Source organism: Salinivibrio sp. IB868 (genome assembly GCF_001995655.1).
Lineage (GTDB): Bacteria > Pseudomonadota > Gammaproteobacteria > Enterobacterales > Vibrionaceae > Salinivibrio > Salinivibrio siamensis.
The window spans coordinates 1-54227 of sequence record NZ_MUEW01000015.1 but is presented as its reverse complement, the minus strand read 5'-3'; the positions used below and the strand labels follow the sequence as shown (position 1 = coordinate 54227).

Sequence of the window (54227 nt, the reverse complement as noted above, 5' to 3'; positions counted from 1 at the left end):
ATCTCACAAATCTGGATTAAAATACAAAGTTAAAGGAAACGCCTTTCAAGRTATTAGCTCAAGTTCAAAAGATGGTGAATGTGACTTTATTATTGAAACTGATGATAGAATCATCTTCATTGAAGAAAAATCTAAAGAATTGGACATTGAATCAAAAAGCGGAGATATCTTATCAGGACTGTGGGACTTAGCTTTATCACTGCTAAATTCTCAAGAGCAAATTTGTAGGCATGAATATTTACTTAGAAAACAAGGGAAAATTGAATTCGAGAATGGGTTCACTCTTGAACTGAAAGACAGAAAAATTGAAAAAGTGTCTTTGACACTCTTCGATTTTTACAGTCTAGCAGATGTTAACAGTGTTAGAAGCATTCTGACATCATTCATCAATTCAACTATTAGTAGTACTGATAACGACCCGAAAGTAACCGAGAAGATTGAAAAAATAAATAAAACATTTAGGAAACTACAAAATATTTACAAGAGTGATATCTTTAAAAAAGAGTACATCAACCCAGACAATTCTCTCAATACTCTAAACAGTCGATTCTTTAGTTCAAATCAACTAATTACAATGTTAGATCATTGCACAGGCAACGAAGATTTTCTTAGCATAATGAATAAAACTAARGCTGTTGTTAACAACAGCCAAGACTGGTTTTTGATCTTCAACTACTTTGCAATAGACTTATACAAGAATAAGAATAAATAATAGATCTAAGCCGCTCCACAGGGCGGCTATCAAAACTTGTAAGTGCTAAAGGGTTAAATGCCGCTTAATGATAGCTACCATTTCTAATCCAGTTGATACGGCAGTTCTTGCCCAGCGGCAATATCCCTTACTCTCGTCATCCATTCTTAGCTGGCTAGATCAAATGTGTAACTTGTTTTGCCGTACCTGATATAATTCGTGAAGGTCTAAATTAGCAAGTGATGTAACTCATTTTTGTCCAAAACTAAGTTATGTCGGAATGAGCGCCATATACCAAAGCATTGAGATTTTGATTCAATACCCCGCATAACTTACGTAAGTCATGCGGGGCATTTCGTTTACGCAACAATCATAACTGCGTGGCCAAGCCGGTTTATGTATTCCCACGCCGGCGCGTGGGAACGAGCTATTAATCCGCTAACTGCGAGAACTTGATGATCTCGTGAGACTGTTCAAGGGTTTGTGCGAGGTGTTGGATATGGGCGGGGGTGATTTCGCAGCAGCCACCGACCACCAGGGCACCGTCGGCAATCCATTGTTGCACGCGTTCGGTGTGGACTAAGGGGGAGAGATCTTCCCGCGCTTGCAGGGCATCGGCTTTGCTGCCTTTGGCCATGTCTTCTACCGATTTAAACGCGTTGGCATAGCCGCCCACAATGTCGGCCTGGGTCGCCATCTTTGGCATCGCCGTGGTAAGCACTTCTGGGTCGCAGCAATTGAGCATCACTGCTGTCGGTGCATATTCAGTGACCGCGTGCATGGCTTGCTCTAGCGACTCGCCAGAGCGGAGTGCGCCATTAGGCTCTAACCGAAACGCAACCCCAAACGGTTTACCTTGCTCACGGGCGGCGGCGCACGCTGCACGCGCTTCAAGGGTGTTGGTCATGGTTTCGATTAAAAACACATCCACGTGAGGTTGCAAGCGGGCGATGTGCGAAAATTCCGCTTTCATGTCTTCAAAGCTGCGTTGCGGCTGACCGAGATAACTGCCCACCAGCGGCGGCAAACAGCCGGCAATATCAACATCGGCGCTTGTCTCATCCACCGCTTGCTGCAGCGCTTCGAAGGCTTTTTGGTAAATAATGTCTATTTTATCGCTCAATCCCGCTTTGGCCAGACGCGTGGGGGTCGCTGGGTAGGTATTCAGGGTATGCGTTTTCGCACCGGCACGAATAAAGTCTTTGTGCACGTCTTTAACAATATTGGCATGTTTTAACATCACCGCGACCGACCAAAGCTTCGAGCTCACATCCGGCCCACGTTGATAAATTTCTTGTCCTAGGCCGCCATCGAGTAACGCTATCGATGTCATGGTAACTTCAGCCTCCTTCGGCCATTTATCCTTGGTTTAGCTTGAGGTTACCATGTGCTTATCGATTTAACACCCCGTTGTTACGCTACCTCTTCACTGCCCTCAATCGCGAGATGTTCAAGCTTATCAATCACCGTCATACTGGCGCTTTCCATCTCTTTTAATGCAGTGACCATTTGCTCGGGTTGCTGAGCATGAAACGCTGCCACCGCTGCTTTCGCGTGGGTATGCACTTGCTCGTGAGGCGCGGCAATGGCTTTAAACGTTTGCAACTGCGCGAAATATTGCTGGCCTTCACCCTGTTCATACCATTGGCCGAGACGGCATTGGGTGTGATCGGTGACATCGTCCGCGGTCATGCTGTCTTCACCCAGCACGACGCGGTATATCGCAAATTTAAAGCTAATATGGTCAAGTTTAGCCAGTTCACAAAAAGCACGCAGCGCAGAGGCTTTAATAGTGGTACGACTGTGCTGCGCTTGTTCACTTTGTGTGGCCATGGCATCGGCCACCTGTTGGCCTTGCTCGCTATATTCAATCGCGTCACTGGCAAGCTGATCGGTGAGTGTGCAAGCATGCCCACTCCCAGCGCGAATCTTCTCGACCAGCTGGGTGATATCTTGCGTGGCACTGGCTGTACGTTCTGATAAGCTACGCACTTCATCGGCGACCACCGCAAACCCTCGACCCTGCTCACCGGCACGTGCCGCTTCAATCGCTGCGTTTAAGGCTAAGAGGTTGGTTTGATCGGCGACATCGCGAATCAACTTCACAATACCGCTCACCTCTTGGGCATGCTGGTCGAGCGAACGAATCGCTTCCGACGATTGCTGACATTGCGCGGATAAGGACTGCACGTGACGCGCAAGATCGTTGACTTGCTCGGCACACGACGCCGCCTGATGGCTCACGTCCGTTACCCGTTCTTTTTCACCGTTGATGGTGTCTGCCAAGGTGGCCAGAGACGATTGCGTCGCATTGATTGAGTCACCGAAGTGGCACAAGTTGGCGTCGATGGCTTTTCCCGTTTGGCGTTTTTTCTCTACGGTGGCTAACTCTGCCTGCAATGCCTCTTTCTCTGCATTCAGCGCGTCGATGGTATGGTTGATCTGCTCAATTTTTTGCTGCAGAGCGACTTGTTTTTGCTGCTCTTGTTCAAGTTGACGACGAGATATAAACACGCTGACTCCCAATTAAGTAATTAAGCTTTTTATAATATTTTAACGCTTAATATTGGCGATGTATGATGAGCCAAGCGAAATGTGATCCATTTTGCGCCAATCGTTTGATTTACACTGTAAACCTATAAAAATTACCGCCATACTGACCCTTCTGCAGCAAATGAGCGAAACGCTATGACCTTTTGGTTGCTTTTTAAACGTTGGATTATCAGCCACTTCGCGCATTTAGACGGGCGTATTTTGGGGTTGGTGGTACTCGCCTATGGCGGGATTGGCTGGCTACTTTTACACGGCGCCGGTGAAACAGAGATGACCCAGTCACTCGGCCGCTATGTCTATTACTTGATGGTCACCGCGTCCACTGTCGGCTATGGCGATTATTCGCCCGCAACAGAAGCAGGACAGTGGATTACCGCCTTTTGGATTATTCCCGGTGGGCTAGGGCTGTTCGCCGTTGTGATTGGGCATGTGACCAGTGCCTTAGTGGATTATTGGCGACGTGGATTACAAGGAAAACGGAGTCTTACTGTGAAAAATCATATTCTGGTGTTGGGCTGGAATGGTCAACGCACCATTCAGCTCATTCGTCTACTACAAAGCGGTGTGCATGGCGATCGTCCGATTGTGCTTTGCGTACGTCCCGAAATGGAAAATCCGCTCCCCGGCGAGGTGGAATTTGTGCGCGTCACCAGCTTTACCGATGCAGAGGGGATTGCGCGTGCGGGGATTGATAGTGCTTCGAGCATTATTATCGACAACCCAGAAGACGATATTACCCTATCAGCGGCCCTGTTCTGCGCGCATAAAAATCCGTCAGCGCATCTGCTCGCCTACTTTCAAGACGACGCGCTGAGCCAAATACTCAAACAACACTATCCACACGCAGAATGTGTACCGTCTGTTTCCGTAGAAATGCTAGCGAAAGCCGCTGTTGATCCGGGCTCCAGCCAGTTGCATCACGAGTTGTTGAGTACCGCACAAGGGATGACACAGTATTGTGCGCGCTACCCGACTAACGCGAGCACGACGGATGTGGGTACCTTGTTCAATCAGTTAAAGCATGAATACGATACAACCTTAATTGGTATCGACAAAGGTGAAGGCATTACCCTTAACCCCAGCTTGCAAACCGAAGTCGCCCCCGGCGATCGCCTTTTCTATATTGCCGCTGAACGTTTACCGCATTGGTCGGCGGCGTGATTCGGGCACCATTTATCACACGCGACACTGGCTATTAACCCTTCCGGAGCAGTCCGCCGCCGCCAAGATGGAGGCAACGGACTGGCTTTACGTGCCCTATTCGCGAAAAAACGGTCTATTCGACCACCGAGGTTTCTTGTGCATCAGAATGACACGCTTCGACTGGGTAGGCGTAAAAATGATGCACAGGCCCCGCGCCTCTTCCCACCTTTAACTGCTGACTATGCGCTAAAGCCTCTGTCAAATACTGCTTAGCCGCCCGCCCGGCTTCAATGGGCGTCATTCCCTGCGCGTAATAAGAGGCCATCGCCGCAGACAGTGAACAGCCTGTGCCGTGTGTATTAACGGTTTCAACCCGACGGGCGCTCAGGGTTTGACAGGTATCTTGGCTAATCCACACATCCACGCTTTCAGGGGCGTGATGTAAATGCCCGCCTTTGAGCATCACATAAGGACAGCCTAGCCGACGTAGGGCTGGAACTAACGCATGCATTTGCTCAATGGAGGTGGGGACAGGCTGACCGGTTAATCGCGCCGCCTCAGGCAGGTTGGGGGTGAGCACGGTTGCTCGCGGGATCAGCGCTTCAATCAGCGCTGTCATGGCGTGTTCATCCAACAGAGGATCGCCGCTGGTGGCTACCATCACGGGATCTAAAATCACCGGTAAGTGAGGCGATCGCGCCAGCACGGCGGCCACTTCGCGAATAACCGCTTGGTTGGCGAGCATACCAATTTTCACTGCACGCACCGGCATATCATACAAAACGGCCTCTAACTGGGCACGGACAAAACCAGGATCAACCGCCGAGACGGCCTCAACACCACAGGTGTTTTGTGCGGTTAACGCGGTGATCACCGAGCACGCATAACCGCCAGTGGCTGAAATCGCTTTAATATCGGCTTGAATGCCGGCACCGCCACCACTGTCTGAGCCAGCGATGGTAAGAATAACAGGTGGAGATAGGTTCATAATGGCCCCTTAATCATCAGGGGCGGAAGGAGACAAAGCGCGCCAGAATGCGCCACTTCGTGTGCTGAACGTGTCAGTTCCCTCCGCCAGTGCTAACTGGATCAGGTTCTACGGGTCCTGCTTTCGCAGTCTCAGCAATCACTTGCTCCCCGACTAACACGGTCAGAATATAAACCTTAATGATAAAGCGCAAGTCTGATGTTTCTGATGGCGCGTTTACACATTCTCGTAATGGTTAATGGTCGTATTGCCTTGTTGGGCGGTTTTAAGCAGTTGTTCGAATCCATCTTGGATAAGCGGCCGTGCATATAAAAACCCCTGCACTTGGTCGCAGCCAATTGTCTGTAGCACCTGCTGCTGGCTGACTTCTTCCACCCCTTCGGCAACCACACCATGACCAAAGCCATGGGCTAACTCAATCACGCTACCCACCAAGTGTTTGTCACTGGCGTTGGTGGCCAAATCTTGAATAAAACTGCGGTCGAGTTTAACCCAGTCTACCGGCAGTTGCTTAAGGTAACTCAATGAGCTGTAACCGGTGCCAAAGTCATCCAACGCGATATGCATCCCGGCATCCCGCAGCTGTTGTAGCTCGCGCAATGCCACCGAGATTTGCTGAATCAGTGCCGATTCCGTGACTTCCAATTGAATAATCGCCGGCGGCGTGTTTGTCGCATGGCAGCGAGCCAACACACTCTCGGCAAAACCATGACGGAGTTGCTGGGCAGAGACATTGATTGACAGATGAAAGTGCTCGTCAGTCAGGCCCTGTACGCGCCATTGCGCCACCGCCCCCAGTGCCATCGCCAGTACTTTATCGCCAAGTTGCATCATATCGGCGCTGCGCTCGGCAATGGGAATAAATTCGGCGGGACTTATCGCCCCTAGGGTTGGATGCTGCCAACGCAGTAGTGCTTCTGCGCCCACCAGCAGACCCCCATCAAGCCGCCATTTAGGTTGATAGACCAAGGAGAGATGATTGCTTTGCAAGGCCGAGCCAAGCTCAGTACGTATCAAGTGCTCTCGCTGCGCTTTACTGTCTAGCTCGGGCTGATACTCACCGACAGCCTGATCATCGGTCGGAATAGCCAGGATCGCTTGGCGAAACAACTGCGGCACATCGGCGCTTTCCGAGTCAGCACGGCTGATCCCTATATGGCAATGCAAGAACATCAGTCGCCCTTCGAGGGTATGATGACCACTGATGAGTCGGTGAATCCTCGCTGCTTTTTTCGCCGCCTCTTTACCGTCTCCCTCTATCAGCATCACCAGTCTCGAGCTGTCCCAAACCCCCACTCGATGCGAGCGCGCCACCGCACTGTTCGCCAGCAGCTCAGCAATGTGCTTATACAGGGCTTCGGTCATTAAATGCCCTTGATGCTGCGTCACCGCTTCCATACCATCAAGCGCAATCATCAATACCGTCACCGGCCCTCGCATCAATTGTCGCTCCGCTGCATCCAATAAGGCTCGGCGATTGGGGAGACCTGTCAATGGGTGGGTAAGAGAAAGGGCGCGTAACGTGGCGGTTTGTTTGTTCACCAACATTTGCAAACGCGCAGCTTGGTCACGCTCTTTCAATGTTTTAAGCTGTAACTGCAGTAGGTTGTGAATACGCTGAAGCACTTCGTCATAATCAAACGGCTTGCTGATATAATCTATCGCCCCTCGGCATAGCGCTTGATTACGTAACCCCACATCATTATCCGCAGTGAGCACCATGACGGGTGGACAATGGTCCCCCAATGCTTGGTTCAGATCATCCAGCACCATGAGTCCCGAGCGCCGTGGCATGCGCATATCAAGCAAGATAAGATCGGGCACCGGCGACAAGTGGTCGTGCACAGCACAGGGGTCCGTTAGCCCAATCAGATGCACGTACCCCGCTTGGTCAAGCATCGCGGTGAGTAAGTCAATGTTTTCCGCACGATCGTCAATGATCAAAATGGTCGCTTGTGATGGTGACTTTATCATTCCCTGTCCTCTAATAACGATTGAATAGCCGCGGCGAGCGCAGTTGACGATACGGGCTGCTGTAGTCGTAGGTGTGGTGTGGCGGCGCTGCAATGGACTTGCCCTTCCGCCCCAAGGATGATCAGCGGTTTATGCTCCACCAGGCTCGTCCAGTGTGCGGGCATTCGCGCTAAGTCATTACCATGGATGATAAAAAGTGATGGGGCGAGGGTATGTGTCATCGCTTCAGCCAACGAAAAATCGTGCGCATGGTGCAAGGTCAACAGCGGCCAGTCCTCAAAGCAATCAGAGACCAGCCGTTGCTGGTGACTGCCTTGGTCAATATAAAGCACACGGTGTGGCTGAGTGAGGCGTATATTCGCGTCAGAGGCTTCTGCAACCAGGGGCTCAGAGGAGTGTGGCTTCGCGCGATAAGGGAAGGTCACCGAAAAGGCACTGCCCTTGCCCTGTTGACTCGCAACCCTGATCTCACCTTGCATCTGAGTCACCAATTGATAGGTGACGGCCAGCCCAACCCCCGCGCCTTCTATCAATGAGTCTTCTGCCACTAAACGGTTAAAGGGCTCGAAAAGGCCGTCGAGCTGGTCGTCGGCAATGCCAATGCCTGTATCATTCACCGTCATGGTCAGACTATCGTGATGCGTGTGCGCATCCACCCAAACCCTGCCTTGTGGATGGTTATATTTCACTGCATTGCTGAGTAAGTTAATTAAGATTTGCTTAAACCGCGTTGGATCCACATAAAGCTCTCCCTCTTGCTCCGCAGGCAAACAATTTTGCAAGCTAACGTTCTGTCGCTCTGCCAGCGGAGATAAGGTTTGAATGGCATCATTGACCAATGCGCTAACAGGGTACCAGGTGAGATGAAGCACTGTTTGTCCGGCCTCTATTTTGGCCAGATCGAGCACGTCATTGATCAGTGCCAGCAAATGGCGCCCACTTTGGTGGATATGATCAACGTACTGGCGCTGATGATCGGCCAGCATCTGAGTGGGAGATTTGAGTAGTAGTTGCGCGTACCCCAACACACTGTTTAAAGGCGTACGTAGCTCGTGACTCATAGCGGATAGGAAGTCACTTTTTGCTTGGTTGGCGCGCTCGGCCTCTTGCATCGCTTGTAATAGCGGTGTGGCATCGTACGCCACCGTTACAATCGCGTAAGGCTCACCGGCAAGATGGTGGATCAGTGTTTTCGCCAACTTAAACGTCCGGCCGTCACGCAAAGTCACATCAATATGTACAGGCTCACCGTCGACCGTTAATTGGTGATCGAGTGCATTGAGGGTATCGCGCATGCCGTCAGGGAGCGCGCGACCAAATGCGTCGGCCAGTTGGCTCACATGATCCGCTCCCACCGCTTGTAAACAGGCTCGGTTCGCCAACACATATTGGCCACCTAATTCTCTAACAAATACCGGATTACCGATGGCATCGATGATGGTTTTTAGCCGATTTCGCTCGTGCTGAACAGTGGCTTGGGCATGAGTGAGTGCGCTTAAATCCGACATAATGCCGATAAACTCTCGTCGTTCATCGATCCACACTTCGCTCACCGCCAAATGGATGGGGATCAGGCGCCCATCACGGTGCCGCGCGTTCACGCGCCGCCCTGTGCCAATAACATTGGGCTGACCGGTTGCAAGGTAGTTTTCTACGTATTGGCCGTGCTTGCCTCGATGCTCGGGAGGCATTAAACACGCCACATCCTGACCGATAAGCTGCTGTTGCTCGTAGCCAAGTAGCGTGTGCGTGAAAGGATTAGCATCAAGGATAATACCTTGGTCATCAATGACTAAAATGGCGGCGGCCGCACTGTCAACCAGCGCTTTGTAGTGAGCCTGCGAGCCGCCCGTGCGCCACCCATCCATGGTAGATTGATCCGTCATCGTGTTCCCGCCTCTAACAAAAACGCCCCAGCTATATTGGGGCGTCTACCACGGACCTAACGAGTTGATATCGTAGTCATTTTTTGTAGTTTTTGACCAAAGCGTCCACCTTTTTCAGGAACTGCTCTTTTAGGTTTTCGTGCTCATAGTCGAGATCATAGGTATTGTGGAACCCCACACGTAACTGTACGCCATTGCCCGCTAAATAAATGGTATAGCCGTCATAATCTGAGAAAGCGTCGATGCCATCTAGGCGGTGTCCATCTTCAATTTCTTCACCATACTCTGTCACTATCTCAAAGGCGCGTAGTAGGTGGGTCGGATCGAGTTCGTTTTTCACGCTTCCCTCCTGGCAGTGTTAGCGAAACTGTGCCCCACCTCCCGGTCGTGATCCACGACCATAAAGTGGGCCGGCCAATACCGGTGGCGTGGTCAACACATGCCCTGACACCTTAATCCGGCTTGGCTTAGAAATAATATTGGGCAAGGTTGCCAATGTATCAAGGGTGGTGTCTGGTCCCGTTTTTTGGATCGCTGTACCATAATTATAGCCATAATCAACACAGACGACAGGAGAGCCCGCCGCCCTTGCCGCATGAACATCATTCACCGCATCGCCAACCACCAGCAATTCTGATGGCGGAACCGCTAAAATCGCCGCCGACTCAAAAATACTATCGGGATCCGGCTTTCCGGCCGCGATCGCATCCGTTCCTAAGATACGGGTAAAAAAGTGGCTGACCCCAAGCGCTCTAAGAAGGCTGTTCGCATGCGCCGTTTGCATGTCCGTGGTACATATCATCGGGAACTGGCGCTGAGAGAGTCCTTCAAGGCAAGCAAGTACCCCTGGATAGAGTCGAGTTTTTGGCGGTTTTTTGCCTAAGTATGAGGACAGGAACAACGCACGGGCTTGATTCAACACTGTGGTTGAAACCCGTCCATCAATGTGTCGCGTGAGCACCCGATGGATCAATAAATCCGCACCATCACCAATCCAGTCTCGAATCGCACTGGGCTCTTCCTCTGGCAAATTAAACCCTCGCAACATGCCGAGGACAGCGTCATAAAGATCATCAAAAGGGTCTGCGATCGTGCCGTCTAAGTCAAAGCATATCGCAGAGATATTCTCCAATTTTTTCATGGAACGCCTCCACAATCAGTGTGTTATCGCCAGAAAGGAAAGGGAACGGTGGATCGGACTTGCTATCCAACGAGTCTTTGAAAGTTAGCAGAGAACGAGAACGCGTCCTACCAAAACCGCAGGCAGAATGTATCGAATCACCGAGACAAAATTGTATAACTGACCGATTGCGCCCAAACTTCAGAGGCGAATCAAGCCCCTAACCATACCGTGATCAATTTCACATTTACATATCTTCGCACTCACCGATACCGACCTTAACCCTGTATAAAAAACCGTCACGTTTTTGACGATTGTTTTGATCGGCTGACTGCGCCCTGCGATCGAAAACCATCGCTTTGTCACAAAAATGAAACCTAAATAGGCACAGATTGTCATCGATGCACTCTACCCTGTCTCTCTCGATAGTGAGACTCGATGTATTCTTTATATGCGGTATTTTTCCTCACAGCCTCTATGGCGTTACCTAACGGTTATTATGATTGCGCTGATCGCAGGTTGGTCAGTTTATACCTTGGAAAACCAGCGTCAGCAAAGCCGATTCTCTACCGATGTTGAAAAGCAGCGTCACGCACTCAGTAAAGCGTTTTCTCAGCTCTATGAGCTACAACTATCGGCGCAGCTTTATCTGCAACAAGAAGGCGGCTCAACGCGTGATAAATTCCATGCCTTTATCGACAACCATACCCAAAAGCGCTCAGGGCTTGATAGCGTCATGTGGCTACCTCGGGTCAATCGCGCTGAGTTAAAACAGTTTGCCGCGCAACAAGGTCACTATCACCCCTTTCCGCCACTCAATAACCACGCCTGCCAGTGGGTGATGCGAGGTGATACGTTTCCCGCGCTTTACTTGTCCCCCAAAGCCGCAGCAGAGGGATATTTAGGTTGGCGCGCGGATGCGCAATGCGAGAATACCGTCACCATGGAGCGTGCTTATTTTAAGCGCCAACCGGTGGCAAGACTGATTCACGACGAGCAAGGACATGGGGTGCGTTGGTTCGCGGCCATTACTGCACGAGACGGCCAATTAGCCGGTTTTCTCTCCACCACACTTTATTTTGATACCTTTCTACCCACACTCTGGCAAGATGACACCCCCGCGCCCGATATGGGGCTAATCGCCCGCGAAGCCTTTGGCCACCAGCAAATGTTTACCACGCACACAACGCAAGCATTGCAAAAATGGCGAAATACTCACTCGCCCGATATCACTATTCCGATAGCCGGAAGCGAAGAAGGGTTAGTGGTCAGGTTCACCCATCTACGCGGCTTGCACACGGGGCTACTCTACGGGGTGCTGGTTGGACTATTGGTACTGTCACTCGGCTTGTCGGTTCTGGCCAGCTTTTGGTCCTACGCCAACCGACTGTCATTGGCACAACACTTAGTCAACAAGCAGACCCGCCAGCTCACCCACCAAGCACAGCACGACAGTTTAACGGGGCTGGCAAACCGAGCGGCGCTCGACAATGCCTTGGAGGGCGCACTCCAGCAAGTGAGCGCCCAGTACAGCGAGCATTTTACCTTGCTGTTTATCGATCTCGATCGGTTTAAAGTGGTTAACGACTCTCTCGGTCATGTGACGGGTGACAAGCTTCTTAAGCAGGTAGCCAAACGCCTGAACCAATCCGTCAGTGGCGAGCGCGTGTTTCGCTTTGGTGGCGACGAATTCATCATTTTGCTTAAAGCCGACAGTTCACTGGCATTGGCACAAACTAAGGCCAAGCACCTACTTCAAGCGCTTAGCACACCTTACAAGGTGGACGAGCATATGATTAACCTGTCCGCCAGTATTGGCATTGCCTCGGTGAACAAAGCCAATGCGTCAGTAACGGATATTATTCAGCAGGCGGATATTGCCATGTATCACGCCAAGCAAACCCGTGATCGCCTCGCGATTTTCCAGCCGGCCATGCTTGCCAAAGTCCAGCAACGTTTTATTGTCGAACAAGACTTAAAAAAAGGGTTGGCACAGCAGCAGTTTCATCTGATGTTTCAACCTATTTTTGATGGCGAACAAGAAACACTCAGCCATGCAGAGGCACTGCTCCGGTGGCAGCATCCGACGCTAGGGCGGATCTCGCCCGCAGAGTTCATCCCAATCGCAGAAGAAACCGGTTATATTATCGAGCTTGGCGACTGGGTGCTCGAGCAAGTCGCCGACGTATTGGATAACTGGCACACCCGCTTCCCTGCCAATCAATGCCCTTCTATCACCGTGAATGTGTCCGCCAAGCAGTGTCAGTCAGCCACCTTCGCCGATGACGTCGCCTCACTGATCGCCAGGCACCAATTTGCGCCTCAGTGTCTGGGGTTAGAAATGACGGAGACGGCCTTACTTGAGCACTCAGAAACGGTGGGGAGGAACTTGCGTCAGCTTCACGCACTGGGAATAAAACTGTACCTCGATGACTTTGGCACTGGGTATTCATCCCTCTCGCTGCTGCGCCAATATCCGTTTAGCGTGATTAAGATGGATCGCAGTTTTATTATGGATATCGATCAGCCTAACGGTAAAGCGGCGCCCCTGTGTCGAGGAATGATTGCCATGGCACATGCCGTCGGTTTAACCGTAGTAGCAGAAGGCGTCGAGACGAAACAGCAGCTATGCTGGCTTCGCCAACACCAATGTGACTACTTGCAAGGGTATGTGCTCTCTCGGCCGATTGAACGGACAGCACTTGAAGATTGGTTACTGCCGCAATCAAACCAGCGAATGGTCTTGGTGCATGGTTGAGGCGACAGCGGCCAGGGTGTTGGCGGACGAGGGACCGTTTTGACGCACTGGCGCAGCTTGCTGCAACCACTCATCGCGCAATACCCCATAACGGAGTGAGTCATAGTACTCACCTTGATAATAACGGACGGCGCGTAAGCGCCCCTCTTCGCGCATCCCTAGTGCTTTAGCACAGCGCATCATCCCCGTGTTCCCCGACCAAGTGGTCAAGCCGATTCGGTTGACTTGGTGGCGAATAAACAATTGGTCAATCCACTGCGTCAGAGCACGTCGGCCGATACCTTTGCCCCAGTGGACAGGATCGAAAATAGTGATCCCCACTTCCAACCAACGCGTGCGCTTGTCTTCCCAATACAGGGTGACATAACCCACAGGCTTATTGTCCACACAAATCACCTGCGCCGTGTCACCCACGATGAAACGACGAAAAAGCCCAAAACGAAACGACCAAAACGACACCGGATCTATCGGTGTATACGGCGCATCATACTGCTTCCAAGCACGGGAATAATATATATTACGCCAAAAGTAGCGCGCTTCGTTGCGCTGCGCAGGCCGAATGGTGACGACGCAACATTCAGATACATCCACATCCATGTAAGATTATTGCTCTCTCTTTACCAAATGATGGGCGACGACGCTGTCCGCTCAGCGCGACCGCTTGTCGGTATGACCCACAAGGGTACCCAGTCTAACTCAATTAACCACCACATTGGCGACCTCCGTCAAAGAACCCACTTAATTGAGTGTAGACGGTTACTGACAGGACGGCTGCCTTGATTGCTGTGATATGGCAACGCCCAGCATCACAAGCCCTCCACCGAGGATGTGATACTGAGTCAGTATTTCTCCCAGTACCGCCACTGCAATAGCCGCAGTCATCACGGGTAAAAGGTTCATGTACATCGCCGTTCGACTCGCCCCATTGAGCGCGATAGCGTTTAGCCAAATCGCAGGCGCAAGCACGGAAGCGCCTAAGGCGGCAAACCCCACTAGCGGATAGGCGTCAGCGGGGATGGCGGGACTGGGCGCCATCCACAGAACGGGCAACAACATCACCACCGCAAATACAGCTTGTACATACACAGACACCCAATTGGACAGCGCCATCGACCAACGTTTAAGTAAAACGCAATACAGCGCATACGAGGACGCACATACCAGCATTAGCCCATCTCCCACCGACGCGCCTGCGTGAAAAAGAGAAAGCGGTTTGCCCAGCGTTAGCATATACACCAAGCCAGCGAAGGATAACACGGCCCCGAGGATCGCACGCATCGTCAACGGCTGTGACAGCACAGGCACACTGATCAACAAGCTCAACATGGGCACCAACGACATAATCAGCGCCATATTGGTCGCCGTCGTGGTTTGCGCAGCAAAATAGGCAACGGATTGGTTAGTGACCATGCCTAACAGCGCTAGAATGGCAAGACGTGGTGCATAGCAACGCACCGCACGTCGTTGGCGCCATAATGTCGGTAAACAAAACGGCGTTAATACCAAAATGGCAAAAAACCACCGATAGAATGCCATCGCACCCGGTGCAATCACAGTGACAGACACCTTGTTTACAATCGTGTTGACCGACCAAATGAGCACCGCCGCCAATGGCAAGAGAAATGGCATCATGGCCTCGCAAAGCCCAATATAGCGTGGAAGAAAGTAGGCAGTTTACACTGTAAAACGCAGAATAAAACCAATAGCTGACGTGACCCCACGACAAAGAGGGGAAACGCATCATCGTTGGCAAGGAAGAAAAAAGCGGGCAAAGCCCGCTCGGCAAGTGATTAGCCAAATGGTGCCATCAAGGCACCCAATAGGACAAAGGTATCTATCAGTGAGTAGTTTACGCCGCTCATCAAAGGTTGTGTCATTACCACGTCAACAACCTGCAAAATCGGTCACTACCCTCCCATCGCTATGTCATCCAAGGCCTTGAGCACTTGCCCATCGAGATGGCCCTCAAACACGCGCTGACAGACTTTTCTTCGCACGGCTAACCCAGATATCAACTTTTCAATAGAAAGATGTCTATCGAGCTGTTGTTGATTGTAAAACTCAATCGTACGGCTGAGCGTTTCATAGGAGACGACCTGATCACCGACCCGCAACCAATCCAGTTTTTCGAGATAACCCTGACATTCTTCGGTAATCACGGAGGAAGGATGGCCTGTCATCGCCGACAGCGCGGTAATGCTCCGTTGCAACGCCTCCTCAGACGTATACTTTGAGAGCACAATGGTCAGCTCATCCGCATTAATCTCAACCAAGTGCTTGCGTTGTTTCACACGACGCCCTAACCGGCCACTGCTCTTCTCTTTGCGCTGGATCGGTTCAAACTCGCCATCAATGATCCCGGAAAGCTGATCAAGGTCTTGGCTAGGAAGGATCTCATTTCTCAGCGGATTGGGCATAGTGGGAGCCAACGAGCGCTTGCCCTCATTATACATTTTGGCACGAGAGTAGCGGATCACTTCGTCGACGTTGCACTTTATATCCATGCGATAGTCAGGATATTTTTTCTCTTCATCTTCGCGCGTTAACGTTAAGTGATATCCCCACAAGTTCACCGCAAAGACAGACTCTGTCACCTTACCTTCAGCCAGCTTTCTGAGCTCCCGGGTTAAATCACTGGAAAAACGGCGCCATTCGATATTACGGGCCATTTTTTGGTTCAGCTCGCTAAGTAGCATGGTATCTTCGAGTCGACGCGACATACGGCTTCTGAAGAGCGAATAGAGTTGAAACACCAAGGTATGCTGACGCAATATTTCTGGTGGAAATAAAAAGAAGTAATCACGCGTCATCAATTCTTCAAAGAACGAAGGCTCCCATACCAAGATATAAAGGTTGGGCTTGATCCTGACCTCACCGTCTTCACCCTCTTTGGGCGCTTCCTCGGAAGCGGTAATGGTTCTGGCTAAGAACCGGAATCGGTCACTTTTGAACCCTTCTGGCATGTTTTCACTCAGCCAACGACCCGTTAGTTCATGAAGCTGAAAGTCAGTAAACTCGATTCTATCAATGCTCTCGCGGATGGCATCACGCGCAGGACCACTGTCTTTTTTACCCCGTAACTGCAGGATATCAGTGATATAGATCGGTGTTTTGTTGCCTATAGATTGGGTCTGTAACTCGTAATTGGGTAAATGATGATCATGATACTGCACCGTGAGGGTGAACAGGGCGAACAGTGTCATCAGATCATCAACCGTCATGATCGACTTGGCCGATCGCGTTTCAATGATCGCCTTAGTGCCGCTGATCGCCACCATCGACTTCTGATAACCCTTTTTGGTTCGCGGTGGAGCAAGCGCTTGATCAATGATCCCAGCCCAACTGGTCGGCGAGACCAAAATTTGATCTTTTTCACCAGGCATCATCGGAGGGGTGCCTAGTCCATGCTCACTGAGCAATTGTCGATTAACTTGCGTTTGCGCTAACGCTTTCGACCGTTTTTGCTTGACGGCATCGCGACTTTTTTCTGTCATCAAGCCTGCACTGCCGAGTGATGAAATCAATCGGCTGGGATTAACAAACTGATGCAGCATGGTTTTGCCTGCGAGTCCTTCTTCAAACCTCACGGGTTGCTGAATGAACAGTCCTAACTGGACAGCGGCACGGAGTCGTTGTTGGATGGCTGCGCGAGTGAGTTGCCCGTCTGTTGCGTCAACCAATTCTGTGGTGGATACATACCCGTCTTGAGAGGCAAAACCGCGTACTGAAATTAAGTTCAGTAGCTCTAGAATACTTTTGGTTACCCCTTTAAAGTGCTCATACTGTGCAAGCCAATCAATCAACTGATCGTGTACGGCGAACAAATGCCCGTCTTTGTGGGAGCGAGGGGCTTTTATCAAGATTTTTTCGGGTTTACTGGCACTCATGTCAGCTTAAATCCTTTGTCACGGGCATACTCAACGCGTATTTTTTTAAATTGAGGTGACGGAAACCGTAAATCGATCACTCTTCCAGGGAAAGACTAATAAAAAAAGACCCAAAAAGAAAGATCTTTTTTATTGCGCTTTTTAACTGATCTTTATGATTATTCTGATCTAATTTGATGATCTGATCTTATGATCCGAGTGGCTAGTTTGTTATAACACCATGATTTTTATGAATTATAATTTCAGCCCTCTCGAAAGCATGATCATCAATGTCTTGGAGGCATGATCAACATCATGCACCAACGATGATCAAGTGAGGCCTGCATCAATGATCAACAGCTTACCGCATTAATGATCAGATAATAACTGAAACAATGATCAAGCGTGATACACATCTTATCCACAGCTATAGGATGTCGCGGGTGATGACGTTATTGGATTCGGTGGTTAATCAGGCTAATGAGGCTTAGGAACAATGATCAAGACAGCGCTTTTTTAGCTGATTTGATGAAAAAGCGTGCATGTTGCCGATAAGTCTAGCGGCTATTTCACTCTCATCCTCCAAATCGAAATGACATTGACAGTATAACTGCCATAGGGATGTATGTGTCCGGTTAGTGGAACAATGATCATGTATGAGATCGTGCTGTTCGATCATCTTGATATAAACCGTTGTTTAGTCCACGTGATATGGATGGAATGCCCGGATCCTTCTCGATCCCTTGTTACACCTGACGTTATCCGTAATTTGGCGGTTCGACTATATCGTTCCGAACAACCGCACAGGCTGGTAGTCTTTACAGCCAGTCTTGATCATTGTTCCGTAATATACAGAGACACATCGCGCAGATTTGCCGATGATTTAACCCATAATTCTGCTTGATCATGCTTCCCCAACAGCGCCTTTACTCTCGAAAGCATGATCAAGTATTAGCATCCATTAAGGCCGAACACCTTGATCATCGTTACGGGAAAAATGATCAAAACCGCGGTAATCCATCGCATGAACGGCTAATGGGTGAGATTGTTAACCGCTCTCCCCTCTTAAGGGGTAAAAGGCGATAAATTCGGTTCAACGATCGGGTACCGTAAATTAGCCATTCAAAGATAGGCTTCCGACTCTATCAACTGTTTACATTGTAAATAAGTGACGCTGTGACATTTTAAATGTGAGGAATTTATCGCATGGTTTGTCGAAGTGAGTATAACCAACTATTCGTCGATGTTTTCATCAATCATCCATGATAACAATTGTGAGCAGGATCTTTATTTGATTGGCTTTTGTTCACCTTTTTATTGTCTTGGGTGGAATGTGCTGTACAATCGGCAATTATTTCTCGTTAAGGCGAAAAAGAATATGGATAGGGAAAAGACGATTGAAAACCTCCGCAATATCGCCGCGCAGACGAAACAGGTTCAGTCTGATCGGGTCGAGATTGTAATGGAAGAACGCCACGACCAACTCTTTCCACCGATGTCAAAAGCATTAATGGAAACGCGTTCGGGATTAACGCGGCGAAAGCTCGATGAAGCGATCTCTCGCATGGAGCAAGAGGGACATCAGTTCACTAAAAACAACGCTAACCATTATTCGATTACACTCGATGAGGCGCACCAAATCATGGATGCGGCGAACGTGCCGACTTTCCATGAGCGTAAAGGAAAAACCCATAAGCCTTGGGTGGTAAACATCCAGAACCAGAAAGGCGGAACGGGTAAATCCATGAGTGCGGTGCACTTAGCGGCATGTATGGCCCTCAACTTGGAAAAGCGTTATCGCATTTGCTTAATCGACTTGGATCCACAAGGCTCATTGCGACTGTTCCTCAATCCACAAATTAGTTTGACCGAGCAAGAGGGGATTTACTCCGCCGTTGACGTCATGCTGGATAATACGCCCCAGCCTGCAGACAAAGACTTCATGATGCGTAATGTCTTACTGCCGACACAGTATCCAAACTTAAAAACCATGGCGGCCTTTCCAGAAGACGCGATGTTTAATGCTGAGGCATGGCAAGCACTAGCGACTAGCCAGTCTCTGAACGTGGTTGAGTTGCTGCAAGAAAAAGTCATCGACCCAATCAGTGATGAGTTTGACATTATCATGATAGATACAGGCCCGCATATCGATCCGCTGGTGTGGAATGCAATGTACGCCTCGAACTCGTTAGTGATCCCTTGTGCGGCAAAACGCCTCGATTGGGCGTCGACGGTGAACTTTTTCCAGCATCTGCCACAAGTCTATGAGATGTTCCCTGAAGACTGGCATGGCCTTGAGTTTGTTCGTTTAATGCCGACTATGTTTGAAGATGACAACAAAAAACAGATTTCGGTCTTAACGGAAATGAATTATCTTTTGGGTGAACAAGTAATGATGGCGACCATTCCAAGAAGTCGCGCGTTTGAGACCTGTGCCGACACTTACAGCACAGTCTTTGATCTTACCTCTCAAGATTTTGAAGGCGGTAAGAAGACCTTGTCGACAGCCCAAGATGCCGTCCATCGTGTCGGTTTAGAACTAGAGCGTGTGCTGCACAGCCACTGGTCTCAGCTCAATCAGGAGTAATCACAAAAAATGGCCATTAAGACCTCTGATTTAAATGCGCGTTTGTTTGCCAAAGCAGACAAGCGACGAGCAACGACAACGCAAGAAGCTCAGAGTGCAGCGAGTGAGAAAGCGGCAGTCATTGAACTTGCGGTCGCCGGTGAACACACGGTTGAATTTGAGCTGGTAAAAGTCCCTGCCAGTGAGATCCGAGATAAAACGACCGTTTTTGATAAGAATGCGCGAGAGCAGTCATTTCTGAATGAACTCGCGTTATCCGATATTTTGGTAACGTTAAAAGCACATGGCCAGCAGTACCCTGCTGTGGGTCGTTGGCTTGACGATGGTCGTATCGAAGTCCTCGACGGTAGCCGACGCCGCATGTCGTGTCTGATTGCAGAACAAGATTTCTTAGTCTATGTGGCGAAAGGCATCAGTACACGCCATGCTAAATTCTTGTCCGATGTCGCCAATGCGCACAAACCGTTATCGCTTTATGAACGCGGTAAAGAGATGCAGGCAATGTTAGACAGTGGCGAAGTGAGTGATCAAAAAGCATTGGCGAGTGCGTGTCAGTGTAGCGAAGCCTTGGTCAGCGGAGCCTTAAAAGCCGCGGCCCTGCCCTTACCGCTACTGCAAGCCTACCCCAGTGTGTCTGAGCTGGGACGGCCAACCATTGTGAAGTTGCATCGCTTATATTTTAGCCTTGATGCGTCCCTGCAACAAAAGCTGGTTGCCAAGCTTGGTGACACGCCTTTATGGCAACAGGTAGAGGCGCAAGGAGTGACGCGTATTACGCGAGAAGTCACCCAGTTGATTGAGCAGTTTAAAGATGAACTTGTCGAGCCGACATCGAGTGAACGAGAGCAAGCCAAAACCTTATTGGACGGACGTGCGTCTTATCGTCGCAAAGGAAATAACCTGAATATTAGTTTAAAGAAAGTCAGTGATGAGGACGTAGACCGAATTCTGGCACTGATTAAACAAGCGCTAGAAAACTAATATTTTGCACATGCCCCAGCGTTAAAAACGACATGCCTAGCGTGTCGTTTTTTTTTGCGTGTTATCATCTCCTATCCGCTTGGTAAAAGCCTTATGGAAACATGATGACATTACCCACATTGGAAGACTTTTTTGAGCCACTGATCTTACGTGCAGCGCACGACTCCCACCGTCAACTGGTTTGTGTCGATCAGGACTTGGCGACTGTACTGGGCGGCTTTGATGAGACTCAGCCCCCGCTGATTGTGGGAAACACAGAATATGGTTTGAGTTGGCGCCAAGCACATCAAAAGCTGGGACAAGAATGTGGTCATATCGTGGTGGAGGTGAATGCGCAATTTAATGCGGAAGCCTTTTGCGCCATAGCCGGTTGTTGCCGCGCGGGTGCACTCATTGTACTCCGAATTGCCGCCCTCGATAACGAAATGCCTCCGTCCGTACAACGCCTTCTTCGCTGTTTGAGTGAAGATGATAGCGTCGCATTTAATTGTCATTGGCTGCATCGTTTACCCCAGCCACGTCCAGCGAAACATCAAATGCATTCAGTGACTCAGGATGATGCGATTGCTGCCGTGGAAAAAGTCGTGACTGGACATCGGCGCCGTCCCCTGCTGCTAACCGCTGACCGCGGTCGGGGGAAATCAGCCGCATTAGGGATGGCCGCGGCTAACTTGATGATGAAAAAACCAAGACGCATCATTGTGTCATCGCCTTCCCCAGCCCATGCATCAACGCTTTTTCATCATCTGAAAGCCACCCTTCAGGTCGATGATGCTGGCCAACATATCGACTATCAAGGAAGCCAGATACGCTTTATTGCCCCTGATGCGCTGCTACAAGACGCGCCAACAGCAGACTTGTTATTGGTTGATGAAGCGGCGGCGATCCCACTTCCGATAATCAGCCAGTGGCTGAATCAATACAGTCGCGTTGCGATTGCAACGACCGAGCATGGCTATGAAGGGACAGGACGTGCTTTTACGCTCCGACTCAAGCAAATGTTGGATGTCGAGCAGCCGCAATGGCGCACATTAAAGCTCACGGCGCCTATGCGATGGGCTGATGATGATCCGGTTGAGCGCACGTTGAACGCCCTCTTTTTACTGAATGGCGACGACGATGTCGGCAGCGATCAGGCCGATATGCTCGAAACAGGGTGGGTGAACGATATGGTGATTGAGCCGCTTAGCCGTCAGCAGTTGTATCGAGATGAGGCGTGTTTACGGCAGTTATTCACATTACTGATCGCGGCCCATTATCAAACATCGCCTAACGACTTAGCCCGTCTTCTGGACGATGACGCCGTCTTAATTTTTGCTGGCTGGCTCAATAATACATTGGTTGCCGCGTGTGTGGTGAGCCAAGAAGGAGGAATAGATTGGCAAACTTGTCACGCGGTGGTCGCAGGGCAACGCCGGATAAAAGGGCATCTGTTTAGCCAATCGGTCGCCGCGCATTTGGGGCTTGCGGAGGTTCTGCACGACAGGCTCTGGCGAGTCCAACGCATTGCCGTGTCTGAGCCTTATCGACAGCAAGGCGTCGGTCAACGGTTGCTCGCGACTGTGAATAAACACGCGGCTGAAGCGTCAGTGGTCGGGGTCGGTGTTAGCTTCGGTGCAACCGCCGAGCTGACGCCGTTTTGGTTTAAGCAAGGATTTAAGCCGGTTAAATTGGGATTAAAACGCGATCAAGCCAGTGGGTGCTATTCGCTGCAAATGCTTAAGCCTATCCAGCCTTTGAAATGGTGTGATCAGGCGTTACGCTTATTTAGGCAAAACCTTCCCATTCAGATGCTCACGAGCCATCAACGGATGGAAACTGACATCGCTGCCTCTATCATTGCTGGGTTACCAACCGCACCGCTATCGGAGGAAGTAAGACAACAAATTGATGGATTTGTTGCCGGAGGGGTGGGGGTCGATGCTGCCCTCTCAAGCTTACAGGCTTGGTTATATCATCATATAGGTCGCGTCCAGAAAGACGACGAAAATGCCACGTTACCCATTCTGGTTAGCCGTATTTTGTTAGGGTTGCCTTGGTCTGTTGTCTGCACCCGATATCAGCTGGCAGGAAAGAGGGACGCGGAATCTCGGATACGGGATTATATTCAAACACACATGACGACATGACCCATTTACACTGTAAACTGAACACGTGGCAGTGGCTTGGTTTACAGTGTAAACGCTGTCGCTTATTACGTTTATTTACACTGTAAATCGGTCTACTACCCTTCATTATGGGGGCCGTGCTGAGGGCGACTGAATTAATCCTATCCTGGTCACGTTTTTATCAGTGATCCTGCTCCCAAGCGGGATAAACCTGTATAATTTATTATAAATGAGACAATTGCGCGCACTTGCATTAGATTTGGACTAATCTAATCAGTGACAACAGTCGAGTGCAAGGCTCCTCGAGATGACGGAGCAAGCGCATTGCCAAGTGGTTTATCTGGCTAATAAGGCCGCCACAGGGATTAGATAGGCAGGAAGCGAGATGCTAGACGATATCCTCCGCGTCTCTCAGGATGGTCAGCGTGTATACTTATCGGCAGGGAAAGTCGAGCATACCAATGGCCAACCGATAGAGAAAAAACAAATCAAGGACTGGTTGGTGAGCAACCAAGTCGAGGGCTTTTTTTGTTTTGATGATACGATAGAGTCAGCATTAACCAAGTTAAACGCGTCGCCGGATGATGCTGAATCGGAAGACTTCATTATTGCAGAACGCCGTGATGCAACCATCGAAGCGCGTATCGCCGACGATAAAATGACGGCCTATTTGATCGTTAACGGCGCGTGTGGCGGGCGTGGACTGAAAGCCGATGACATTCTCTCGACGCTGCGTGATGCCAATATCGTTCGAGGGATAAAAAAGCCGACCCTGCAAAAACTTCTCTCCGCGTCAGGAAAGCTCAAACCTGGTGAATACCTTGATGTTCCCGTCGCATTCGGTCGGCAGCCGGTTGCGGGCGAAGATGCGCACCTTGTCTATCTCATTGAAGATCCTGCCGAGCGTGTTCGCCGTCCCAAACAGCGTGAGGATGGAACCGTTGACATGCGTGATTTGGGTGAAATGGTGATGGTTAAGCAAGGACAGCCTTTAGCTAAACTGATCCCTGAAACATCGGGCTATGAGGGCTTTACTGTAACTGGGTCGGTGTTATCGACATCTTCCGGTAAGCCAATGACATTGACCGCGCACCCAGGCAGCGAGTTAAGTAACAAAGACCCTAATATTCTAGTGGCGACCATGGCTGGGATCCCACGGTTACAAAAAGACGGCGTGGCGGTCGATGATGCATTGAGCTTAGATGCGGTTGATGTCGGCACCGGGCATGTCAACTTTGAAGGCAGTGTGGTGATTAAAGGTGATGTTGAAGTGGGTATGAAGGTCACAGCATCGGGAACGGTCACCGTGGGAGGGGTAGTGGAATCAGCGACCATTACCGCTGGCGCAGACATTATTGTCCAAAATGGGATCATTGGTCGACAAGTCGCAGCAGACTCTGACATCAACTGCACCCTGGTTGCGGAGGGCAATATTGTCGCCAAGTTCGCGCAATATGCCACACTCTGTGCCAATCAAAACCTAGAACTTACCTTGCATGCGATGCATTGCAAAACGCATGTAGGGCAGTCAATCGTTATTAGTGATGCCACCAAGCGCAAAGGCACGTTGGCGGGCGGTAAGCATGAAGTGGGCGAAAAAGTCCAGGCGGTGATTATCGGCGCGAGCGCAGGGGCGCATACGTATATACATTGCTTTCCGCGTCTGCCAATACTTAAACGGGAACTCGTCAATTTAAACAAAAGCTGGGAAGAGAAAAGTGCCCAATTGGATAAGATCCAGGCGGCAGAGAAAAAACTTGAAGCGGTCCCAGAAGAGAAGCGTGACGCGGCCATGGTTGAAAGAATAAGCTCGACACGCGAGCACCTTTCTACCGCGCTAAGTGAAATAGAAACCATGGTAGAAGAAACAGACGCAGCGATAGAGAGCGGATACCAAACGGCCAGTATCATTGCGACTAAGTCGCTACTTAGTCGTGTTCACTGTACTATCGGCGAAGAAAAGCACTTGGTTCACTCAGAGCACGGCCCATCACATTTATTTTATGATAATGCCGCGATTGAATTAAAACCGTATCAAGCCAATGGTTGATACTGGTTTACAGTGTAAACTGTTAGCCAACTTTACGGATTTTTCCTTCTTTTAAGGCCTGAAGCACTGCCTTTTTCGGTCCATCTGCGACCACACATCCTTCCTCCATCACAATAAGACGGTCAACCACATCCAGCATGCTGGTTTTGTGGGTACTGAGAATGAGTGTCTCCTCTCTGCGTAAATCTTTTAGCTGCGTTTTAATGAACTGCTCTGTGCGGTTATCCATCTGACTGGTTGGTTCGTCGAGTAAAATCACAGGTGGGCGACCTAAAAAGGCGCGAGCAATTGCAACGGCTTGTCGCTGTCCCCCAGACAATAAGACGCCACCTTCCCCAACTTGTCTTTCTAGTCCTGAGGCATGGTACTGGGTAAAACTTAACACGCCCGAGCGGGCAGCGGCGTCCATAATATCAATATCATCGGCAAGTGGCTGGCCGAGGGTCATATTCTCTCTGATTGAGCCAAAGAATAGCGTCGGCTCTTGAGGGACAAAACCGACATTGCGACGAACGTCGATATAATGAAGTTGAGAGATATCGGTATCATCGATGGCAACCGAGCCTTGGGTGGGAGAATAAAGGCCGACTATCAGGCGGGCAAGCGTTGTTTTTCCTGAGCCCACTCGGCCAATAATACCGACTTTTTCGCCGGGATAAATGCGAAAGGACACTTGGCGTAAGGCGAGGGCAGTGGTGTTAGGGTAATGAAAGTCAACCTTATCGAGCTCAATTTTGCCACGCAGCATCGGGCGATGTAGATAACGCTTACCTTCGGTTTGTTCTGATGGCAATGCCATCAGTTGGTCGATGATATCGAGTGCTGATTTTGCTTGGTGATAGCGTGTCGAGAGCAAAGACAATTGAACCAAGGGCGCTACTGCTCTTGAGCTCAGCATACTTGCCGCAATCAATCCCCCCATTGTCAGTTCGCCCGCGGCTATTTGGTAAACACCAAATACAATCATACTGACGATGACAAACTGCTGAACAAAACTGGCCGAGTTATGGACTGAGTCTGTGAGACGGCGTGTTTTGATGCTCCAGTTTGCCATATGGGCCACCGCTTCTTCCCAGCGATACTGAAACTGACTCTCCGCCCCGAATATTTTAATGGTTTCAAGCCCTGACAGGCTTTCTATGAGGTTGGCATTCTTTTGTGAAGAAAGACGTGTCCCTTCCTCAATTGTGCGCCGCAGGGGCTTTTGAATTAGCCATGCATGGATGACCAATAACGTGACCGCAATGATAGGCACGATTACTAAAGGACCGGCGACAAACCAAATCACGAGCAAGAAGATGATGGCAAAGGGGAGGTCGATGAGGGTGGATATAGACGCCGAGGTAAAAAACTCGCGGATGGATTCAAATTCTTGCATATGCCGTGCAAAGGCCCCGACTGAAGGGGGCTTAGCGTCCATTCTTACCCCTATGACTTTGGCATATATGCGTGAAGAAATGAGTAAATCTGTTTTCTTACCTGCAATATCAATAAAGTAACTGCGCAGCAGTTTAAGGAGTAAGTCGAAGATAAAAATGACCAAAATCCCACTCGCGAGCACCCACAGTGAATCGAAGGCCAAGTTAGGCACGATTTTGTCGTAAACGAGGCGAGAAAATAGCGGCACACTAATCGCAAAGACATTGATAAAGAGTGAGGCGATTAAGACATCCCGATAAATATGACGTGATTGCCAGAGCGTGCCCCAAAACCAATGGCCCTCATCCTTCACCTGTGCTGTTGGCGCGCGTTCATCAAAGCGATATTGCTTTTTCAGCAAAAAAAGGCGCCCCAGATACGCATCGTTAAGATCATCAAGCATCACCCAACGCGGTGTCATATCCGCATGCGGCAAAACGATTTCCGCACGCCCCTTTTTCGCATCCATTTCTAGTACGACGCACGCGTCGTTATCTTTCATTAGCAAAATAGCCGGGCAGAGCAGCGAAGAGAGGCGCCCGAGTGGCATCGCTTCTTCTTTCGCGACAATCCCCGCACGTTCAGCCGCGCGGGGCAGTAAAAAAGGTGACAGGTAGCCGTCGGAGATGGGGAGCCCAGACACAAGGGCATCGGGGGAGTTCGCGTTACCGAAGTAACGCGATACATAAATCAATGATTGCAGAAGCGGATCTTTAACCATGGCTGTCCTGAGTATTATTGAAGATATAGCCTTGGAAACCATTGACGAACAGCTCGGAAAGGCGCGCAAGCTGTGCTTCTGTTTCCACGCGTGTCGCGATAGTGGTGATGTTTAAGTTATGCGCGGTACGACAAATGGATGCCAAAACATGCCCTTGGGCGTCGTCTTCTATATGACTGGTATAGGCAAAGTCTATTTTTACGTAATCGGGCTTAAAGCGTTGTAAGTAATCCAAAGACTGGAAGTTGCGGCCATAATTATCGACCCCAAATTGGAAGCCTGCTTGACGGATTTGATCGGTCAACAATCCAGTGTGGTCAGCGTGACGGACAAAAGCGACCTCTGGGATCTCAAATAACAGTTGGCCTGCCAGCTTGCGGTGCTGGTACAAGGTTGTCCCCAACCAACGAATAAATGACGCATTGGTTACACTACTTAAGGTGAGGTTAACCGCCAATGGGCCGACGCTAGCGTCTTGAGACAAGGTTTTAATCACGTGAGTAATGACATATTTATCGAGGGTTTCACCCAGTTGGAGCTGCTCTACCGCCCCTAAAAAGTGGCCAGCGCCATAATAGTGCTCATCCTTTTCTATCGCGGAAAAGACCTCTTGATGAAGCCGGTTTGATTCGCTGTCTGTGGCGGGTTGGTATTTGAACACAAACAGCTCTTTGGCCACGGCTTCATGCAGCAGTGCTTTCCATTGCTGTTTACCCATTGCAGCGTCACCGATAGATTGGTCAATCAGTACGACAGGGTGCTCCGGCGTATTGCGTGCCTGTGATAAGGCGTTATCCGCTTGTGACAGCAGCACACTGGCATCCTGATTTCCGCCGCCGTTGATAGCTAACCCCACTGCTACCTTAGGCGGCGTGAGACCGGTCGGATCCGCTTGCATGTCTACTACCATGGCGAGCACACTCTCGCCGAGTAAGCGCAAGTCATCGGGGTCTGAGTTAGGCGCTAGGATCACAAATTCATCTTTGCTCAAGCGCGCTGCTGTCATGCTGTCGTCGCTGATAATCGTGGTGGTGAGGTTATTCGCAAATTGCTCAACAATACGATCCCCAGATTCGAAGCCTTGGTTTTTATAGGCCTCTCCAATGAGATCCACTTTGATTAAGACCATACCGCCAACACCCGATTCAGTTAACCAAGATTTAAGCTGGCCAACATAGAAGCTGCGGTTGCCAAGGCCAGATACCGCATCTCGGTAGGCGGTTTTACGTAATCTATCGGCCTCTTTTGCCTGTTGTTCAAAGTAGTGTTTGAGCTGATCGGTCATGACATTAATGGCACTGACCACGGTTTTTAGCTCTGTCGTGGGAGGGAGCGGAATGGGATCACCAAACTTGTTTTTGGCGATTTCGCCTGCTTTAGCCGTAATACGGGCAAGGGGTCTCAGCGATCGCTGTAATTGCCAACCAATGATCACGGACGCGACCAAAAAGATGATTGCCAAAATTGTCCCTAACTGGACAAATGATTTCCACAGTTGCTTATACGCATAACCTGGATGCGCGACCACTTCGACTTCGGCAAGTTGCATCCAACCACTGGTGATGGTTTGTTTTTCGGTGATCACAGGGAAAACATCGAGGTCGATAAACCACTGGGGCACACCGTGGATTTGTACGGGATACTCGCGAACAATCTCACTGTTATCTGACAGCAAGGTCAGATTAACTTCGCGGTAAAAACCGCCATCAAAAAACGCATTGATCACCGACTCGGCGGCGACTTTATCATCCGATTCTAAGTAGGGTGCTAAGGCTAGCCCCATCGAATTCACCGTGTTGTTGACATCAGAGGTTTGCTGATTGAGTAAAAAGTTGCGTGTGGTATTCAGCTCGATACCGAAGACGGCCAGCACTATGCAGAAGAAAATCACTAGCATCCACGAGAATATTTGATTGAATAACGTCATCGGTGTTTACCTATCAAATTGTCTAATCGGTTTTTGCATCTTTAAGGTGTCGATACGGCTACGTAAATCGTTCCAAAGGCCAAGCCGGGAAGCGTTGCCTGCAAGCTCGCCTTGGCCGCGTTCTTTCATTAACCATAGTCGGCTACCATTGAAGCTATATATTGGCAGTAGATCGCGTCGTAACGACGCACGTTTAATTGTTGGATCTAAGTTATCGAGTAGCACCGGCTCGGATGATGGCGTTGGGTAATACGCAACGACCATATGAAATTGGTCGAGACGGATTGCTTTTACGTACACCAGGCGCAGTTTTTTATCATCAATGCCTAATTCGCGAAGAGAAAAATATTTTGCAATACTAAAGTCTTCACAATCACCGGCCGCTGCGCCAAGAAACTCTAAGGGCGTTGCCCAATAGTCTTTTTTTCCCCATAAGTCGATATCATCGACAAAATACAGCTGATTAAAAAAATCGTTCACTTTGCGCAGCTTTTCTTGCTCTGACACGCCTTGCGTATTTTCCACCATGTTGCGCCATGCCGTGACACGCTTACCCGCGCGTTCACCATAAAAACTCGACACTTGCCCCACCCAGCGTGACTCTTTGGTGGTCAGGCTCATCGCGCTGAGAGAGAGCAACAAACATAACCCGGCAATATGCCATTGCTTCATAAATATTTTCGCTTTAAGACTGAGGTCGACGCGTGAAGATGGTCCATGCTTTCTCGACATCCCCTTTAAAATTCAATACTTCACCACTGACTCGCCGATACTTATCGGCCGATTCACTACCATGCTTAGCGTCCGTCTCTCCTTTGGCAACCACGTCGATTCGTTGTGGTGTAATGCCACGATCGATAAGCGCACGTTTAACAGTCATTGCTCGACGATAAGAGAGCGCGTGATTGTAGGATGTCGAACCGTCCGCACTGGCGTGACCGGTTAAACGGAGCTCAGTATCAGGGTAATTCATTAGAAAGTCTGCCATAGCGTCGATATCGGTTATAGCGTCGGTCGTCACTTTTGCGGTATCGAGGGCAAAGAACACATCGATTTGTCGTGCTGATGCGGTGGGTGACGGGTGCTTGCTGGTAGGTTGAATGTAATTGGGACAGCCTTGATTATCAACGACGGCGCCGCGTGGCGTATTGGTGCATCTATCACGGGCGTTGATCACGCCATCTTGATCACTGTCGGTCACGTCATGAATTTGCTTGGCCGTAGGGGGCGGAGAGAGTGCCACCGTACATCCGGTTACGAGCACAAGAATGAGGCTCAGTCCGAATACTTTCATTCCGTTTCTCCTTCTGTCCCTTGCCACTGTTCGGGTAAGGATACTCTCAACGCTTCCAATAAATGACCGGTATTGTTGAGTAAACGATACTGTGCAAGCAAATGATCATAGTTTGCGTTTAGGTAAGCGCGCCTCGCCTCTAGTAACTCGTTTTCAGTATTTAGCAGGTCGAGCAGCGTCCGTCGTCCAATTCTAAATTGTTTTTCATACGCTTGCACTGTATCCGAAGCGGCATCAACTTGCTGCTGCAAAAGGACTTTTTGTTGCTCAGTGAGCTGAAACGCACTCCAAGCTAATCGGGTGCTTTCTTCCAATTGCCGATAGGCGTTATCAAAGATATCTTTGGTTCGATTTACCTCATAGGCGCCTCGTCGGATATCGGCTTGATCGCTACCGCCATTAAACAGTTGGTAACGCACGCGTAGCATGGCGCTAAATTCATCACTAAAATCATCCACGCCGCTGACTTCATCCGCCCAAGTTTGGCTGACTTCTAGACTGATGTTTGGGTGGTGCGCCCCTTTAAATTGTTGATACTGTGATTTTGCCGCTTCAATATCGTAACGCGCCAGCTTGAGTAGCGGGTTACGTTTGACGGCTTGTTCAAGGGCACTCTCCAGTGAGGTTGGGAGGCGAGCGTCATCAATAACGGGTTGGACAGGATTGTTTGCCGGCTCGCCAACCACGCGAAAAAATGCGGTAAAGGCATCCTCTAGATTGGTTTCAGCGGATAAGAGGTTGGCTCGGGCCCGTGCAACACGCGCTTGGACTTGGGAAAGATCGGCCGTTGAGCCGATCCCCGTATCTGCTCGGCGACGAATATCAGACAGAATCTCCTCATGTACCGTCATGTTCGCGCTAGAGAGATCTAGCACCTGTTGGGCTTTAAGTATCTCAAGATACACTTCTGCGACCTGGAGTGCTTTATCGGAGGCATCGGAACGCAGTTGAAAGCGCTGGCTCTCAGTCTCATAACGATTACGAGCAATGTTGTTGTGTGTTTGTCCATCCCACACTAATTGCCGAACGTTGAGGGTGGCATCTTTTCTCGCAAAATCGAGGTCATCTTGCGCTTGTGTTGTATCATTATCGATGCGTTCGTAGCCAACCCCCGCATTCAAATCAACGTCGGGTAGATAGTCGCCCTCACTGGCCTTTGTTCTCTCATGAAGGCTTTGCAGCTGATGAAATGCGCCACGCAACTCAGGATCCGTGGCCAGCGTTGTCACTACGGCTTGCTCAAGGGACTGGCTATGAGCCGGGGCGACTAATCCAATTGTAAGGGCGATGAACCAAAATGGTTGCCAAGGAAAGTGGTAAGCCATAAAGCCTGTTGCCTCTTTATTCGCGCAATGCTGTTTTTTGCGCGCGCGTAATGGGATTAAGTAAGTAATCCAAAACCGTGCGTTTACCCGTGATAATGTCGACGGAGGCTGTCATACCTGGAATTATGGGTAAGCTTTTTTCTGTGCCCAAGCTGTCTTTTTCGGCACGTATTTTGGCGAGATAAAAACTGTTTCCTTCTTCGTCTTCGATGGTATCAGCACTGATGGTTTCAAGCTTGCCATCCAGTCCGCCATAGACGGTAAAATCGTAGGCGCTGAATTTGACCACGGCATTAAGGCCTGGACGTAAAAAAGCAATATCTTGAGGGGCAATTTTCGCCTCAATCAAGAGGTTATCCTCGGACGGTACGATTTCTATAATGTCCATACCTGGTTGGATGACACCGCCTACTGTGTTGACGTGCAGCTTTTTAACCGTTCCATTGACAGGCGAGGTTACGACGGTGCGTGAGACTTTATCCTGTAATCCAACACGCCCTTCAGACATTGCGGCAATTTGCTTCTCTACTTGGTTGAGTCGCTCTTGCTGGTCGGTGCGAAACGTTAATGCAACATCAATACGTTGGAAAACAGCTTCGCGCAATGAGGAGACCACGGAAGGGAGAGAAAGCTGCGCTGAGGATAACTCACGCTGAGTATCATTTAATTGGCGCTGGAGCTTGAGTAAGTCGATTTTGGGGACAACGCCTTCATCGGCAAGCGGGCGTGTGATATCGAGCTCCTCTTGCGCGAATGCTTGGCTTTGCTCGAGATTCGCGATTCGAGACTCCAATTCGACAAGCTCTTGTTCCTTTTGTCGGATTTTTTGCGCGGTGACATAGAGCTGATTTTGAATATTAGAAAGCTGTTCTTGATATCGCGCTTGTGTCTGCGTGATCAAGTTTGGGCGTGTCGTGGTAAAGACGTCCGGAAACAAGAGTGGTTGGCGCTCAAGCAGAATACTTTCTCGCCATTGCTCAAAAGGCACGGTTTCATCGACACGAATAGCGGCGAGCAACGCTTGCAGGCGCAACCTATCTGCGCGTAGACCGAGCAACTCTTGTTCTCTTTCTCGGAAATTGGCGCGAAAGAGGGTATCGTCAATGAGGATAAGCCGTTGCCCTTTATTCACTTTGTCGCCTTCTTGGACTAAGAGCGCTTTGACCAAGCCCCCCTCAAGGTTTTGCACGACTTGAAGCTGTGAAGAGGGGATCACTTTTCCTTGTCCGACGGTCACTTTATCGAGCTGTGCTTGTGATGCCCAGGCTGTGGCGACAATCAAAAATAGCACGATAGTCCATAGCAAAACGCGAGCACTTTTCGGCGTGTTGAGCAAAAGTGCGGCCGTCTTGTCATCGATGTAATCGAGGTGCTCATCTCGGGGCAAGCTCGCGCGAGATTTATCACGTATCGCCATCTGACCCCCATCGGGTGTTTCACTTCCTTCAAGCTTAGTCTATGGTGCTGATTTTTTGCAGACTTTCTCACTCTCCGAGTGGGCCAGCGCGATGAAAATATAGACCGCTCACGTCGCCAAGCCTGAGCAATGAAAAACGTTGGGGTCATTGATCCCTGTTTCTGTCGCCACGGTAATAAATTGCACTTGTGTATCGTTAGGTACCTGCGCAAAATAGCTGAAAATAAACGAATTGGAGAAAGCAATGGAGTTGTCAGATATTCGAAGAGAATACACCCAAGGGGGATTGCGTCGTGACGATTTACCCGACGCGCCCATGGATTTATTTGGCCAGTGGTTACAACAAGCCATTGATACCCAAGTGCCTGATCCAACCGCAATGACTGTCGCCACTGTCGATGAAGATGGGCAACCTTTTCAGCGCATCGTTTTATTAAAAGACTTTAATCAAGAGGGGTTTGTTTTTTACACCAACTTGGGGAGTCGCAAAGCGCTACATTTGAAAAAAAACAGCAAGATTAGTTTGCACTTTCCTTGGCATTTTATTGAGCGACAAGTCCATATTATGGGTGAGGCGGAGCCTCTGAGTAAAAAAGAGGTATTTAAGTATTTCACTTCCCGCCCCAAAGAAAGCCAGATCGCGGCATGGGCAAGCAAGCAAAGCGAACGCTTATCAGCACGCTCGGCGTTAGAAGGCAAGTTTTTAGAGCTGAAAAAGCAGTTCGAGAAAGGGGAAGTGCCTGTCCCTACATTCTGGGGCGGCTATCGAATCAAGCCCCAAAGTATTGAGTTTTGGCAAGGTGGCGAGCACCGCTTGCACGACCGTTTCTTATATCAGCGCCAAGAGGGTGATCGCTGGGCGATTGAGCGCCTAGCGCCGTAGCTTGTGACGCGGCCTTGACGATAGCGGTGGGAGACGCCATCTCGTCCTCCCAGAATGACGGCGAGATGGCGCATGGTTGAGTTGGGGGCTGCTTGGTTAATCTCGCAGCACCACAGACAATTGTCGGGTTAATAAGCTTTCGGGAATCGCGGAGCCAAACCCTTGCGCGAGCGCATGCTCTAATAAACCTGCTTTGGAGTCGACATCGAACTTTTCGCGTAAATGCGCAAAGTGGTTCTCAATGGTTTTGACGGACACCGACAATGTCTGTGCGATCAATTGCGGTTTCTTACCATGCAGATGAAGGAAAAGGACCTCCCGCTCTCGTGACGTCAGGTGTACCTGAGAGTCACTATGGTGATGATCGGACAAGGCCTGTTCAGGGTGGGTGACGGCACGGCACACCCAATGCCCGACTTCTAAAATAGCGGTATCACTGAGCTCCTGGCCACAGAACATGACCCCACAAATATGCCCCTTTTCATTGAACCAAGGTGTTTTGGTAAACAGGTGCGCATGCCAACGGCCATTGGCATAAGGATGAATATCGAGCACACGGAGTCGCTTGCCTGTTTTCATCACATATTGGTCTTGCGCTTGAAATTGATCGGCGCAACGCGTGGTGGGGCAGGGCATATCATGGTCGGTTTTGCCTATGCAGTCTTGCGGTTGTGTGAGGCCCATGAGGCGGCAGTATTCACTATTGGCGTAGACAAACACCGACTGAGTATCTTTGCAGCCCCAGCAGCCAGGTAATTGCTCTAGCATAGACAGAGCAGGGGGAACGTGACTCATATTGCTTACCCATTCATTGTTATTATTATTGGACGCAAGCGCCCATCAAGATATAGAAAAACGGACAAGCTATTGGAGCATAAAAAAAAGCCGGCATAAAGCCGGCAAAGACAAGATTTCCCTTTCAGGACATATCCTGTACGACGTGTAGAAGAGGTTGTCGAGATACCAAGCGGATGTCTGAGGGTAAGTGACGACGCTGGTATCTGACTGCACCTAACAGTGTTAGGAACTGCTATAAACGCATTCATCGGGACAAATCGCGTTTACGGGGTTTACTATATCCAGAAGACTAGACGTTGGGTAGGGGGGATTTGACCTATTGACATCGAATCAAGCAACTTAATATAAAGATTGTTAGTTTTCGCTCGTTCAATCAGGCTTGATCTTGTTTAGGTTGTGTCGGTGTCTAGGGTCAAAAGCATTAAGACAAAATGGCTTGCCCCCAAACAAAAAACGCCGCTACGAATAGCGGCGTTTGTTTCTACCATGGTGATGAGGCTCAGTGTGACGAGATTAAGGGGTTTTGATATCTCGCACCACGCGGAACCCAAGGTAGTTAGCGCTGGTGTTTTCGCCTAACTCCAAACGCTCGGAAACGCGTGAGCGTTGAGGTGAAAAGTTCCACGCACCGCCACGAGCGACAGGCGTATCATTGCTCACCCACTCCCAAACATTCCCCGCGGTGTCATAAACACCGAATGGGTTAGGCGGAAAGCTTTTAACCGGTGAGGTGCGGTCGTTTGACCATACTGTGCCGCTCCAGCCTGTATTGGCGTTGCCGACACCGATTTCATTGCCCCACCAGTAATCGCTTTCCGTACCACCACGGGCGGCCACTTCCCACTCAACATCGTTTGGAAGTGCGTAGCGCTGCCCCGTTTGTTGGCTTAGCCACTTGGTGTAAGCCTCGGCATCATCTTTATTCACACAAACGACCGGAGAGTCAGCCGCTTGATCAAAGCCGGGTTGACGCCAATCTGTCTCTAGGCTTTGGTTGATCTCGCCATTCACCAGCATATTGCAGCCATTGCCTTGTTCAGCCGCGGTGACATAACCGGAGGCTGTCACAAAGGCGTCAAATTGCTCCACCGTGACGGGCGTTGCGCCCATCGCAAATGATTGCTGAATAGCCACATTTTCACGTGCATCTGGCCCTACTTTGTATTCGCCAGCGCCGATCACCACCATTTGCGGTGCTTCGAGATTGTTGGCAACAGGGTCAGTGAACTTTTTACCTGGGCTTGGCGGCTGATTAGGCTGCTCTTTCAGTTTGGCCCACACTACTTGATCTTTACCGAGGTAGACTTCGCGATCATAAGGCACAAAACCAGGTTTAGTGACCGTTAAGTCATGATTGCCCACTGGCAGCATGAGTTCTACGGGCGTACTTCCGTATGACACATCATTAATGGTCACACTGTCATCGTAACGATTAGACCGTATTGTCACGTTAACCCAGCGTTTCGCCTGCTGTTTACGATTGGCTTGCTGCTGTGCTTGGGTGGTTTCAACACAGTATCTGTCTTCAAGATCAAGCAGTCGACATGCCGCCGTTTTATCAGGACGGCTTACCAGCTCCGCTTTAATACGCGTTTTGTAGTCCATGCCACCGGTAAAGCCTGCGTCAACGACTTCACTGTTAGTGACGTGGATATTAAACGCGACTTTATCGATGTTTTGCTTCACTGCATTGGATTCGGTGACAAAGTCCGTTACCTGGCCTCGGAAGTCACGAATCGCTTTTTGCATGGTCAGCGTCTCACCTTGGTTCGCGCACGCCGACAATGTCATGTTGGGCGAACAGGTCAAGCTATGGACAACTTCAATAGTGTCTTTTTGGGTGAGCTCTTTACGTAGACGTTCCGCGCGTGCTTCGCGCATGGCCTCATGTAAATTCTCAAGGGTTGTTGCCAATAGCGCTTGTTCTCGTTCAAGTTTCGCCAGTCGTTTCTTCTGCTCGATAATGGCGGACTCGTTGGCAGCTTGTGTTTGCTGGTGGTTGTTCACCTGCTGCCATGCTTGTTGGTAGGCCTGCTGATACGGGCTGATATCTGTGCTCGGATCGGCAATTAAATCCTGAAATTTCGCATCCAGCTCTGCTTTAGCATTACTGCGTTTGCGTTTCAGGTTGCTCAGCTCATCTTCTAACGTCGCGCGCTTGACCAAAAGGTCATCCAATTTCGCCTGCTGCAGAGCCAGTTCATCGTTTCGAGCCTCCAACGTATCTTCTTTATCGCGGAGTTTCTCAACCAACTCACTGACCGGATCGAGATTATCAGCGGAAGACGCGTTTTCAGCGAACGCCAACTCGGTTAGCAGTAGGGGAGGGAGCGCTAAGCATAACGCTTTTATATATTTCGTTGTCATAGTTCCCTTGCTTACGCATGTCGCAATAATAATACCTATGTCCAAAAAGTAGACTATCACGGAAACCCGCGTTGCCACGCAAACCGTGCTAATTATTTGACGGCAGTCAGCATTCTGCGACGTGATCGGTGCAACTGTGCTCATGGTTTTTATGTTTATGCGAGATTACCTTAAGCGGTGGCTTGCTTCAAATAAGATTGCGTGAAGACACGATAAAACGGAAGAATGATCAAGGTGTTGATCCCCTTTGATCGCCTCGAAACAATGATCAAGTCAGTGAGGCTTTCATCGAATAAGGTTTAAACGTTTGAATTTTATATTTTTTATCTATTTTTGTGGTGGTTTTTTTATCGCGTTACATCCGGCTTTCATCCGATCAACAAGAAATACATGAGGGATCCTTCGCATTTTTAGCGTCAAAATGACAGAGGCCGTAAAAAATGCACTACTTGATCATTGTTCCGTAAAGTTGAGAATAAGCACATAGAATCCAGTCGCACACGGGTGATAAGCGTGCCAGAATGAGGAAAAGGCACTTGAATGTTTGGCGGCAAACCCGTAATCCGCACCAAGAGGGATAGCCATGGTGGTGAAAACACCCAAAGTCTCTGAAGTGATCGCCTTGCCTCGGCAACAGCTTCACCATAGCCATGAGTACAAGCAGGTCGTGATTGGTCTGCAAGGGCAAACGGAATTCGATGTTGATGGGCGTGGCAGTCTGGTTGGCCCAGGCCAAGGCTGTTTGGTGGAGGAATCACAAGAGCATGCATTTACCGGGGTTGGACGTAATGAAATTCTGGTGATTAATCTTCCATACCAAGAATGGGTGGGGCATGCGTCCATGCATGACAACATTGCGCGTTTGTTTAGTCGCGAGCCTTACTTCCAACTCGACACTCACGCGCAAATGCTGATCAAGGCGCTGACCGCAGAGATGATCGCCAACCCGTCTGATTTGCTGCTTAGCCGCGCTTGTGCGGATACGCTGATGTGCGTGTTACATCGCCATTTCCGTGACCATGTTTCTCCGCGACGTGATGGTCACCGTTTAAACATGGATATCATTGACCGTTATATTCATCAGCACATCAGCCGCAAAATCTCGGTGGCGCAGTTAGCGGGCAGTGTTTTTCTGGCTGAAAGCCAATTCCACCAGTTATTTAAAGAGCAGGTGGGCACCACGCCACATCAATATGTGCTTGAAAAACGCTTTGCCTTAGCGAAACAACTGATTAAAGAAAGTGAATTGACCATGGCACAAATTGCCGATAGCTGCGGTTTCTCTAGCCAAAGCGGTTTCACTAATGCATTTTCTCGCTATTTTGGCCTTTCTCCTGCCAAGTTTAAGGGCTCGGTTTAAGCTTGGCCCAATATGCTTTCGCCGTCTCAGGCATCAATAATATGCACTTCATTTGTTATGCCATTATGGCGATCGACAGCTTTATTTGTTAATCATCGGAGGATTTTGCAATAATGCCGGTGTATTTTGTAAGACCCTACTGATAGACCACGCATAGAATCGATCGCAAAGTAACAATGACGTAACATTTTTCCTGCCCGAGTTTGGGAGGACGTGAGTGAGGATACCACTATGTTTAAAGCCATCGATGCTATGCAGCCCTCGTTTATCGAGCGCCCACTAGCGCAGATCTGGTCTGAAATCTCTCCGCTGTATTGCGTTGACGAAAGCCTATGGCTTCAACAGTTAATTCCCTTAGCGGAAGCCACTGACAGTGAGCGTGAGCAAACACGTCGTCAAGCCACGCAGTTGATTGAGCAGGTACGGGCGGATAAAAAAGCCGTTCAAATGATTGATGCGCTCTTGCTTGAGTACAGCCTGGATACCCGTGAAGGGATTTTGTTGATGTGTCTGGCTGAAGCGCTGATGCGCATCCCTGATTCGCACACCGCCGATGCACTTATCCGCGATAAACTGAGTGTTGCTGACTGGAAAGCCCATTTGCGCCACTCTGACTCCCTGTTTGTTAATGCCTCAACGTGGGGACTGATGCTCACCGGAAAAGTGGTGACTTTGGATGAAAGCACCGAAGGGAAACCAGCCTCTGTTATAAACCGTCTTGTTAACAAAATGTCCGAGCCGGTGATTCGCCAAGCCATGCATCAGGCGATGAAAATCATGGGCCACCAGTTCGTGCTTGGCCGTGATATTGATGAGGCGCAAAAGAACGGTGAAGGCCCCCGCAATAACGGCTTTACCTACTCATTCGATATGTTAGGGGAAGCGGCACTCACTCAAGAAGATGCTAAAGCCTACTTAGCGGACTACTTACAAGCCATTGAATCTGTGGGCGAAGCCAAATCTAGCTACCAAGGTCCATCGCCGTCGGTGTCGATTAAGCTGTCGGCTTTGCATCCGCGCTATGAAGCAGCCAACTACGATCGCATGATGAACGAAATGTTCGACACTGTGTTGGTACTGCTCAAGCGTGCCCGTGAAAAAGATGTGGCGATCACCATTGATGCTGAAGAAGCGGATCGTCTAGAACTCTCGCTAGCCCTATTTGAAAAGCTATATCGCGATCCTGTGGTTCAGGGCTGGGGTAAATTTGGTTTGGTGGTGCAAGCCTATTCAAAACGTGCGCTCCCTGTGATTACTTGGTTAGCGGCGTTAGCAAAAGAGCAAGGTGATGTGATCCCAATGCGCTTGGTAAAAGGGGCGTACTGGGATAGCGAGATTAAACTGTGCCAGCAAGGTGGACACCATGGCTATCCGGTATTCACCCGTAAAGAGGCGACTGATGTCTCATATCTCGCCTGTGCCCGTTTTCTGTTGAGCGAGCATGTCCGCGGCCTCATTTATCCGCAATTTGCCAGTCATAACGCCCATACCATCGCCGCGATAGCCTCGATGGCAACCCATCAAGACTTTGAGTTCCAGCGCCTTCATGGCATGGGTGACGCGCTGTACAACCATGCAAAAGCCTTATTTAACACCGAGGTGCGCATTTATGCCCCAGTGGGCAGCCACAAAGACTTGCTCCCTTATTTGGTGCGTCGCTTACTGGAAAATGGCGCAAATAGCTCGTTCGTTCACCGTTTGGTCGACGCGCGTTGCCCGATTGATGATCTTATCGCCGATCCTGTCGATACATTGCGTGCCAATCAAACACTGCATAACGATCGTATCCCCTTGCCGTTAGATATCTTTGGCGCGTCGCGTAAGAACTCTCAAGGCGTAGCCACTGATATCGACTCAGAATGGCAACCATTCACTGCAAGCGTTGCGCCTTTTATGAGCGCGTACCAATGGCAGGCCGGCCCCATTGTCAATGGCCAGCGTCTGGCTGGCGATACGCATCCTATCGCTGCGCCTTATGATCGCGAGGAGCCTGTCGGCCAAGTTGACTGGGCGACGTCTGATCAGGTGAACAATGCACTCGATATTGCCGCGAATGCTTACCCAGAGTGGTCGAAAACAGCGGTTAGTGAGCGTGGTAAGTACTTACTTGACCTGGCTGATAAACTCGAAGCGAATTTGGGTGAATTGGTGGCGATTTGTCATCGCGAAGCCGGTAAAACGATTCACGACAGCATTGATGAAGTGCGTGAAGCGGTCGACTTTTTGCGTTACTACCCCGAGCAGGCCGAAGCGTTGCAGGGCGAGCCGCTTTCATACACAGGCTTTGACGGCCAGATACAGTCCGTAAGCTATCAAGGTCGTGGCGTATTTACCTGTATTAGCCCGTGGAACTTCCCATTGGCTATCTTCTTGGGGCAAGTCAGTGCGGCGCTGGTAGCTGGCAATACCGTGGTGGCAAAACCGGCAGAGCAAACCTCCATTATCGCTTATCGCGCGATAGAGTTGCTACTTGAAACCGGGATCCCAGCTGGCGTTATCCAACTGCTCCCGGGCAGTGGACCTGTGGTGGGTGCGCCATTGACCGAAGACAGCCGCATTGCCGGTGTGGCATTCACAGGGTCAACGCCCACTGCTCAGCGTATCACACGTACATTGGCTGAGCGTGACGCTGATCCTGTGCCTGTGGTGGCAGAAACCGGCGGACAAAACGCCATGCTGGTAGACAGTACCGCGTTACCTGAGCAAGTGGTGCGTGATGTATTGCGCTCAGCGTTTGCGTCCGCGGGTCAGCGCTGTTCAGCCCTGCGTGTTCTATACATTCAAGAGGATATCGCAGACCGTGTGATTAGCCTGATTAAAGGCGCAATGGCTGAGTTGTCGGTGGGGCGACCAGAGCGCCTTTCTACCGATGTCGGTCCGGTGATTGATCAAACCGCGAAAGACAAATTGCTTGCTCACATTGAACAAATGAAGCGCAGCGGCAAATTGGTCACCCAAGTCCCGCTCTCGTCTGAGTGTGATAAAGGCACCTTTGTCCCGCCAACGGCCTTTGAAATTCGCAGCATTGACCAGCTGAGCGAAGAGCACTTTGGTCCGATTTTGCACATTGTTCGTTATCGCGCAAACGAACTCGACAAAGTGATTGATGATATCAACCGCACTGGTTTCGGTCTGACAATGGGTGTGCATAGCCGTAATGAAACCACATGTGCTCATATTGAGCACCGAGCGCGCGTGGGTAACTGCTATGTAAACCGCGATCAAGTCGGCGCGGTAGTTGGGGTTCAGCCATTTGGTGGCCGTGGCCTGTCAGGCACCGGCCCGAAAGCGGGCGGACCACATTATCTCTACCGCTTTACACAAGCGTCAGTAAACGTTCAATAAGTCGGTTGGTATCAAGATCAGGAGAAGCGTGATGGAGCAATTAAATAACGTTTTAGAGCAGTGTGACGCGGTATGGGAAGACTGGAACGATCAAACCGTTGCTGGCCGCATCACTTTACTACAGCGGTGGTCTGAAACCGTTGCCGCACGGGGCGATGACTTTGCCCAAGCGGCGAGCATGATCCGTTTTCAGTGCGACAGCGCAGAGCGGCTGCTCAACAAAGTACATGAATTACCAGGGCCAACGGGGGAAACTAACGAGCTCTATACCGCCGGGCGTGGCACCGTCGCGGTGACGGGCGATGCCTCGCTGACGTCCGTTGCCTTATGTGGCCAGTTAGCCGCCGCCTTGGTCGCTGGTAATTGTGTGGTAGTGAGTGTTGAGGGCACTCACGCTGATATGGTCGACGCTGTACTGGCCGACCTCATTAAAGCCGGATGCCCAGACCGTGTGGCGGTTCGCGTTGGTATTGACGCGCTCAGCGATCTGCTGGTTCATCCGCATATCGTCGGGTTGGCAACGACAGGGGAGGACGCACATGTGCGACATGTCAATCGCCAGCTCGCACAACGTAAGGGTGTGATTGCCACACTGGTTGCGGAAACTGACACGGCTGACTATCCCGTGATCGGCACGCCTGACTATGTGTTGCGTTTTGTGACCGAATGCACCCGAACCATAAATATCACTGCTGTAGGTGGTAATGCCACGCTTCTGGAACTCGGCAGTGGTGAACATTAACTTTCCAGAAATGGCCCCGGTTGGGGCCATGTAATTGAGGGACAGATATGATAGACAATAGCTATGCCATCAGTGCAACCTTTCTGGCATATCTCATCATGATGCTTGCCATTGGTGTATATGCCTACAAACGCACATCCAACTCCGAAGACTACTTCCTCGGGGGGCGTTCTTTAGGCCCATGGCCTGCTGCATTGTCAGCGGGTGCATCAGATATGAGTGGTTGGTTGCTGCTTGGCCTTCCTGGCTATGCCTACGCTGCGGGAATGGAATCACTTTGGTTAGCAGGCGGTTTGCTGTTAGGGACTTACCTGAACTGGTTAATTTGTGCCAAACGCCTGCGTACATACAGTATTGAAGCAGATAACGCATTGACGTTACCGGAGTTTTTTGCCCGCCGTTTTGAAGATAAATCAAAACTGCTGCAAACCATCTCTGCTTTCTTCATTTTGCTTTTCTTCCTTTTCTACACCAGCTCCGGCTTGGTTGCAGGCGGCAAACTCTTCACCACGGTGTTTGGGTTTGATTACACCACTGCGGTGGTCATTGGCACCATCTGTGTTGTGTCTTACACCTTGTTCGGCGGCTTCTTGGCGGTATCTTGGACTGACTTGGTACAAGGTTTGTTGATGGCGGCAGCCCTGCTGATTGTGCCTTTCGTGATCATGGACGGGAGCATCTTTAAGCTTGGCAGCGATGTGGCGGCTGTTAACCCTGAGTTGATGACGCTTTGGCGTGATGTTGAGGGCGAGCCGCTATCTTGGATCGGCATTGTATCGCTGGCCGCATGGGGACTGGGTTACTTTGGACAGCCACATATTTTGGCACGTTTCCAAGCCACCCGTTCAAACAAAGACATCACTACCGCGCGCCGTATAGCCGTTGGTTGGTCTGCGCTGTCAATGTTTGGTGCGGTGCTTATCGGGCTGGTGGGCATTTTGTACGTACAAAACGACATGACAGCCGATCTGAAGGATGGCGAGAAAATCTTCATGCTTCTCGTTAACGCGGCATTCCACCCTGTTATCGCAGGTATCCTGCTTGCCGCCATTTTGGCTGCGATCATGAGTACCGCGGATTCACAGCTACTGGTTTCGTCGTCTGCGTTAGCGGAAGATTTCTATAAGCAAGTGTTCCGTCCTGATGCTTCTACGCAAGAAGTGGTGATGGTTGGTCGCGGCGCTGTTATCTTACTCTCGGCGATTGCGCTTGGCTTAGCGATGGATCCAGAAAGCTCAGTCCTCGGCCTCGTGTCGTATGCATGGGCGGGCTTTGGGGCTGCCTTTGGCCCAGCACTGCTGCTCAGTCTGTTCTGGCGTGACATGAACCGTAACGGTGCACTGACAGCGATTTTGGTCGGCGGCGTGACAGTTGTGGTATGGAAACAGCTTTCAGGCGGCATTTTCGATTTGTATGAAATCGTTCCTGGCTTTATCTTTGCTGGATTGGGCGCGATTGTGGTGAGTAAAGCAACCGGTGGCCCAAGCGAGTCGGTATCAAAACAATACGAGTCTTATGAAAAGAGCTTAGAAACCATGGCCTAAGCCTTGGCCATAAAGCCTCTATTCAAAGCATCGTATAAAGGAGCGCATTCGCGCTCCTTTTTTCTTTGGCGTTCACGTTTAGGATGGCTGTGACTCGTGTCCGCTACGTTGGCGCACACAGTTCCGTCCGTCACGCTTGGCACGGTACAAGGCTTGGTCAGCTTGCTTGAGGCCATCGACATAATCGCTAGCCTGATGATTGCCAGCCACACCAATGCTGACCGTCACTTTTAATGACGGCGCAATGTCGTCAAGGGTCAATGCCGCGATACGACGGCGTAATCCATCAAAGTAGTGATAACCATCGGCCGGTGTCCCTGCAAACAGTAACGTAAATTCCTCGCCGCCCCAGCGGGCGATATGACTTAATTGCTCGCGTTCTTTATCTAAAAAGCTTCCGATTCGTTGGATAATCTGGTCGCCAACCAGGTGTGAATGCTGATCGTTGATGCGCTTAAAATGATCAATATCTAAAATCGCTACTTGCAAGGGCTGCCCCGACTGGTTGGCTTCATCAAAGGCCAGGTGCCAGTATTCGTCAAAGGCGCGTCGATTCGCAAGGCCGGTTAATGCATCCTCTTTCGACATACGTTCAAAATCGTCAGCTTGCGCTTGTAGCGCGTGTGTTTTCTCTTCCACCAGCGCTTTTAGCTGCGCCTCTTTTTGTTGCATTCGGCGGATTCGCCACATAAAGGCGCCGTAGGCGAGGGTGACTAAGGCCAAGAACCCCAGCGCACGTATATCTGACCGTTGCCAAAGCGAGGGGGTCACACTGAAGCGATAGCTAAGCACATCATCACTCCAGTTGCTATAGGGGTAGCGAGCACTGACTTTAAAGGTGTAGTCACCCGGTGGTAAATTCGTATATTCGGCAATATGGTTTTCGTGACGGTAGGCCCATTCAGACTCAAAGCCCTCTAGTTGGGTGCGGTACTGGATTTGTTCTGGCATGGTATAGCCAAGCGCAGCATAGGAAAAGGAGACGCGATTGGTACCAGCAGGAGCTCTGTTGCTCGCCTCTGGGTTAATCGCTTGGCCATCAAAGTGCACGTTCTGCATCACGATCGGCAAGGGCTGGCTGAGCATCTGTGACAATCGAGCGGGTTTAACACTCGTCACGCCTTGGGCGGTGGCGAAGATAATATCGCCTGCCGCGGTTTTTGTCGCCGCAGGATTAGAGCCGCCGTTAGCCTGACTATTCAGCATGCCATCGCTTTGATCATAATGCTCAAAGTCAATACGCGCGCGGGTTTTATCCGCCACTTGATGCGCGTGATGATAGTTGACCCGCCAGATCCCTCGGTTACTGGACAACCAAAAACTTTGGTCATCGCCTTTGATGATTTGAAAGAACTTATCAATCGGTAGACCATGTGGTCGGCCGACTAACGCGAGTTGGCTATCAGATTGTCGATAACGGACAATACCCCGATCAGTGGCCATCCATACGTAGCCAGGCTCGTGAAAAAAGCCAAAAACATACTGCGCTTGCTCTTGATCGGTGAAATCGAGCGGCGTGATGGTCTCATTGATCAGATACCCGGCTCCGCTGCCGGTGCCTATCCATAGCTTGCCCGTTTCATCGAACGTTAACGACATAACATAGTTACCGGGTAGGGCACTATTTTGACTATTGTAGCGTGCACGCTTTTGATAAACGGTTGACGAGTGCGCGGATTGACTGCCTGGGAGAGACGAAAACGTGACCAAGCCACGTGGTGTGCCCACCCATAATGCACCATCACGTTCGACAATCGCCCTGACTTCATTGTCAGGCAATTGATCGTTCAGTGTTTCGGCGGGAGTGAGCGCGCCTTGGTGCCAGTAGTAGAGGCCTTGTTGGTAGGTCCCCACCCATACCCCACCTTGTGCTCGAGGCGCGAGACTGAGCACCGATATGTCCTTGGCGAGTACTTTGGCATTACCTTGTACGATATCAATTTGGCTTAACCCCTCACTGGCCCCTGCCCACACCGTATTTTTATCGTCAGCAAGTACGGTGCGTACATAGTCACCGGCTAGCCCATTGTCTTTAGTCAGCGTCACAAAAGGTGCGTATCTAAGCCGCATTGCACCGCCGTTAGTGCCTATCCAAATGCTGCCCTCATTGTCTTCAAACCAGGATAATATCCGGTTGTTGGGCAGGCCGCGGTGATCGTCGAGAAAATCAATATGTTGGTCTTTCATGTGAGCAATACCGTGGCTAAGGGTCCCGAACCAATAGGCGCCACGGCTGTCTTGTTCAACCATGGTAATCGCTTGGTGGAGTAGCTCACTCGCCAGTGGCGTCCAGCGACTGTTTTTATAGCGCCAAGCGCCATTTTCGGAGCCGACTAGGAGGCTCCCATCCTGACCACTCGAGACATAAAAGGCTTTGCGAAACAGGTTGTGAAAAGAGAGAGGCGTCGCGCCGTTTTGCAAAGACAGTTGGTAGACCCCTTTTTCGGTGGCCGCATAGACTTGACCATCGGCGGTCTGGGTCAAGTGATAGCTACTGAGGGTATCGATAAATGTCTGTGGGGTGGGATCGGGTTGCGAGAGCTGTTCAGGGGCGTAGTAAGCAATCCCCATTCCCTCTACGGCTAACCACAAGCCACCTGTCTGGTCATGGAGCGCATCATTAATGAGACTGGGGGCTGTGGGAAGGCCCTGCCACGAAAAGCCTTGTCGCATCACTAAGCTGCCTCGTGCCCCTCCGGCATAAAGTTGATTGTCAGGCCCTGTCGCCAGGGCGCGCGTACCTGAATCTTTCATTTGTGTGTCAGGGCCGCGGTCAAAGCGCACAAACTCTAAACCGTTATAACGTGCCACACCCTCCCAGGTGGCAAACCACAAGTAGCCATCCGAGGTTTGGGCAATGGCATTGATGCTGTTATGCGGCAATCCGTTGGCAGAGGTCCAGGTTTCAATAAAATAATCAGACAATTGGTTATCCTTGGCATAACTGGGCGTGATATGCCCTGCCAAACCTAACCAACAAAAAAGCGTAATACACACGAGACGTCGGCCTAGTTGTGGGGAAATATGTCTCAGCGTGTTCCTTAAGTGCATCTTTTGTTCTTTGCTCCGATTCCGAGTAGACTGGCGATTCTATCTTAATCACTGTTTATTTCTTGGACATAATGGACAGGTTTTGACAGCAAATTGAGAAAGATCACACTAGCGATACAAAGATCACGCAGGCCTGACAGCTCATGATGCAATTTATGGTGATTCGCCAGCAGTTATTAGCGCAAATTGATCGCGGTTTATTGGCGCCGGACAAAAAACTCCCAGGTGAGCGCCAGCTTGCAGACACCTTTTCCACTACCCGTGTCACCTTGCGAGAGGCACTTGCAGTGCTTGAGGCGGAAGGACGCATATATCGGCGAGAGCGACGTGGCTGGTTTGTGGCGCCCACCCCTTGTGCGTATGATCCCAGCCAACTCGTCGATTGGCAGCACAATTTCTCTCAACACGGTGGCCAATTTTCTTGGCTATCGCAAAAGACGCCCATGGCGTCGGCGTCGGTGAGTGATCAGATGCAACTGCCTCCATTTGCTCAGGTCTTCGAGGGAGAGGGACTGATTCAGATCGCACAGCTCCCTGTTGGCTTTGTGCGTACGTATCTCCATCCTGATTATTTCCCCAGCATCTGGCAAACTGGCGACCAAGCAACGTTGTTAAACACGCCAGCCGATGCGGATGTGTATTGGTCGAGCACATGGGAAGCGCTAGACAGTGAGCGTGCTAGTGTATTGGCCGTGCCTGCTGGTACGCCAGTGTTAATGGTGACCCGAGAGTGGCACATCCAGCACGCCCACGGGGGCCAGACTATCCGGATTGATACGGAGTGGTGGCGGCAGCATGCGGTGACACTCTGTGGTTGCTCAGCGCGTGATGCTCAGGCTGGCCCTGTGAAAAAACGAGAGTAAGTCTTCACTTTTAAACAGCCGCGTCACCAAAGGGTGTACCGTAGTGGGTACATTGGGGTTGGGGTTAAAGTGGATGGTACGCATCTCGGCATTGATCCCCGCTTGTATGCCCTTGTTGGTGTCATCGATGAACACACACTGGGCAGTGGGGCATGCCATATTCATCGCAGCGTAGTGAAGAAGATCCGGGGCCGGCTTCCAGCTGTTAGTCTCAAAGGCACTGAATAAGCGATGCTCAAAATAGGGCAACAGCTTGGTGAGTTGAAGTGCATGGGCCATTTTTTCTACCGGACTATTTGATGCGACACAAACATCAATCCCTTGCTGTTCAAGCGCCTGTAAGACGGTTTCAATGCCCTTTACTGGCGCTAACTCAGCCTCGAAATACTGACGACATAAGTGGCGAAAACGTGGCTCGAGTTGATCAATAGGAATATGTGCGCCGCTTCGCTCGCAGGTTTGCTGGAGGACATCGGTCAGTTTTCCGCCCTCAAAATGATCGAGCGAGTCTTGCAGGTCAACACGCACACCAAAGGTAGAGAAGGTTTCTACCAAGGCTTGGTGGGATAATTTCTCTGAGTCAACTAAGGTTCCCTCGCAATCAAAAATGACGCAATGAATGGGGGGATCAAATGGATGTTGCGGCATAGGTGCTCCCTTCAATCTCTCTTTGTATCCTTGGACGAGATAGAAAAATCAACAAGTCAGTGACACGGGAAATGCCAACTGTGTCTTGCATTCTTGCCTTTTTCGTTATCAAAATTAGTCAGGGATCGACTTTTCATTAGCAAGGACAAAACCGATGCGTTATCAACATCAATGGTTAAAGAGTGGGGCGATCGATTTGCCCGTTGGACAGGTGGTGTGTGTAGGACGTAATTATGCTGCCCATGCGCGAGAGCTTAACAATCCTATTCCGGATGAGCCGGTTCTGTTTATGAAACCGCCGAGTGCAATCCAACCTCTGGATGACAAGCTGGCGATAGTGGCGTCATTTGCCCCCGTTCACTACGAAACCGAGTTGGCGGTGCTGATCACCAAACCTTTATTTCATGCCACTAAGCAAGCCGTTGAAGACGCCTTGGGCGGGATGACACTGGCGCTGGACTTGACCCGTCGTGAAACGCAAAGCCGCTTAAAACAAAAAGGGTTACCTTGGGAGCGGGCGAAAGCGTTCGCGGGGAGCGCAGCGGTTGGACGTTTTGTCGCGGTGCCTGATGATTGGCGTGAGGTCGCCTTTTCATTGTCCATCAATGGCGAGATGCGGCAGCAGGGAAATAGCGCGACCATGTTAATGTCTGTGATCACGCTTATTCAGCATATAAGCCAAACATTTTGGTTGAACCCAGGCGACATTGTGTTGACGGGCACCCCCGAAGGGGTTGGTGTGCTGGAAAACGGCGACCTTTTATCGCTGTCGCTTGAGGGGCAACACCTTGCCCAAACCCAGGTAGTGGTTCAGTCTGATGAGGCTTTTACCCAAGGAAAGAGTGCTTGACGCTCTTCGTGGGTCAGTGCTGAAACACGGGCAATGTTACGCGCGGGGATCTGTTCTGGGTCTTGGCCATAATGGGCGAGCGCGCGCGACATACTGGCCTCACGGATTAAGTGAAAGCATGGATAGGGTGAGCGATTGGTTAAGTTCTCGCTATCTTCAGGGGCGCAGCCTTCAAAACAGTAGTCGGGATGAAAACTGGCAACTTGGAAAATTCCCCGCCAGTGGTAGTGGTCAATCATCGCCTCGGTAGCATCGACTAAGTCGAGGTAGTGATCAAAGTCAGCGAGCGCGTTGGGCACCACGACCACCGTGGTATCAGTGATGGCAGGATCGGTGTGATCAAGATGGACTAAAGCCTGATAAATCGCGGTTAAAATCTCGTTATCATCTTGGGCGTCACAAATATCAATATGAATTTGTTGTTTGCGACGGGGCTTAGCAGCGAAAGGGCAAAGATTTAGCCCGATCACCACGTCATCTAGCCACGCGTTTATGTGTGTTTCTACTGTATTCATCGAGTTGTTGCCTAAATCAGCACATGCACCTAAAAGGCACGCAGCGACGATTATTGTTGTGACTGTGATTGATAGGCTTTGGTGCCCCAAAGAGGAACCGTGGACAAGCTATGCTTAAAGCTGCCGGATGTTTCTTTTGTTGAGTAAGAGAGATACATCAAGGTTTGATTTTTTACATCAAAGATCCGACGAATCTTCATCGACTTGAAGAAAATACTTTTTGATTTTCTAAATACCACTTCGCCCGATGCGCTTTTATCGATATTGGCAATCATCTCTGGCGTAATTTCACCGGTTTGACGACAAGAGATGGCACTATCACTGGGATCAGAAAAGCTTAAGTCAGCTTCAACAGAGGCGACATGGCACGTTACCCCGCTCACCACAGGATCAACAAGATGGTTAAGCTTGATGTCTTTCATGGTAAACATCCCCAAGCTTACGTCCCCAACTTCATCGTTGTCACAACCAGCCAGCGCCGCGGCTAGCGCGACTACAAATAGCATTTTTTTCATCATCAAAGCCCTTGTTTATCCGTGGCGGGAGTGTATCACAGCCTAGACGGGAGGAGGAAAAGTGTGCGTTGACCAAGAAGGCCTATGATTGTTGGTCGCCGACAAAAAGATGTAAGTCAATGGCAGGCTGTTCGCTATTACTCGCGAAACTGCGCATCTCCGTCTTGACCTGCTAGGGATTTAGGCTCGAACGTCATTAATACTTGGGCGGCATCGCAGTAGCTGCCGGTATCGGCGAATTTTTTTCGGGCTGCAGCAATTTTACGCTCGGCAATGCGCCTAACGTCTTGCGCATTAGCTTGATTACTAAACGTCATTTGCTGGCTAATCATTTCTTGGCTAAAGGTCGATTTGCAAATCGTCTCGTTTTTGTGGGTTATGACTTTGTCGGATTGAGATGAGTCATCCGAGTTTGCATAGGAAAATATAGAAAAAACAATTAAAAGGAAAACAAACGTCCGTGCCATCATCTTGGCTCCTGCTGCTCTTTTCCCCAATGATAGCATCAAGCCACGACGCCGCCTACTGGCGGCGCCGAGCAATTGTGAACGAAATTGAAGCGTTACTGAGCGGGTAAATCATGCTCCGCCGAGTGCGTGAGTGAGGCGGGAGTGGCAATATGGCCTGGCTTTACCGACTCTAACCAATAACCCAGTGCCGAGAGCCAAATGAGTGAGTATGCCACTAATTCTGTGCTTTCCTCGGCGATATTTTTAACGTCTCGCACATACATGGCTCCCATGGCTTGCTCCCATAGCTCGCCCATTCCAAATAAGCGTGAGTAAACCAGCAGTAGCCCCAATGCCACAATCAGCATCGTACTGCTTTTGGCACTCAGCGCATGGGCAAGGCTGGTGAATGTGTCACGGCCGTGTTTGATCGCTGGCCAAAGAGTTAATCCGGTGACCAGCAATGCCGGTACCTTCCAGAAACCATGCATTACGATATCGAGTGTGGCATCGAGCTCACGGATCATCAGCACTAAGAAAAAACCACTCATAAGCTTTGCTGCGTGACAAAGCGTAGGGTTGAACTTGGCGACGCGGCGAAACGTGAATACGGTGAGGATCAGCAGGAGCAACTGTGAGAGCTCAATAAGTGAAGACTCTGATGCGACATTATGCGCGGCCACACTGTAATGAATAATGCCGGCAATACCGGCGAGATAGCACGCGACAGCAAAAAACTTGCCTGCCCCTTTGAGCACGGCACGAGCAGCACATGAAGATCGTAGTAGTGTCATATCACCCTCAACTTGATAAAAACGATCAGCCCGTCCGTAGATCACGTCACGTATATGTGACCTTTATCCCAAATTTTATGACAATGATATTACGGGGCGCTTTCATAAACTGCAATAATTTATGTGACTAATGTCACTATATGTTCAGGGTGGCGTCAGGATTGTGAGCGTTTGCTCGTCAAGCGTCTAGTTGGATCGACGCAGTGTCAAAGTATTTACACTGTAAATACTTTGACGACGAGATAAGGAAACATCTTTGGCGCAGATTAACTGACAGTTATGCCTATGAAATCAAACATTTTAATTGTTTTTTACTAGGCAAGAGTAGACAATGAAGTCTGATACTTTAGATAGGGATATGCTCATGTCCACGCTCTCTGCTAGCTGCCTATGTGGTGGTTTAAAACACACCCCTAATGAGTCATTAAAACAGTTTGAACATGGGCCGGATTAATTCGGTCGTGTTATGCAGTTACTGATCCGCCCTCTTATCCTGGCTGATACGGACTTGTTGCTCCATTTTGAACAACAAAACCGTGCTTATTTTGAAACCTATATTGAATCGCGCGGTGAGGCGTTTTATCGCCGAGCAGGCGTTTATGACCACATCTGCGAATTACTTGCCTTACATCAGAAAGGACAACACGTATCGATGTTGATTACGGATGCCGAGGGCCAGCTTTTGGGACGGGTTAATATCAGCCAAATTGATGCGGTATCTGCATCAGGTTCGTTAGGGTATCGCATTGCAGAGCAACATACCGGGAAGGGGGTTGCCTCTCGAGCGGTAAAGTATGCGTTAGAGATCGCGCGCGAGCACGGACTTGTGACACTCAACGCCATGGCGTCTACGACCAACATTGCATCACAAACGGTGTTAGAGCGGAATGGGTTTAACCTATGCGATAAAAAATTCAACGTGGCACACGTGGCTGGTAAAACGATTGACTGTCTTTGTTACCGGAACACATTATCCAGTGTTTGAGTGATGAGCAAGCGACCTTGAGGTGATGGGTTAATTTCCAGTATGCACTCAGTTGCTCATTTAGTGCCAATAAAACAGGCTAATGACTAGCGTTGGGACCAAGTTCAATGCCATCATTACGTGGAATGAATTCACACATATGGCGGCATTTGAAAATCCGCCCTGATGACCTAAAAGGAAACATAATGGCTGATTTGAACGGACTAAGCTTGTATCACAAAGAGCACTGCCCATTTTGCCATAAAGTGCGTGCAGTCATGACAGAGCTCAAGTTAGATATTCCGCTGGTGGATATGAACGCTAACGCCGAAGAATGGCAACGCCTACAGACCGAAGGCGGCAAAGGCATGGTGCCTTGTCTGCGTATTGACCAAGGCGGCGAAACACAGTGGATGTATGAATCGGACGACATTATTGAATACTTGCGTGACAACTTCGCGTAATTGAACCAGATGCTGGTTACGAGGGTCGTAGTTATCGATGCGACCTTCTTTTTAAGTATTATTACCTGTATGCCTGCCTCTCCGCCTTCTTCAACGCCCTGTGCACTGTGTCAGCACTCAAGGCCGCTGACCTTCCATCACTTGATCCCCAAAACTTGTCATAACAACAAATGGTTCACCAAGCGCTTTTCCCGACCTTACATGCGTGAGCACGGTATTTGGGTATGTCGGCCTTGCCATGCTTTTATTCATCGCCAATTCAGTGAAAAACACCTGGGTCGCGTATTACACAGCCTCGACCTTTTACTCGCTGAGCCTGTGATCCAAGACTACATTCACTGGGCACGCAAACAGCGATCGTAACGAAGTAATAAGTGTGCGATGACCCACTAACAATGCCAAGTGGGTTCAAAAAAATAGCGATGAAAATGACAACACAAATACCAACTCGTTAGCCTGCTGGCTAAGCAACTTTTTGCTTGGCTTGGCAAGAAGTTGCTTGGCACGTGCAAAAAATTGGTCAGCCATATTCTAAGGTGCTGATTTATATCGACAAAAAACTTGGCATGCATTTCGCAAGATAAGACAGCGAGCAGGCACACCGCCACGGTGGCGATGTGTCTTCCATGACATACAAAGGAGCGATTATGCCAACGCCATGTTATATCTCGATTGAAGGTGAAACTCAGGGTTTGATTACTGCCGGTGCCTGCACCGCCGATTCTATCGGTGATGCGTTTGTGGAAGGGCACGAAGACGAGATGCTGGTACAACAGTTTAACCACAATGTGACCGTGCCGACGGACCCACAGTCAGGTCAACCGTCTGGCCAGCGTGTGCACAAGCCTTTCCAATTTACCGTTGCGCTCAACAAAGCGGTGCCATTGCTTTATAACGCACTGGCGTCAGGTGAGAAGATGTCAACGGTCGAGCTAAAGTGGTACCGCACCTCGATTGAAGGTAAACAAGAAAACTTCTTTACCACCAAGCTGGAAAGTGCCTCGATTGTGGACATTCACTGCGAGATGCCCCATTGCCAAGACCCGGCGAAGTCAGACTTCACCCAGAACCTGACCGTGTCGATGTCTTACCGCAAAGTGACCTGGGACCACGTCAACGCAGGCACCTCAGGCTCAGACGACTGGCGCAAGCCTATCGAAGCCTAATCTTTCATGGCGACATGAAGACACAAACAGCCTGCCTTTACGGGCGGGCTGTGGTGCGTTGAGCCAGACGGCAGGGTCTGGCTGAACGTATCAGGGTAAAC

Annotated in this window: 42 protein-coding genes and 1 riboswitch; of the genes, 18 read left to right on the top strand and 24 right to left on the bottom strand. The window is 50.0% G+C overall.

The features are described 5' to 3' along the window. Nucleotides 1–712 (top strand): hypothetical protein (locus tag BZG20_RS14560; protein WP_198531501.1); only part of this gene is annotated, 712 nt, incomplete at its 5' end. Nucleotides 713–1121: 409 nt separating this feature from the next. On the opposite strand, the gene BZG20_RS14555 is transcribed toward BZG20_RS14560, so the two are convergent. Both BZG20_RS14555 and BZG20_RS16275 read right to left on the bottom strand, forming a co-directional pair. Beyond that, nucleotides 1122–2024: a homocysteine S-methyltransferase family protein gene (locus BZG20_RS14555; protein WP_046075603.1), complete on the bottom strand. Its 903-nt coding sequence runs from the start codon at nt 2022–2024 to the stop codon at nt 1122–1124. 80 nt (nt 2025–2104) lie between these two features. Next, on the bottom strand, nt 2105–3205 hold the full coding sequence (locus BZG20_RS16275; RefSeq protein WP_274534124.1) for a methyl-accepting chemotaxis protein: 1101 nt from the start codon (nt 3203–3205) through the stop codon (nt 2105–2107). Between the two features lie 174 nt (nt 3206–3379). Here BZG20_RS16275 and BZG20_RS14545 point away from each other — a divergent pair, with 174 nt between their 5' ends. After that, nucleotides 3380–4405, top strand: a complete 1026-nt coding sequence (locus BZG20_RS14545; RefSeq protein ID WP_077579454.1) for a potassium channel family protein — start codon at nt 3380–3382, stop codon at nt 4403–4405. A 115-nt stretch (nt 4406–4520) separates the two neighbouring features. Here BZG20_RS14545 and thiD read toward each other — a convergent pair whose 3' ends face one another. From thiD to BZG20_RS14520, 5 genes are all read right to left on the bottom strand, one after another. Then, nucleotides 4521–5375: a bifunctional hydroxymethylpyrimidine kinase/phosphomethylpyrimidine kinase gene (gene thiD, locus BZG20_RS14540; protein WP_077579453.1), complete on the bottom strand. Its 855-nt coding sequence runs from the start codon at nt 5373–5375 to the stop codon at nt 4521–4523. Between the two features lie 61 nt (nt 5376–5436). Beyond that, nucleotides 5437–5537, bottom strand: a riboswitch (TPP riboswitch). A gap of 54 nt (nt 5538–5591) precedes the next feature. Beyond that, a complete protein-coding gene (locus tag BZG20_RS14535; RefSeq protein WP_077579452.1) occupies nt 5592–7349 on the bottom strand; it encodes an EAL domain-containing protein in 1758 nt (585 codons plus the stop codon). Continuing rightward, nucleotides 7346–9235, bottom strand: a complete 1890-nt coding sequence (locus tag BZG20_RS14530) for a PAS domain S-box protein (RefSeq protein WP_077579451.1) — start codon at nt 9233–9235, stop codon at nt 7346–7348. Before BZG20_RS14530 ends, BZG20_RS14535 begins: the two co-directional genes overlap by 4 nt. Before the next feature lie 76 nt (nt 9236–9311). Continuing rightward, nucleotides 9312–9575 (bottom strand): DUF3081 domain-containing protein, encoded by a 264-nt coding sequence (locus tag BZG20_RS14525; protein ID WP_046075599.1) that lies wholly within the window; start codon nt 9573–9575, stop codon nt 9312–9314. 18 nt (nt 9576–9593) lie between these two features. Beyond that, nucleotides 9594–10376 (bottom strand): HAD-IA family hydrolase, encoded by a 783-nt coding sequence (locus BZG20_RS14520; RefSeq protein ID WP_052708110.1) that lies wholly within the window; start codon nt 10374–10376, stop codon nt 9594–9596. A 478-nt stretch (nt 10377–10854) separates the two neighbouring features. Here BZG20_RS14520 and BZG20_RS14515 point away from each other — a divergent pair, with 478 nt between their 5' ends. Next, complete coding sequence (locus BZG20_RS14515; RefSeq protein WP_198536432.1) at nt 10855–13113, top strand: EAL domain-containing protein; 2259 nt, start codon at nt 10855–10857, stop codon at nt 13111–13113. Here BZG20_RS14515 and BZG20_RS14510 read toward each other — a convergent pair. The 3 genes from BZG20_RS14510 to BZG20_RS14500 form a co-directional block, all read right to left on the bottom strand. Next, complete coding sequence (locus BZG20_RS14510) at nt 13081–13710, bottom strand: GNAT family protein (RefSeq protein ID WP_077579449.1); 630 nt, start codon at nt 13708–13710, stop codon at nt 13081–13083. The genes BZG20_RS14515 and BZG20_RS14510 overlap by 33 nt on opposite strands. Before the next feature lie 159 nt (nt 13711–13869). After that, nucleotides 13870–14742, bottom strand: coding sequence for a DMT family transporter (locus BZG20_RS14505; protein ID WP_077579448.1), 873 nt, complete (start codon nt 14740–14742; stop codon nt 13870–13872). Nucleotides 14743–15020: 278 nt separating this feature from the next. Continuing rightward, complete coding sequence (locus BZG20_RS14500) at nt 15021–17000, bottom strand: replication initiator protein RctB domain-containing protein (RefSeq protein ID WP_046075596.1); 1980 nt, start codon at nt 16998–17000, stop codon at nt 15021–15023. 1357 nt (nt 17001–18357) lie between these two features. Here BZG20_RS14500 and BZG20_RS14495 point away from each other — a divergent pair. The 4 genes from BZG20_RS14495 to BZG20_RS14480 all read left to right on the top strand — a co-directional run bounded on the left by BZG20_RS14495 (nt 18358) and on the right by BZG20_RS14480 (nt 24705). Further along, nucleotides 18358–19566, top strand: coding sequence for a ParA family protein (locus BZG20_RS14495; protein WP_046076018.1), 1209 nt, complete (start codon nt 18358–18360; stop codon nt 19564–19566). 9 nt (nt 19567–19575) lie between these two features. Beyond that, a complete protein-coding gene (locus tag BZG20_RS14490; RefSeq protein WP_077579447.1) occupies nt 19576–20547 on the top strand; it encodes a ParB/RepB/Spo0J family partition protein in 972 nt (323 codons plus the stop codon). Between the two features lie 101 nt (nt 20548–20648). Further along, nucleotides 20649–22676 carry a GNAT family N-acetyltransferase gene (locus tag BZG20_RS14485; protein WP_077579446.1) on the top strand — a complete coding sequence of 676 codons (2028 nt, stop codon included), beginning with the start codon at nt 20649–20651 and terminating at the stop codon, nt 22674–22676. Nucleotides 22677–23040: 364 nt separating this feature from the next. Continuing rightward, on the top strand, nt 23041–24705 hold the full coding sequence (locus BZG20_RS14480) for a FapA family protein (RefSeq protein WP_077579445.1): 1665 nt from the start codon (nt 23041–23043) through the stop codon (nt 24703–24705). Between the two features lie 22 nt (nt 24706–24727). Here BZG20_RS14480 and BZG20_RS14475 read toward each other — a convergent pair whose 3' ends face one another. Genes BZG20_RS14475 through BZG20_RS14450 form a run of 6 tightly spaced genes read right to left on the bottom strand, consistent with a single transcriptional unit; the run spans nt 24728 to nt 32808 of the window. Further along, the gene (locus tag BZG20_RS14475) at nt 24728–26845 is read right to left on the bottom strand and encodes a type I secretion system permease/ATPase (RefSeq protein WP_077579444.1); all 2118 of its coding nucleotides are present in this window, start codon (nt 26843–26845) and stop codon (nt 24728–24730) included. Then, complete coding sequence (locus BZG20_RS14470) at nt 26838–28772, bottom strand: EAL domain-containing protein (RefSeq protein ID WP_077579443.1); 1935 nt, start codon at nt 28770–28772, stop codon at nt 26838–26840. The genes BZG20_RS14475 and BZG20_RS14470 overlap by 8 nt, the downstream gene beginning before the upstream one ends. Before the next feature lie 6 nt (nt 28773–28778). After that, nucleotides 28779–29444, bottom strand: coding sequence for a transglutaminase-like cysteine peptidase (locus BZG20_RS14465; protein WP_046075590.1), 666 nt, complete (start codon nt 29442–29444; stop codon nt 28779–28781). A 13-nt stretch (nt 29445–29457) separates the two neighbouring features. Then, on the bottom strand, nt 29458–30066 hold the full coding sequence (locus BZG20_RS14460; protein ID WP_077579442.1) for an OmpA family protein: 609 nt from the start codon (nt 30064–30066) through the stop codon (nt 29458–29460). Next, nucleotides 30063–31391 carry a TolC family outer membrane protein gene (locus BZG20_RS14455; protein ID WP_077579441.1) on the bottom strand — a complete coding sequence of 443 codons (1329 nt, stop codon included), beginning with the start codon at nt 31389–31391 and terminating at the stop codon, nt 30063–30065. The genes BZG20_RS14460 and BZG20_RS14455 overlap by 4 nt, the downstream gene beginning before the upstream one ends. A 16-nt stretch (nt 31392–31407) precedes the next feature. Further along, complete coding sequence (locus tag BZG20_RS14450) at nt 31408–32808, bottom strand: HlyD family type I secretion periplasmic adaptor subunit (protein ID WP_077579440.1); 1401 nt, start codon at nt 32806–32808, stop codon at nt 31408–31410. Between the two features lie 244 nt (nt 32809–33052). Between BZG20_RS14450 and pdxH the strand changes: the two genes are divergently transcribed. Continuing rightward, nucleotides 33053–33691 (top strand): pyridoxamine 5'-phosphate oxidase, encoded by a 639-nt coding sequence (gene pdxH / locus BZG20_RS14445; protein WP_046075586.1) that lies wholly within the window; start codon nt 33053–33055, stop codon nt 33689–33691. Nucleotides 33692–33787: 96 nt separating this feature from the next. Here pdxH and BZG20_RS14440 read toward each other — a convergent pair whose 3' ends face one another. Further along, nucleotides 33788–34486, bottom strand: a complete 699-nt coding sequence (locus tag BZG20_RS14440; protein ID WP_077579439.1) for a helix-turn-helix transcriptional regulator — start codon at nt 34484–34486, stop codon at nt 33788–33790. Between the two features lie 516 nt (nt 34487–35002). Beyond that, nucleotides 35003–36856 (bottom strand): SUMF1/EgtB/PvdO family nonheme iron enzyme, encoded by a 1854-nt coding sequence (locus BZG20_RS14435; protein ID WP_077579438.1) that lies wholly within the window; start codon nt 36854–36856, stop codon nt 35003–35005. Between the two features lie 583 nt (nt 36857–37439). Between BZG20_RS14435 and BZG20_RS14430 the strand changes: the two genes are divergently transcribed. The 4 genes from BZG20_RS14430 (at nt 37440) to putP (ending at nt 43847) form a co-directional block, all read left to right on the top strand. Next, complete coding sequence (locus tag BZG20_RS14430; protein WP_077579437.1) at nt 37440–38216, top strand: AraC family transcriptional regulator; 777 nt, start codon at nt 37440–37442, stop codon at nt 38214–38216. A 231-nt stretch (nt 38217–38447) separates the two neighbouring features. Further along, a complete protein-coding gene (gene putA / locus BZG20_RS14425; protein ID WP_077579436.1) occupies nt 38448–41561 on the top strand; it encodes a bifunctional proline dehydrogenase/L-glutamate gamma-semialdehyde dehydrogenase PutA in 3114 nt (1037 codons plus the stop codon). 31 nt (nt 41562–41592) lie between these two features. Further along, nucleotides 41593–42303 (top strand): aldehyde dehydrogenase family protein, encoded by a 711-nt coding sequence (locus BZG20_RS14420; protein WP_046075581.1) that lies wholly within the window; start codon nt 41593–41595, stop codon nt 42301–42303. 47 nt (nt 42304–42350) lie between these two features. Continuing rightward, entirely contained in the window at nt 42351–43847 is a 1497-nt protein-coding gene (gene putP / locus BZG20_RS14415) for a sodium/proline symporter PutP (RefSeq protein WP_046075580.1), read from the top strand. 78 nt (nt 43848–43925) lie between these two features. Here the strand turns inward: putP and BZG20_RS14410 are convergent, their stop codons facing one another. Further along, a complete protein-coding gene (locus BZG20_RS14410; RefSeq protein ID WP_198531500.1) occupies nt 43926–46772 on the bottom strand; it encodes a ligand-binding sensor domain-containing diguanylate cyclase in 2847 nt (948 codons plus the stop codon). A 269-nt stretch (nt 46773–47041) separates the two neighbouring features. Between BZG20_RS14410 and BZG20_RS14405 the strand changes: the two genes are divergently transcribed. Beyond that, nucleotides 47042–47761, top strand: coding sequence for a GntR family transcriptional regulator (locus tag BZG20_RS14405; RefSeq protein WP_077579434.1), 720 nt, complete (start codon nt 47042–47044; stop codon nt 47759–47761). Here BZG20_RS14405 and BZG20_RS14400 read toward each other — a convergent pair. After that, nucleotides 47717–48409, bottom strand: coding sequence for an HAD-IA family hydrolase (locus BZG20_RS14400; RefSeq protein WP_077579433.1), 693 nt, complete (start codon nt 48407–48409; stop codon nt 47717–47719). The two genes, BZG20_RS14405 and BZG20_RS14400, sit on opposite strands and share 45 nt — an antisense overlap. 154 nt (nt 48410–48563) lie before the next feature. Here BZG20_RS14400 and BZG20_RS14395 point away from each other — a divergent pair, with 154 nt between their 5' ends. Then, nucleotides 48564–49259: a fumarylacetoacetate hydrolase family protein gene (locus BZG20_RS14395; RefSeq protein WP_077579432.1), complete on the top strand. Its 696-nt coding sequence runs from the start codon at nt 48564–48566 to the stop codon at nt 49257–49259. On the opposite strand, the gene BZG20_RS14390 is transcribed toward BZG20_RS14395, so the two are convergent. From BZG20_RS14390 to BZG20_RS14375, 4 genes are all read right to left on the bottom strand, one after another. Next, nucleotides 49220–49774, bottom strand: coding sequence for a DUF1415 domain-containing protein (locus BZG20_RS14390; protein ID WP_077579431.1), 555 nt, complete (start codon nt 49772–49774; stop codon nt 49220–49222). The two genes, BZG20_RS14395 and BZG20_RS14390, sit on opposite strands and share 40 nt — an antisense overlap. A gap of 50 nt (nt 49775–49824) precedes the next feature. Next, nucleotides 49825–50292 carry a CreA family protein gene (locus BZG20_RS14385; protein WP_046075575.1) on the bottom strand — a complete coding sequence of 156 codons (468 nt, stop codon included), beginning with the start codon at nt 50290–50292 and terminating at the stop codon, nt 49825–49827. Nucleotides 50293–50426: 134 nt separating this feature from the next. Beyond that, nucleotides 50427–50759, bottom strand: a complete 333-nt coding sequence (locus tag BZG20_RS14380; RefSeq protein WP_077579430.1) for a hypothetical protein — start codon at nt 50757–50759, stop codon at nt 50427–50429. Between the two features lie 92 nt (nt 50760–50851). Then, the gene (locus BZG20_RS14375; RefSeq protein WP_052708106.1) at nt 50852–51532 is read right to left on the bottom strand and encodes a hypothetical protein; all 681 of its coding nucleotides are present in this window, start codon (nt 51530–51532) and stop codon (nt 50852–50854) included. A 466-nt stretch (nt 51533–51998) separates the two neighbouring features. Here BZG20_RS14375 and BZG20_RS14370 point away from each other — a divergent pair, with 466 nt between their 5' ends. The 4 genes from BZG20_RS14370 (at nt 51999) to BZG20_RS14360 (ending at nt 54126) form a co-directional block, all read left to right on the top strand. After that, nucleotides 51999–52517 carry a GNAT family N-acetyltransferase gene (locus BZG20_RS14370; protein WP_077579429.1) on the top strand — a complete coding sequence of 173 codons (519 nt, stop codon included), beginning with the start codon at nt 51999–52001 and terminating at the stop codon, nt 52515–52517. A 185-nt stretch (nt 52518–52702) separates the two neighbouring features. Next, nucleotides 52703–52960, top strand: coding sequence for a glutathione S-transferase N-terminal domain-containing protein (locus BZG20_RS14365; protein WP_025744429.1), 258 nt, complete (start codon nt 52703–52705; stop codon nt 52958–52960). Between the two features lie 9 nt (nt 52961–52969). Further along, nucleotides 52970–53323, top strand: a complete 354-nt coding sequence (locus tag BZG20_RS15950) for a hypothetical protein (protein WP_198531499.1) — start codon at nt 52970–52972, stop codon at nt 53321–53323. 284 nt (nt 53324–53607) lie between these two features. Next, complete coding sequence (locus tag BZG20_RS14360) at nt 53608–54126, top strand: Hcp family type VI secretion system effector (RefSeq protein ID WP_077458860.1); 519 nt, start codon at nt 53608–53610, stop codon at nt 54124–54126. Nucleotides 54127–54227 lie beyond the last annotated feature (101 nt).

Excerpts from the sequence above, each read along its gene's own strand:
- pdxH (WP_046075586.1), top strand. The coding sequence starts at position 33,053 with ATGGAGTTGTCAGATATTCGAAGAGAATACACCCAAGGGGGATTGCGT.
- BZG20_RS14430 (WP_077579437.1), top strand. The coding sequence starts at position 37,440 with ATGGTGGTGAAAACACCCAAAGTCTCTGAAGTGATCGCCTTGCCTCGG.
- BZG20_RS14475 (WP_077579444.1), bottom strand. The coding sequence starts at position 26,845 with ATGGTTAAAGATCCGCTTCTGCAATCATTGATTTATGTATCGCGTTAC.
- BZG20_RS14420 (WP_046075581.1), top strand. The coding sequence starts at position 41,593 with ATGGAGCAATTAAATAACGTTTTAGAGCAGTGTGACGCGGTATGGGAA.
- BZG20_RS14370 (WP_077579429.1), top strand. The coding sequence starts at position 51,999 with ATGCAGTTACTGATCCGCCCTCTTATCCTGGCTGATACGGACTTGTTG.
- BZG20_RS14510 (WP_077579449.1), bottom strand. The coding sequence starts at position 13,710 with ATGGATGTGGATGTATCTGAATGTTGCGTCGTCACCATTCGGCCTGCG.
- BZG20_RS14440 (WP_077579439.1), bottom strand. The coding sequence starts at position 34,486 with ATGAGTCACGTTCCCCCTGCTCTGTCTATGCTAGAGCAATTACCTGGC.
- BZG20_RS14390 (WP_077579431.1), bottom strand. The coding sequence starts at position 49,774 with ATGAATACAGTAGAAACACACATAAACGCGTGGCTAGATGACGTGGTG.
- BZG20_RS14515 (WP_198536432.1), top strand. The coding sequence starts at position 10,855 with ATGATTGCGCTGATCGCAGGTTGGTCAGTTTATACCTTGGAAAACCAG.
- BZG20_RS14500 (WP_046075596.1), bottom strand. The coding sequence starts at position 17,000 with ATGAGTGCCAGTAAACCCGAAAAAATCTTGATAAAAGCCCCTCGCTCC.
- BZG20_RS14520 (WP_052708110.1), bottom strand. The coding sequence starts at position 10,376 with ATGAAAAAATTGGAGAATATCTCTGCGATATGCTTTGACTTAGACGGC.
- BZG20_RS14405 (WP_077579434.1), top strand. The coding sequence starts at position 47,042 with ATGATGCAATTTATGGTGATTCGCCAGCAGTTATTAGCGCAAATTGAT.
- BZG20_RS14535 (WP_077579452.1), bottom strand. The coding sequence starts at position 7,349 with ATGATAAAGTCACCATCACAAGCGACCATTTTGATCATTGACGATCGT.
- BZG20_RS14455 (WP_077579441.1), bottom strand. The coding sequence starts at position 31,391 with ATGGCTTACCACTTTCCTTGGCAACCATTTTGGTTCATCGCCCTTACA.
- BZG20_RS14530 (WP_077579451.1), bottom strand. The coding sequence starts at position 9,235 with ATGACGGATCAATCTACCATGGATGGGTGGCGCACGGGCGGCTCGCAG.
- BZG20_RS14465 (WP_046075590.1), bottom strand. The coding sequence starts at position 29,444 with ATGAAGCAATGGCATATTGCCGGGTTATGTTTGTTGCTCTCTCTCAGC.
- BZG20_RS14495 (WP_046076018.1), top strand. The coding sequence starts at position 18,358 with ATGGATAGGGAAAAGACGATTGAAAACCTCCGCAATATCGCCGCGCAG.
- BZG20_RS14490 (WP_077579447.1), top strand. The coding sequence starts at position 19,576 with ATGGCCATTAAGACCTCTGATTTAAATGCGCGTTTGTTTGCCAAAGCA.
- putP (WP_046075580.1), top strand. The coding sequence starts at position 42,351 with ATGATAGACAATAGCTATGCCATCAGTGCAACCTTTCTGGCATATCTC.
- BZG20_RS14360 (WP_077458860.1), top strand. The coding sequence starts at position 53,608 with ATGCCAACGCCATGTTATATCTCGATTGAAGGTGAAACTCAGGGTTTG.
- BZG20_RS14505 (WP_077579448.1), bottom strand. The coding sequence starts at position 14,742 with ATGCCATTTCTCTTGCCATTGGCGGCGGTGCTCATTTGGTCGGTCAAC.
- BZG20_RS14365 (WP_025744429.1), top strand. The coding sequence starts at position 52,703 with ATGGCTGATTTGAACGGACTAAGCTTGTATCACAAAGAGCACTGCCCA.
- BZG20_RS14400 (WP_077579433.1), bottom strand. The coding sequence starts at position 48,409 with ATGCCGCAACATCCATTTGATCCCCCCATTCATTGCGTCATTTTTGAT.
- BZG20_RS15950 (WP_198531499.1), top strand. The coding sequence starts at position 52,970 with ATGCTGGTTACGAGGGTCGTAGTTATCGATGCGACCTTCTTTTTAAGT.
- BZG20_RS14395 (WP_077579432.1), top strand. The coding sequence starts at position 48,564 with ATGCGTTATCAACATCAATGGTTAAAGAGTGGGGCGATCGATTTGCCC.
- thiD (WP_077579453.1), bottom strand. The coding sequence starts at position 5,375 with ATGAACCTATCTCCACCTGTTATTCTTACCATCGCTGGCTCAGACAGT.
- BZG20_RS14460 (WP_077579442.1), bottom strand. The coding sequence starts at position 30,066 with ATGAAAGTATTCGGACTGAGCCTCATTCTTGTGCTCGTAACCGGATGT.
- BZG20_RS14385 (WP_046075575.1), bottom strand. The coding sequence starts at position 50,292 with ATGATGAAAAAAATGCTATTTGTAGTCGCGCTAGCCGCGGCGCTGGCT.
- putA (WP_077579436.1), top strand. The coding sequence starts at position 38,448 with ATGTTTAAAGCCATCGATGCTATGCAGCCCTCGTTTATCGAGCGCCCA.
- BZG20_RS14480 (WP_077579445.1), top strand. The coding sequence starts at position 23,041 with ATGCTAGACGATATCCTCCGCGTCTCTCAGGATGGTCAGCGTGTATAC.
- BZG20_RS14380 (WP_077579430.1), bottom strand. The coding sequence starts at position 50,759 with ATGATGGCACGGACGTTTGTTTTCCTTTTAATTGTTTTTTCTATATTT.
- BZG20_RS14470 (WP_077579443.1), bottom strand. The coding sequence starts at position 28,772 with ATGACGTTATTCAATCAAATATTCTCGTGGATGCTAGTGATTTTCTTC.
- BZG20_RS14435 (WP_077579438.1), bottom strand. The coding sequence starts at position 36,856 with ATGACAACGAAATATATAAAAGCGTTATGCTTAGCGCTCCCTCCCCTA.
- BZG20_RS14555 (WP_046075603.1), bottom strand. The coding sequence starts at position 2,024 with ATGACATCGATAGCGTTACTCGATGGCGGCCTAGGACAAGAAATTTAT.
- BZG20_RS14545 (WP_077579454.1), top strand. The coding sequence starts at position 3,380 with ATGACCTTTTGGTTGCTTTTTAAACGTTGGATTATCAGCCACTTCGCG.
- BZG20_RS14485 (WP_077579446.1), top strand. The coding sequence starts at position 20,649 with ATGATGACATTACCCACATTGGAAGACTTTTTTGAGCCACTGATCTTA.
- BZG20_RS14450 (WP_077579440.1), bottom strand. The coding sequence starts at position 32,808 with ATGGCGATACGTGATAAATCTCGCGCGAGCTTGCCCCGAGATGAGCAC.
- BZG20_RS14375 (WP_052708106.1), bottom strand. The coding sequence starts at position 51,532 with ATGACACTACTACGATCTTCATGTGCTGCTCGTGCCGTGCTCAAAGGG.